At 54.9% G+C, this 57,671-nt stretch carries 47 protein-coding genes (2 of these 47 cut by a window edge); 27 read left to right on the top strand and 20 right to left on the bottom strand.

The features are described 5' to 3' along the window. Positions 1 to 2,109: the 3' portion of a magnesium chelatase subunit H gene (locus tag AC2IAX_RS00470; protein WP_494388850.1), read on the top strand. Its footprint begins 1,908 nt before the window's first position; 2,109 of the gene's 4,017 nt are visible here — the last part of the coding sequence; its start codon lies off the left edge, out of view; the stop codon is at positions 2,107 to 2,109. 310 nt (positions 2,110 to 2,419) lie between these two features. Here the strand turns inward: AC2IAX_RS00470 and AC2IAX_RS00465 are convergent, their stop codons facing one another. From AC2IAX_RS00465 to dapB, 3 genes are all read right to left on the bottom strand, one after another. Continuing rightward, on the bottom strand, positions 2,420 to 3,871 hold the full coding sequence (locus AC2IAX_RS00465; protein ID WP_494388849.1) for a tetratricopeptide repeat protein: 1,452 nt from the start codon (positions 3,869 to 3,871) through the stop codon (positions 2,420 to 2,422). A 300-nt stretch (positions 3,872 to 4,171) separates the two neighbouring features. After that, entirely contained in the window at positions 4,172 to 5,035 is an 864-nt protein-coding gene (locus AC2IAX_RS00460; protein WP_494388848.1) for a DUF8619 family protein, read from the bottom strand. A gap of 326 nt (positions 5,036 to 5,361) precedes the next feature. Beyond that, a complete protein-coding gene (gene dapB, locus AC2IAX_RS00455; RefSeq protein ID WP_494388847.1) occupies positions 5,362 to 6,189 on the bottom strand; it encodes a 4-hydroxy-tetrahydrodipicolinate reductase in 828 nt (275 codons plus the stop codon). 747 nt (positions 6,190 to 6,936) lie between these two features. On the opposite strand from dapB, the gene AC2IAX_RS00450 reads away from it, so the two are divergent. From AC2IAX_RS00450 to gyrB, 3 genes are all read left to right on the top strand, one after another. Beyond that, positions 6,937 to 9,180 carry an adenylate/guanylate cyclase domain-containing protein gene (locus AC2IAX_RS00450; RefSeq protein ID WP_494388846.1) on the top strand — a complete coding sequence of 748 codons (2,244 nt, stop codon included), beginning with the start codon at positions 6,937 to 6,939 and terminating at the stop codon, positions 9,178 to 9,180. Next, positions 9,167 to 10,411: an 8-amino-7-oxononanoate synthase gene (gene bioF / locus AC2IAX_RS00445; RefSeq protein WP_494390445.1), complete on the top strand. Its 1,245-nt coding sequence runs from the start codon at positions 9,167 to 9,169 to the stop codon at positions 10,409 to 10,411. The genes AC2IAX_RS00450 and bioF overlap by 14 nt, the downstream gene beginning before the upstream one ends. A 413-nt stretch (positions 10,412 to 10,824) precedes the next feature. Further along, complete coding sequence (gene gyrB, locus AC2IAX_RS00440; RefSeq protein ID WP_494388845.1) at positions 10,825 to 12,762, top strand: DNA topoisomerase (ATP-hydrolyzing) subunit B; 1,938 nt, start codon at positions 10,825 to 10,827, stop codon at positions 12,760 to 12,762. A gap of 1 nt (position 12,763) precedes the next feature. Here the strand turns inward: gyrB and AC2IAX_RS00435 are convergent, their stop codons facing one another. The 3 genes from AC2IAX_RS00435 to AC2IAX_RS00425 are packed head-to-tail and all read right to left on the bottom strand — an operon-like array spanning position 12,764 to position 13,468. Next, positions 12,764 to 12,931 carry a helix-turn-helix domain-containing protein gene (locus AC2IAX_RS00435; protein ID WP_494388844.1) on the bottom strand — a complete coding sequence of 56 codons (168 nt, stop codon included), beginning with the start codon at positions 12,929 to 12,931 and terminating at the stop codon, positions 12,764 to 12,766. Beyond that, entirely contained in the window at positions 12,932 to 13,195 is a 264-nt protein-coding gene (locus tag AC2IAX_RS00430) for a helix-turn-helix domain-containing protein (RefSeq protein WP_494388843.1), read from the bottom strand. Next, positions 13,196 to 13,468: a helix-turn-helix domain-containing protein gene (locus AC2IAX_RS00425; RefSeq protein WP_494388842.1), complete on the bottom strand. Its 273-nt coding sequence runs from the start codon at positions 13,466 to 13,468 to the stop codon at positions 13,196 to 13,198. A gap of 92 nt (positions 13,469 to 13,560) precedes the next feature. On the opposite strand from AC2IAX_RS00425, the gene AC2IAX_RS00420 reads away from it, so the two are divergent. Next, on the top strand, positions 13,561 to 13,782 hold the full coding sequence (locus tag AC2IAX_RS00420) for a hypothetical protein (RefSeq protein WP_494388841.1): 222 nt from the start codon (positions 13,561 to 13,563) through the stop codon (positions 13,780 to 13,782). Here the strand turns inward: AC2IAX_RS00420 and AC2IAX_RS00415 are convergent, their stop codons facing one another. Beyond that, positions 13,783 to 14,163: a HEPN domain-containing protein gene (locus tag AC2IAX_RS00415; RefSeq protein WP_494388840.1), complete on the bottom strand. Its 381-nt coding sequence runs from the start codon at positions 14,161 to 14,163 to the stop codon at positions 13,783 to 13,785. After that, positions 14,160 to 14,495, bottom strand: a complete 336-nt coding sequence (locus tag AC2IAX_RS00410) for a nucleotidyltransferase domain-containing protein (RefSeq protein ID WP_494388839.1) — start codon at positions 14,493 to 14,495, stop codon at positions 14,160 to 14,162. Before AC2IAX_RS00410 ends, AC2IAX_RS00415 begins: the two co-directional genes overlap by 4 nt. A 234-nt stretch (positions 14,496 to 14,729) precedes the next feature. On the opposite strand from AC2IAX_RS00410, the gene AC2IAX_RS00405 reads away from it, so the two are divergent. From AC2IAX_RS00405 to purF, 3 genes are all read left to right on the top strand, one after another. After that, positions 14,730 to 17,348, top strand: coding sequence for an AAA family ATPase (locus tag AC2IAX_RS00405; protein WP_494388838.1), 2,619 nt, complete (start codon positions 14,730 to 14,732; stop codon positions 17,346 to 17,348). A 172-nt stretch (positions 17,349 to 17,520) separates the two neighbouring features. After that, positions 17,521 to 19,848, top strand: coding sequence for a phosphoribosylformylglycinamidine synthase subunit PurL (gene purL, locus AC2IAX_RS00400; protein WP_494388837.1), 2,328 nt, complete (start codon positions 17,521 to 17,523; stop codon positions 19,846 to 19,848). Between the two features lie 339 nt (positions 19,849 to 20,187). After that, positions 20,188 to 21,672: an amidophosphoribosyltransferase gene (gene purF, locus AC2IAX_RS00395; RefSeq protein ID WP_494388836.1), complete on the top strand. Its 1,485-nt coding sequence runs from the start codon at positions 20,188 to 20,190 to the stop codon at positions 21,670 to 21,672. A gap of 419 nt (positions 21,673 to 22,091) precedes the next feature. Here the strand turns inward: purF and AC2IAX_RS00390 are convergent, their stop codons facing one another. Beyond that, the gene (locus AC2IAX_RS00390; RefSeq protein WP_494388835.1) at positions 22,092 to 22,856 is read right to left on the bottom strand and encodes a hypothetical protein; all 765 of its coding nucleotides are present in this window, start codon (positions 22,854 to 22,856) and stop codon (positions 22,092 to 22,094) included. A gap of 363 nt (positions 22,857 to 23,219) precedes the next feature. On the opposite strand from AC2IAX_RS00390, the gene AC2IAX_RS00385 reads away from it, so the two are divergent. Together AC2IAX_RS00385 and AC2IAX_RS00380 are read left to right on the top strand one after the other, a co-directional pair. Beyond that, on the top strand, positions 23,220 to 23,822 hold the full coding sequence (locus AC2IAX_RS00385) for a DUF1517 domain-containing protein (protein ID WP_099532910.1): 603 nt from the start codon (positions 23,220 to 23,222) through the stop codon (positions 23,820 to 23,822). A gap of 267 nt (positions 23,823 to 24,089) precedes the next feature. Next, entirely contained in the window at positions 24,090 to 24,959 is an 870-nt protein-coding gene (locus AC2IAX_RS00380) for a hypothetical protein (protein ID WP_494388834.1), read from the top strand. A 191-nt stretch (positions 24,960 to 25,150) separates the two neighbouring features. Here the strand turns inward: AC2IAX_RS00380 and aat are convergent, their stop codons facing one another. Next, positions 25,151 to 25,732, bottom strand: a complete 582-nt coding sequence (gene aat, locus AC2IAX_RS00375) for a leucyl/phenylalanyl-tRNA--protein transferase (protein ID WP_494390444.1) — start codon at positions 25,730 to 25,732, stop codon at positions 25,151 to 25,153. A gap of 330 nt (positions 25,733 to 26,062) precedes the next feature. Beyond that, positions 26,063 to 27,331, bottom strand: coding sequence for a PAS domain-containing sensor histidine kinase (locus AC2IAX_RS00370; RefSeq protein ID WP_494388833.1), 1,269 nt, complete (start codon positions 27,329 to 27,331; stop codon positions 26,063 to 26,065). 135 nt (positions 27,332 to 27,466) lie between these two features. On the opposite strand from AC2IAX_RS00370, the gene AC2IAX_RS00365 reads away from it, so the two are divergent. After that, positions 27,467 to 28,243, top strand: a complete 777-nt coding sequence (locus tag AC2IAX_RS00365) for a response regulator transcription factor (RefSeq protein WP_494388832.1) — start codon at positions 27,467 to 27,469, stop codon at positions 28,241 to 28,243. Positions 28,244 to 28,319: 76 nt separating this feature from the next. Here AC2IAX_RS00365 and AC2IAX_RS00360 read toward each other — a convergent pair whose 3' ends face one another. Further along, the gene (locus AC2IAX_RS00360) at positions 28,320 to 28,493 is read right to left on the bottom strand and encodes a hypothetical protein (protein ID WP_494388831.1); all 174 of its coding nucleotides are present in this window, start codon (positions 28,491 to 28,493) and stop codon (positions 28,320 to 28,322) included. Positions 28,494 to 28,561: 68 nt separating this feature from the next. Between AC2IAX_RS00360 and AC2IAX_RS00355 the strand changes: the two genes are divergently transcribed. From AC2IAX_RS00355 to AC2IAX_RS00335, 5 genes are all read left to right on the top strand, one after another. Continuing rightward, complete coding sequence (locus AC2IAX_RS00355) at positions 28,562 to 30,139, top strand: ABC transporter substrate-binding protein (protein WP_494388830.1); 1,578 nt, start codon at positions 28,562 to 28,564, stop codon at positions 30,137 to 30,139. Positions 30,140 to 30,153: 14 nt separating this feature from the next. Then, positions 30,154 to 30,984, top strand: coding sequence for an ABC transporter permease (locus AC2IAX_RS00350; protein WP_494388829.1), 831 nt, complete (start codon positions 30,154 to 30,156; stop codon positions 30,982 to 30,984). A gap of 24 nt (positions 30,985 to 31,008) precedes the next feature. Further along, the gene (locus AC2IAX_RS00345) at positions 31,009 to 31,869 is read left to right on the top strand and encodes an ABC transporter ATP-binding protein (RefSeq protein WP_494388828.1); all 861 of its coding nucleotides are present in this window, start codon (positions 31,009 to 31,011) and stop codon (positions 31,867 to 31,869) included. Positions 31,870 to 31,941: 72 nt separating this feature from the next. Next, entirely contained in the window at positions 31,942 to 32,391 is a 450-nt protein-coding gene (cynS, locus tag AC2IAX_RS00340; protein WP_494388827.1) for a cyanase, read from the top strand. A gap of 12 nt (positions 32,392 to 32,403) precedes the next feature. Beyond that, positions 32,404 to 32,538 carry a hypothetical protein gene (locus AC2IAX_RS00335; protein ID WP_494388826.1) on the top strand — a complete coding sequence of 45 codons (135 nt, stop codon included), beginning with the start codon at positions 32,404 to 32,406 and terminating at the stop codon, positions 32,536 to 32,538. A gap of 326 nt (positions 32,539 to 32,864) precedes the next feature. Here AC2IAX_RS00335 and AC2IAX_RS00330 read toward each other — a convergent pair whose 3' ends face one another. Together AC2IAX_RS00330 and AC2IAX_RS00325 are read right to left on the bottom strand one after the other, a co-directional pair. Beyond that, the gene (locus tag AC2IAX_RS00330) at positions 32,865 to 34,532 is read right to left on the bottom strand and encodes an iron uptake porin (protein WP_494388825.1); all 1,668 of its coding nucleotides are present in this window, start codon (positions 34,530 to 34,532) and stop codon (positions 32,865 to 32,867) included. 529 nt (positions 34,533 to 35,061) lie between these two features. Further along, entirely contained in the window at positions 35,062 to 36,399 is a 1,338-nt protein-coding gene (locus tag AC2IAX_RS00325) for a gluconeogenesis factor YvcK family protein (RefSeq protein ID WP_494390443.1), read from the bottom strand. A gap of 380 nt (positions 36,400 to 36,779) precedes the next feature. Between AC2IAX_RS00325 and AC2IAX_RS00320 the strand changes: the two genes are divergently transcribed. Next, the gene (locus tag AC2IAX_RS00320; RefSeq protein ID WP_494388824.1) at positions 36,780 to 36,983 is read left to right on the top strand and encodes a hypothetical protein; all 204 of its coding nucleotides are present in this window, start codon (positions 36,780 to 36,782) and stop codon (positions 36,981 to 36,983) included. 173 nt (positions 36,984 to 37,156) lie between these two features. After that, on the top strand, positions 37,157 to 37,996 hold the full coding sequence (locus AC2IAX_RS00315; RefSeq protein ID WP_494388823.1) for an ABC transporter ATP-binding protein: 840 nt from the start codon (positions 37,157 to 37,159) through the stop codon (positions 37,994 to 37,996). 71 nt (positions 37,997 to 38,067) lie between these two features. Here AC2IAX_RS00315 and AC2IAX_RS00310 read toward each other — a convergent pair whose 3' ends face one another. Next, entirely contained in the window at positions 38,068 to 38,583 is a 516-nt protein-coding gene (locus tag AC2IAX_RS00310) for a 2TM domain-containing protein (RefSeq protein ID WP_099535604.1), read from the bottom strand. Positions 38,584 to 38,784: 201 nt separating this feature from the next. Between AC2IAX_RS00310 and AC2IAX_RS00305 the strand changes: the two genes are divergently transcribed. The 7 genes from AC2IAX_RS00305 (at position 38,785) to AC2IAX_RS00275 (ending at position 50,379) form a co-directional block, all read left to right on the top strand. Then, positions 38,785 to 39,657 (top strand): alpha/beta fold hydrolase, encoded by an 873-nt coding sequence (locus AC2IAX_RS00305; RefSeq protein ID WP_494388822.1) that lies wholly within the window; start codon positions 38,785 to 38,787, stop codon positions 39,655 to 39,657. Between the two features lie 386 nt (positions 39,658 to 40,043). Next, positions 40,044 to 41,144, top strand: a complete 1,101-nt coding sequence (aroC, locus tag AC2IAX_RS00300; protein ID WP_494388821.1) for a chorismate synthase — start codon at positions 40,044 to 40,046, stop codon at positions 41,142 to 41,144. 100 nt (positions 41,145 to 41,244) lie between these two features. Then, the gene (locus AC2IAX_RS00295; protein WP_494388820.1) at positions 41,245 to 42,162 is read left to right on the top strand and encodes an S-layer homology domain-containing protein; all 918 of its coding nucleotides are present in this window, start codon (positions 41,245 to 41,247) and stop codon (positions 42,160 to 42,162) included. Positions 42,163 to 42,239: 77 nt separating this feature from the next. After that, positions 42,240 to 43,001, top strand: a complete 762-nt coding sequence (locus AC2IAX_RS00290; protein WP_494388819.1) for a hypothetical protein — start codon at positions 42,240 to 42,242, stop codon at positions 42,999 to 43,001. A gap of 412 nt (positions 43,002 to 43,413) precedes the next feature. Then, positions 43,414 to 44,607, top strand: coding sequence for a DUF1822 family protein (locus AC2IAX_RS00285; RefSeq protein WP_494388818.1), 1,194 nt, complete (start codon positions 43,414 to 43,416; stop codon positions 44,605 to 44,607). A gap of 112 nt (positions 44,608 to 44,719) precedes the next feature. After that, a complete protein-coding gene (locus tag AC2IAX_RS00280; RefSeq protein ID WP_494388817.1) occupies positions 44,720 to 47,779 on the top strand; it encodes a two-partner secretion domain-containing protein in 3,060 nt (1,019 codons plus the stop codon). Next, positions 47,776 to 50,379: a CHAT domain-containing protein gene (locus AC2IAX_RS00275; protein WP_494388816.1), complete on the top strand. Its 2,604-nt coding sequence runs from the start codon at positions 47,776 to 47,778 to the stop codon at positions 50,377 to 50,379. The genes AC2IAX_RS00280 and AC2IAX_RS00275 overlap by 4 nt, the downstream gene beginning before the upstream one ends. On the opposite strand, the gene AC2IAX_RS00270 is transcribed toward AC2IAX_RS00275, so the two are convergent. From AC2IAX_RS00270 to menA, 4 genes are all read right to left on the bottom strand, one after another. Beyond that, positions 50,359 to 51,093, bottom strand: a complete 735-nt coding sequence (locus AC2IAX_RS00270; protein WP_494388815.1) for a DUF928 domain-containing protein — start codon at positions 51,091 to 51,093, stop codon at positions 50,359 to 50,361. The genes AC2IAX_RS00275 and AC2IAX_RS00270 overlap by 21 nt on opposite strands. Positions 51,094 to 51,230: 137 nt before the next feature. Next, complete coding sequence (locus tag AC2IAX_RS00265) at positions 51,231 to 52,694, bottom strand: AMP-binding protein (RefSeq protein WP_494388814.1); 1,464 nt, start codon at positions 52,692 to 52,694, stop codon at positions 51,231 to 51,233. After that, a complete protein-coding gene (locus AC2IAX_RS00260) occupies positions 52,676 to 53,653 on the bottom strand; it encodes an o-succinylbenzoate synthase (RefSeq protein ID WP_494388813.1) in 978 nt (325 codons plus the stop codon). Before AC2IAX_RS00260 ends, AC2IAX_RS00265 begins: the two co-directional genes overlap by 19 nt. A 36-nt stretch (positions 53,654 to 53,689) precedes the next feature. Next, positions 53,690 to 54,616 (bottom strand): 2-carboxy-1,4-naphthoquinone phytyltransferase, encoded by a 927-nt coding sequence (gene menA / locus AC2IAX_RS00255; RefSeq protein WP_494388812.1) that lies wholly within the window; start codon positions 54,614 to 54,616, stop codon positions 53,690 to 53,692. Between the two features lie 290 nt (positions 54,617 to 54,906). On the opposite strand from menA, the gene AC2IAX_RS00250 reads away from it, so the two are divergent. Both AC2IAX_RS00250 and AC2IAX_RS00245 read left to right on the top strand, forming a co-directional pair. Then, complete coding sequence (locus tag AC2IAX_RS00250; RefSeq protein ID WP_494388811.1) at positions 54,907 to 56,376, top strand: isochorismate synthase; 1,470 nt, start codon at positions 54,907 to 54,909, stop codon at positions 56,374 to 56,376. 609 nt (positions 56,377 to 56,985) lie between these two features. Next, positions 56,986 to 57,270, top strand: coding sequence for a DUF1816 domain-containing protein (locus AC2IAX_RS00245; RefSeq protein ID WP_099533216.1), 285 nt, complete (start codon positions 56,986 to 56,988; stop codon positions 57,268 to 57,270). A gap of 245 nt (positions 57,271 to 57,515) precedes the next feature. Here the strand turns inward: AC2IAX_RS00245 and AC2IAX_RS00240 are convergent, their stop codons facing one another. After that, positions 57,516 to 57,671 carry the end of a type ISP restriction/modification enzyme gene (locus tag AC2IAX_RS00240; protein WP_494388810.1) on the bottom strand. 2,658 nt of this gene lie beyond the right edge of the window, so 156 of the gene's 2,814 nt are visible here — the last part of the coding sequence; its start codon lies beyond the right edge, outside the window; its stop codon occupies positions 57,516 to 57,518.

Here is a 57,671-nt window from a genome sequence, read left to right as displayed (position 1 = left end):
CAAATCGGCATGTCCAACGACTGCTATCCCGACAGCCTGATCGGCTCGATCCCCAACCTCTACTACTACGCCGCCAACAACCCCAGCGAAGCGACGATCGCCAAGCGCCGGGGCTATGCGGAAACCATTTCCTACCTGACCCCGCCCGCCGAAAATGCCGGTCTCTATAAGGGTCTGAAGGAACTGAGCGATCTGATTGGTTCCTACCAAACCCTGAAGGATACGGGTCGCGGCCCCTCGATCGTCGATGCGATCATTGAGCAAGCCCGCGCTGTCAACTTGGATAAGGATGTGGAGCTGCCGGAAACGGCCGGTAAGGATCTCAGTTCCGAGCAACGGGATACGGTGGTGGGTTCCGTTTACCGCAAGCTGATGGAAATCGAGTCGCGCTTGCTGCCCTGCGGTTTGCACGTGATTGGCAAGCCACCGACAGCCGAAGAAGCGGTGGCGACCCTAGTGAACATTGCCGCCCTCGATCGCCCCGAAGACGGGATCATCGCCCTACCCCGAATCATCGCCAACAGCATCTATCGCGACATCGAAGAAATCTATCGCAACAGCGATAAGGGCGTGCTGGCCGATGTGGAGCTGTTGCAGCAAATCACCCTGGCCACCCGCACAGCGGTGAAGGCGATGGTTGATGCCCAAATCGACACCGATGGTCGCCTCTCGAAACTGGCGAAGTTCAACTTCTTTGGCTTCGGAACCCAGAAACAACCTTGGGTTGATGCCCTGAGCGAGGCTGGGTTTAACAATGTTGATCGCGACTCCCTAAAACCCCTGTTCGAGTACCTGGAATTCTGCCTGCAGCAAATCGTGGCCGACAACGAAATGGCCTCCCTGCTGCGGGCCCTCGAAGGCGAATACATCCTGCCCGGCCCCGGTGGCGACCCGGTGCGGAACCCGGATGTGCTGCCCACCGGCAAGAACATGCACGCCCTCGATCCCCAGTCGATTCCGACCACGGCGGCGGTGCAGTCGGCCAAGGTGGTGGTCGATCGGTTACTCGATCGGCAACGGGCCGAAAACGACGGCGCATACCCCGAAACGATCGCCTGCGTCCTCTGGGGAACCGACAACATCAAGACCTACGGCGAATCCCTAGCGCAGATCCTCTGGCTGGTGGGCGTGAAACCCGTGCCCGATGCCCTGGGTCGTGTCAACAAGCTGGAACTCGTGTCCCTTGAAGAACTGGGTCGCCCCCGGATCGACACGGTGATCACCTGCTCCGGCGTATTCCGGGATCTGTTTGTGAACCAAATGGCTCTGCTCGATCGCGCCGTCAAGATGGCCGCCGAAGCCGACGAGCCGTTGGAAATGAACTTTGTCCGCAAGCACGCCCTAGCCCAAGCGGCAGAACTCGGCATTAACCTGCGCCAAGCCGCCACCCGCGTGTTCACCAACTCCTCCGGCTCCTACTCCACCAACGTTGGTCTAGCGGTGGAAAACGGCACCTGGGAACAGGAAAAAGACCTGCAAGACATGTACCTGTCGCGCAAGTCCTTCGCCTTCTCCGCCGACAACCCTGGCGAAATGGAGCAGTCCCGCGAGTTGCTGGAACGCGCTCTCAAGACTGTGGACGTGACCTTCCAAAACCTGGATTCGTCGGAAATCTCCATGACCGACGTGTCGCACTACTACGACTCCGACCCGACCAAGGTGGTGGCCAGCCTGCGCGGTGACGGCAAAAAGCCCGCCGCCTACATGGCCGACACCAGCACCGCCAACGCCCAAGTGCGCACCCTGTCGGAAACCGTCCGCTTGGATGCCCGCACCAAGATGTTGAATCCTAAGTGGTACGAAGGGATGCTGTCCCACGGCTACGAAGGGGTGCGCGAGCTGGCCAAGCGCCTAAACAACACCCTGGGCTGGAGCGCCACAGCGGACGCAGTGGATAACTGGGTTTACGAGGACACAAACGACACCTTCATCGCCGACCCCGAAATGTGCAAACGGTTGATGGATCTGAATCCTCACTCCTTCCGCCGGATGCTGGGCACGCTTCTGGAAGCCAACGGCCGCGGCTACTGGGATACGAGCGATGAAAACCTCGATCGCCTGCGCGACCTCTACCAAGAAGTGGAAGACCGCATCGAAGGCATCGAGTAAGCGCCGTAGACTCTATTGTGAGTCTCAGCTAGACTAAACTTCGGGGGTAGACAGGTTGCTGTCTACCCTTTGTTGTATGCGATAAGCTGATGATTAGACCTCTTGCACGAATCAGCTAACAGCCCCCCTTGGGAGAGGGATTGAGGATGAGAGTCTTGATTGATGCAAGAGGTCTAATTCTTAGCGGTGGCCATCGGTCGAGGTCGCACCCATAACCTGCGGCTTTGGCGTGAGAGCGCGTTTCGCCTAGCCCCAGACCGGCTGTGTCTCGCGGATAGTGGGTATCAAGGGCTAGCTCGTCACCATGAAGCTACGATCGCCCGTTTTGGTAGAAGCTAGCAAGCTTGTTCGCGAGGGCCATTTTTTGACTGGTGCAGTCCGTTTCACGCATTCGGCGGCGCAGCAGCTCCGTGGCGCTATACATCAGGGCTTGGGCTTGGTCTGCATTACCCAGGGCCCGATACGTGTCGATCGCCCCTTGGGCCGCTTCCAAGTACCAATCTGGATGGCGATCGGGTGTGAGGAAATTGAGGGCTTGTTCAAAACAGAGCCGCGCTTCCTGCAAGTAGGGAAAGGCATCGGAGTGGCGCTGGCCTTCATCAACATGGGCCCGGCCCTTGTGATAGTGCAAAATGCCGCAACCGAGGGCATAGTCTGGGGCTTGGCGATCGAGGGAGTCGATGCCCTGATTCCAGTTTTTGAGGGCGGCCGCGTAGCCGTGGAGCCGCAAAAGGACACAGCCCCGATTAGCCCAGGATTTCCAGTGACTGTTTTGGGTGAGGGCCAAGGCGCGATCGAAAGCGGTCACTGCTTCGCCTAACTGTCCCAAGCTATCTAAAGTGAGGCCACAGTTATTCCACACATCGGGATTATTCGGATCGCTAGCCAAAGACTGGTGAAAGGCTTCCAGGGCTTCCTGGTGGGCCTGTTGGCTATCGAGGGCAATGCCCAAGTTATTCCAAGCTTCGGCATATTGAGGATCCAGGTCGATCGCCCGTTGATAGGCTTCGCGGGCTTCCTGGGTGCGGCCCAAATCTTCGAGCAAGTTGCCACGATAGTTCCAGGCTTCCTTGCAATGGGGATCGATCGAAAGAGTGCGCTCAAAGGACTCGAGGGCTTGGGTTCGTTGACCGAGCTTTTTCTGAAGCAGTCCCCGAGCAAACCAGGCCGCACTGGCGGTGGGTTGCAACTCCAAAGCCCGTTCATAGGCGGCGGCGGCCTCGCTCCAGCGGCCTAGGGTTTGCAGCAACCGCCCACAATCGAGCCAGGCGTTGACAACGTTGGGATCAATGGCCAGAATGTGGCGATAGGCGGCGAGGGCTTCCTCGTGGCGTTCCATGGCCGTGAGGGCGTGGCCATAGTTTCCCCAAAGATCCATCTGGTGTGGAATTTGTTGCAGGAGTGCCTCCAACTCCGGGAGGGCTTCGGCGTAGGCCTTGGCTCCCACCAGGGCGATCGCCCGGCCGTGGCGGGCAATGGTTAGGTCGGATTGGATATCCAGGGCCCGTTCAAAGGCTTCGATCGCCCCAGGATAATTGCTGGCTTCGAGCTGCTGAAGCCCCAGATCCAACCACTGCTGCAACAGCCAGTCCGCAGAATGCTCGGGCATGACGGTTACTTCGCTGACCATCTCTTCTGGCGGCACTGGGGGCAACCAATCCGCTCCCCCAATTGCCCCGGGCGCAAGAGGTGGCGGCCCAAATAGGGTCACCCCGGGCGACGACGCACCATTAAACGGATCGGAAAAGGATAGGGGTTCCACAGGCTGATCGACGAGCTAACGCGCAATAGGGATCCAAAAGACGGAATTCAGCGAGGTTAGGCGATCGAGCGGTTTCGGGTGACAAGGGGCGATCGGGGATCGTTGGGGTCAGTCAAGCACGCTCATGTTGACATCAGGAATACCAAGCTCAACCCATTCCGTCAATTCCCTAACCGACAAATTGACCCAACTGTCAGCAGTTCCTGGGATTTAGCGAACATTTTGGGCAACAGGGTCTGTTTTGATCGACTTTGATCGACGGCTTGGGCTTTTTTGTTTCGTTGGGGCCGTTCTCAGGTTCTATCGGCGGCGACGGGGGCGATCGCGGCGATCGTCCTCAAAGTTCTCGAAATCGTTGTTCTCAAAGTCGTCTTCCAGATCATCAAACCGCCCGCGCCCCTCGGAGGCATCACGCCGATCATAACGGGCCAGGGCCCGATCGCGCGGATCCGGGCGGCGGGCTAAGCCGGTCTCCTGGCTCGGGGCCGGACGACTGGGCCGACGCGATCGACGATTCGGCGGTGGGTTGCTCAGCTCCCGGCTCACCTCCTCAAAGGCTTCCCGCTGCAACAGGGGGTAGTCACTGATCCAAATCCGGCGATCGGGAAGATAAAAATCAGCCACCTGGGCCACTCGGCTCAAGTCAGGGCGATCGGACAAAATCAGGGTTTGGGCCCGCATTCCCGGCTGAATGCCCTTGTGCTCACGGCGTAACGGAGCCTGCAAACGGGTTTCAAATCCCGTCTCGTCACCCACTTCCAAGTTGAGACAACGCTCCCGGTTTTCCACAATCACCAACTCGCCCTGGCGGTTCACCGTTTCCTCTTGGCCCACCAGCTCTTCGGTCACATAAACATCCAGAATTTCCCCTTCCCAAAAACCGCAATAACCGAATTTGCGCACCTTGCCATTGCGGAGGCTGGCCCAATAGATGGGGGCCCAAAACCAGTAGAGCGCTGCCGCAAACCCCAGCACAAACCAAATGGGGCCCGTTGCATCGCCCGTGGCCAGGCTCCCCAACCAGGTCACCACCATGCCCACCACGGAGATGGCCAGGCGGCGAATGAAGTCTGCCGGTTGCCCCCAATAGAATTGGTATTGCGGATAGGTGGCGATCGAGGGAATCAGTCGATCGAAAGCGTCACGGGTGAGCGGAACCAGCATAGGTTGTTCGGCGGTGGTTCTGAGGAAGTTTCTGAGGAAGTCATTAAGGCGAGTGGGCAGGGTTCAGCGATCGGAGGGCAACGTCAGTCGCCCTCACAAGGGGCTTAGGGCCTGTCGTCAAATCGCCTGAAACCCTGATTCCACCGTTGGCAGATCGTGAGGGACAAGGGGCTTAAGCCCCTTGTTACAACGACGGGGGACGGAAAATCAACCGCTTCAGCATCACCTCGAACAATGACGACACCCCCTAAGCCCCTTGCTGCCAAGTGATCGGGTAACGGCAACAGCCATTGAACTTGACCGATCGACATCAGGTTGTCGCGCTGTTACAGCAGTTTTTCGAGACCATAAACCAAGCACTTCAGGTCAATCAGCTTCCGAATCGTCAGCAACACACCGGGCATATAACAAGCCCGATCGCTCGTGTCGTGGCGCAGCGTGTAGATTTGGCCCGGCGCACCGAAGATCACCTCCTGGTGAGCGATTAAACCCGGCAAGCGCACGCTGTGAACATTGATATTGTCGCCGGCCAAGCTGCCCCGCGCACCGGGAATCAACTCCTTTTCTTCCACCTGTGCCGGATTGAAGGTTTTGCCCAATCCAGACATCAGTTGCACCGTTTGCAGGGCCGTGCCGCTGGGTGCGTCGGCTTTTTGGTTGTGGTGCAGCTCAATGATTTCCACATGATCGAAATATTGGGAGGCTTGAACCGCAGCCTGCTGAAGCAACACCATCCCGATCGAGAAGTTGGGAATGATGGCGCAACCGGTGCTGGCCTTGTCGGCAAATTCCGCCAACTCGCGCACCTGTTCCTCACTCAGCCCCGTTGTGCCGATCGCGGGTCGAATGCCATAGGCGATCGCCGATCGCGCATTTTCATAGACCGAACTGGGGTGCGTGAAATCCACCATCACGCCCAACTGTCGCTCTTGGGCCGCCATGGCCAAAGTCGCTTCTAGTTGATCCAAAATCGGCACTTCCAAGGGGCCGCAACCGACCACTTCGCCCACATCCTGGCCCACTAGCTCCGGTGCGCGATCGACCGCCCCAATGAGGGTCATATCGGGTGCAGCCGCCACCGCCTTCACCACCTCACGGCCCATCTTGCCAGCCGCACCAACCACCACTACCGGAATTGGGGAATTTTGAGTCATGCCCATTCACCGCCGCGTTAAAGACAAACAGAATTAGTCAACCAAGCTCAATCAGTCAACCAAATCAAACCAACCAAATCAAACCGGCTAGGGCCTGTCGTCATTTCCATCGCCGTAGGGGTTGGGTCTCCCAACCCTAACCCGGGTGATCGCTACAACCCTGCCCACCCCTGAGAACACCCAAGGATCACGGGAATGGGCGAGGAAACCTCGCCCCTACGACTGATTGGTTTGAAGAACGAGGTCATCAGGATTGCAGGCCATTTGACGACAAGCCCCCAATCAAGCCAACCAAGACCAACAACCTAAAACAAATGGGCAACCTAAAACAAACTCCTGCACCAACCTCTGAAATTTGTCAGCCCCTGAAAATCAGCAAGCGAAGACCAACAAGCCACCCCGAACCCACCCAAAACTGTCGCCCGGGCCCGGGCCAATGTTCACGCTTCGCTCACAGTCGATCAAGTATTTTCGGAGCACCGTATTAATTGCTACTTAGCTAATCTCGGAGTCTGAAGATGCGACTGGAGCGCTCTTTGCGTTGCAATTTGGTTATATTAGACCCGAAAATATCCATTTTTCGCAAGAATAACGACGATGGACAGAGATCATCAGCCAGGACATAACCGTGATTATGCGGAACATGATCCAAGAATGCTTCTTCGCCAGAAGCTAGGTCAGCGATAAGATATTGGTAGTTTGCCGTGATGCGGCTTCGTTTGCGCCTCAGCTTTTGAGGAGAGCCTTGTGACTTTCTCGATCGACCCGTCTGCCGAGAGTTTGCCCGACGGTGCAGAGAGACCCGTTCTGCGTCCTGATTGGTCGGTGGCCCGCTCCAGTCTGTTGATCGTGGACGATCGAACGGACGATCGAACTCTTTTGCATCAACTTCTAGCGCGTGAGGGCTATCACATCCTGCTGGCGGATAATGCCCATCAGGCTTGGCAACAACTGAAGCACCATACCTTTGACCTCATCCTATTGGATGTGTATCTGCCCGATCGCAGTGGCTTTGCCCTGTGCGAGGAACTGAAAACCAACCCAGAAACTGCGGATATTCCGATTATTTTCACCGGTAGCTCCGATGGCAGCCTAGATAAAATCCAGGCCTTCAAAGTGGGTGGTGTTGATTATTTAATTAAACCCTTTGCCCTCGAAGAAGTGTTGGTTCGGGTTAACACGCACCTGAAAATTCAGCGTGCCACCAAGCTGGTCGCCGAACAGAATCAACGTCTGCTGGCGGAAATTGCAGAGCATGAGAAAACCGCCGCTGTTTTGCGCGAACAAAAGCAATATTTGCGCATCATTTTAGATAATATTCCTCAGCAAATTTTTTGGAAAAACGCTGACTTAGTTTTTCTGGGTTGTAACCGCAGTTGGGCGGAAGCATCCGGTTTGGGAGATCCTGAAAGTGTGATTGGCAAAACCGATCAGGACTTAATTGAAGATCCAGCCATTGCGGAACAATTTCGGGCCCAAGATCGCCGGGTGATTGAGACCAATCAACCCATTTCCCATCAACTACTACGGAAGTATCGCCACGCCGAAGGGGGCCAGCCCATCTGGTTAGATTGCTACCGAGTGCCGATTCGAGATGAAGCGGGTCAGGTGATTGGGGTTTTAGGCGTTTTGGATGATATTACCGATCGCAAGTTAGCGGCCGATGCCCTGCAAAAGGCAGAGGAAAACTATCGCAGTATTTTTGAAAATGCCCTGGAAGGAATCTTTCAAGCTACTTGGGAAGGGCGATTTATGAGTATCAATCCGACCTTGGCCCGCATCTGTGGCTATGGATCTCCGCTGGAGATGATGGAATCAATTACCAACGTGGGACAACAGCTTTACGTGCGATCGCACCGTCGCGAAGAGTTTTTGGCTTACATGGCCCAATACGGAGAAGTATCCAATTTTGAGTCAGAAGTTTACCGGAAGGATGGCCGGCGAATTTGGATTTCTGAAACCGTTCGCAGTGTTTATGATTCCGGGGGCAAGTTTCTTTATTTTGAAGGCATGGTGCAAGAGATTACCGAACGCCGCAAAACGGAGCTGGAATTACGGCAACAGCGGCAACAATCGGAGCAATTATTGCTGAATATTTTGCCCCAAAAAATTGCCCAACGCCTGAAAATGCAACAGACGGCCATGGCCGATCGCTTCGAGTCGGCAACGGTGCTGTTTGCGGACATTGTGGGGTTTACGGAATGGGCTTCCCAAATTCAAGCGGCGGAGTTGGTGTCCTGTTTGAATGACATTTTTTCGGAGTTCGATCGGATTGCTGAACGTTATGGGGTTGAAAAAATCAAAACGATCGGGGATGCCTATATGGCCGTGGGGGGCGTACCTTCGGCGCATCCTAACCATGCCATCAACACGGCGCGTATGGCTTTGGAAATGCAGCAGGCGATCGGGCAGTTTCAACGCAAAAATGGGCAAACGTTTCAGTTGCGAATTGGACTGAATACTGGCCCTTTGGTGGCGGGGGTCATTGGTATTCGCAAGTTTATCTATGATCTCTGGGGCGACACGGTGAATATTGCCAGCCGAATGGAATCTCAAGGGGAAGCGGGCAAAATTCAGGTGACGGCTTCCACGGCGGCCCTGTTGGGCGATCAATTCGTTTTGGAGCCGCGCGGGCCTTGGCAAGTGCGAGGCCGCGGGGAAATGCTCACCTATTGGCTGGTGGGCGAACGGCCGCCAGCGTCGGATCCCGATCTTTCCGAAAGATTCGGTGAAATAGCTGGTGATCCAAGGATGAGGAATCTTAGTAATTTTAGTGATTCTAATTCGGGTGATTTTGACCCCGATCGTGCGGATGGGAGCGATCGTTCAGCCGGCGATCGGCAAGCTGAGGACAGTCAGCACGGGGATTTTGATCCGGAGGATGATCCCAAGGATTTGAATTCGATCGATCATAATGGGCAGGGATCTGCCACCCCAGCCCAACCCAGGGCTGACCATGCCGTCGATCGCGCCACCGATGCCCATTCCTGAGTCTATTTCCAGCCCTTCATCAACCGAGTCTCCCTACGATTGGATGGCCAAGGCCCTCCAGACGATTCACCGGGCCCATTGGCATCGATCGCCCCAAACCCTCAGCGGCCGGCCGGGGGCTGTGGTGGAGCGCGACGGCCAAACCTTGATTAACTTCGCCAGCAATGACTATTTGGGACTGGCGGGCGATGGTCGGTTAATGGCCGCCGCGATCGAGGCGATTCAAACCAACGGAACCGGCAGCACTGGCTCACGGTTGATTACCGGCCAGCGAGCGTTGCACCGGGAACTGGAACAGGCGATCGCCCAACTGAAACAGACCGAAGACGCGATCGTCTTCAGTTCTGGGTATTTGGCGAATCTGGGCACGATCGCCGCTTTGGTCGGCCCGCGAGATTTGATTTTGAACGATGCCTATAACCATTCCAGCCTGATCGCCGGGGCCAAGCTCAGTGGAGCCACGGTGGTGGACTATCGGCATGGTGATTTGCAGGAGTTGGGCGATCGACTCCAAAGCCACCGTTCCCACTACCGCCGCTGCCTGATCCTCACGGACACAGTGTTCAGCATGGATGGGGACTTGGCTCCCCTGCCGGAAATTCTGGACATGGCGGAGGCCTTTTCTGCCATGGTGTTGGTGGACGAGGCCCATGGTACGGGGGTTTTTGGGGCCACGGGGGCCGGCTGCGTGGAGGCCCTGGGGTGTAGCGGGCGATCGCTGATTCAAATGGGAACCCTCAGTAAGGCCCTGGGCAGCTTGGGGGGCTATGTGGCCGGTTCGGCAACCTTGGTGGATTTTTTGCGCAATCGGGCCGCCAGTTGGATTTACACCACAGGCCTTTCGCCCGCCGACACGGCCGCCGCCCTGGCTGCCATTCGGATTGTGAACCAAGAACCCGATCGACGGGCCGCCCTTTGGCAAAACACCCGATCACTCCGGCAAGCTCTCCAGGACTGGTTAGCCACCCAACCCGCCGAACTCACCCAGGGCGATCGCGCCTGCCGCCTACTGCCCAGCGAATCGCCTATCCTCTGCTTGCAAGTGCCCAACCCGGCCACCGTCAGCCAATTGGGGCGATCGCTCGCCGAAGCCGGTCTGTGGATTGGAGCCATTCGACCGCCCACCGTGCCCACCAGCCGCCTGCGCCTGACCCTGATGGCCACCCACCAGCCCGAACATCTGGCCCAGCTCATGGCCGCCCTGCGATCGGCCATTCCCCTAGGAGCCTAAGGGGATGTTTGAAAAGTCTCTGAAAGCTCTGATTAAGCCCCAATAGTCGTAGGGGCAAGGGGCTTAAGCCCCTTGTCTGCATTGATCGTTAGCCCCTTGTCTGCATTGATCGTTAGCCCCTTGTCTGCATTGATCGCTGGGGTAAGCGGTGTATCAATTTTGGCTGCTCAGATCGCCTCATCAGGGGGGGGGAATGGCTCCCCGCTGCAACCTTAGGAAGGCAAATTTCTAGGGCTGTTAGTGACCTTTCCAGGCATTTTTCAAGGTCAATCAATCCCAAGTCTAAATTCATAACAAGCGTACCCTGGCAACTCCTAGAACCCGTTTGTGCTAAAATCTTGGAATGTTTTGAAGTTATAGGGCTTTAGGCAAATTTAACCTGCCTAAGATGTCCAATCTGGAGTGGAGCGAGCATGACCAGCAACTACGGGGCAGATCAAATTCAGGTTCTTGAAGGGCTTGAACCTGTCCGCAAGCGACCGGGAATGTACATCGGCTCCACCGGGCCGCGCGGTCTCCATCATCTAGTTTACGAGGTGGTGGACAACTCGATCGATGAAGCCCTCGCTGGTTATTGCACCCACATCGAAGTGGACCTGAATGCCAACGGCTCCGTCACCGTCACCGACGACGGCCGCGGCATCCCCGTTGATATTCATCCCCAAACCGGCAAATCCGCCCTCGAAACCGTGATGACCGTGCTGCACGCGGGCGGCAAATTCGGCGGCGGTGGCTATAAGGTATCCGGCGGTCTGCACGGCGTGGGCGTGTCCGTGGTGAATGCCCTCTCGGAAGAAGTAATTGTTGAAGTCAAGCGCCTGAGTCAACGGTACGTTCAACGCTACAGCCGAGGGATTCCCCAAGGCCCCTTGACCAGCGAACCCAGCGACGATTCCCAAACGGGCACGCGGGTCACCTTTTTGCCCGATCGCGAAATTTTCATCACCGGCACGGAATTTGACTACGCCACCCTCGCCAGTCGGCTACGGGAGTTGGCCTATCTGAATGCGGGCGTGAAGATTACCTTCAGCGATCACCGGCTGGAGCTATTGCGCACCGAGCAGCCCAAGGTTGAAACCTACTGCTACGAAGGCGGCATTCGGGAATATGTGGCCTACATCAACCGCGATCGGCTGCCCCTCCATGAGGAAATTCTCTACGTGCAAGGGGAGCGCGACGGGGTGCATGTGGAAGTGGCCATGCAATGGTCGATCGATGCCTATACGGACAACCTATTCGGGTTTGCCAACAACATTCGCACCGTGGATGGCGGAACCCACCTGGAAGGGTTGAAAGCCGTTTTGACCCGCACCATGAACGCGATCGCCCGCAAGCGCAACAAACTAAAAGATGGCGATGCCAACCTAGGTGGCGAACATATTCGCGAAGGGCTGACGGCGATTATTTCCGTCAAAGTGCCCGATCCAGAATTTGAAGGACAAACCAAAACCAAACTCGGTAACCCCGAGGTGCGCGGCATTGTGGATTCCCTGGTGGGGGAAGTCTTCACGGAATATTTGGAGTTCCGGCCCGGCGTGGCCGACTCCATCTTGGAAAAGGCAATCCAGGCCTTTAATGCGGCCGAAGCGGCTCGCCGGGCCCGGGAATTGGTGCGCCGCAAGTCAGTGCTGGAATCGTCGCCCTTGCCAGGTAAGTTAGCCGATTGCAGCTCGAAGGATCCGTCCGAATCAGAAATTTTTATTGTGGAAGGAGACTCGGCAGGAGGTTCCGCCAAGCAAGGGCGAAATCGCCGATTCCAAGCCATTTTGCCCCTGCGCGGAAAAATCCTCAACATCGAAAAAACCGATGATGCCAAGATCTATAAGAACACTGAAATTCAATCGCTGATTTCCGCCCTGGGATTAGGCATCAAAGGCGAGGAATTTGATGTTTCCCAACTGCGCTATCACCGGGTGGTGTTGATGACCGATGCGGACGTGGACGGGGCCCACATTCGCACCCTGCTGCTGACCTTTTTCTATCGCTATCAACGGGAGCTGGTGGAGCAAGGACACATCTATATTGCCTGCCCACCGCTATACAAAGTGGAGCGCGGCCGCAATCATCAATATTGCTACAGCGATCGGGAGTTGCAGCAAATTTTGGCGGGCTTCCCAGCCAATGCCAACTACAACATTCAACGGTTCAAAGGTTTGGGTGAAATGATGCCCAATCAGCTTTGGGACACCACCATGAACCCGGAAACCCGCACCATGAAACGGGTGGAAATCGATGATGCGGCTGAGGCCGATCGGATCTTCACAATCTTGATGGGCGATCGGGTGGCTCCGCGCCGGGAATTTATTGAAACCTACGGGGCCAAACTGAACCTCACCGACCTGGATATTTAGCCTAAATCTTCAGAACCGTGGGAGCAATCGATTCTGCTGTTGGGTCGCGCGTTTCTGCGAACCAATGGCTAATGGTGGCGCGATTGATACCCATCGTCACCGCTAAGCGATTTTGGGCGATGTTGTATTGCTGCAACGTTGTGCGTAGTGCTTTTCCGGCTTTTCCCATTCAATTTTCTTGCCCAAATTGCTTGGGTGAAAGCTCCCCGATCGCCCGGCCCAAATAGGCCTCAACAAAGGCCCGCGCCGCCTCAGGATTCAATTGCTCCAACGCATCCACGATCGCCGGAATCGATTCCGCCGTCGGGTCGCGTGTTTCTGCGAACCAATGGCTAATAGTGGCGCGATTGATGCCCATCGTCACCGCTAAGCGATTTTGGGCGATGTTGTATTGCTGCAACGTTGTGCGTAGTGCTTTTCCGGCTTTTCCCATTCAATTTTCTTGCCCAAATTGCTTGGGTGACAGCTCCCCGATCGCCCGGCCCAAATAGGCCTCAACAAAAGCCTGCGCCGCCTCAGGGTTCAACTGCTCCAGCGCATCCACAATCGCTGGAATCGATTCCGCCGTCGGGTCGCGCGTTTCCGCCACCCAATGGCTCATCGTGCCGCGCGCAATTCCCATCGTCACGGCTAAACGATTTTGCGTGAGGTTGTGCTGCTGTAACGTTTCGCGTAATGCTTTCCCGGCTTTTCCCATGCCGCTCATGGTGTCAAACTCGGGAAATTGCGTAAAGGTTGCGAGTTGACAACTTGATCGATTACAGTGAATTTGTTGTCAATTCGCAGCACTCAATTGATATGACTAACCCAAGTAATGGCGATCGCCCTATTCTGGAACGCCTGAACCATCTGGACGATCGCTGCAACCGGATCATCCTCGTGGGCCAAAGCGAGTGGGTCGATCGCCTGGTCAAGAGCCTGCACCTCTGCGGCATCGGTGAAACCATCCTCTGGAGTCCCGCCGTCCCCACCGATCAGCCCGATCAAGTCGTCCGCATCTTGTCCCGATCGCGCATGTAGCTATTCGTCTCGCAGTAGGTCTATGGCAATGGAATAAAGTTCCTGTGCCTGCTCAATTAATGCTTGAGCATCAGCGAGAGAAAGATCAGAGTTGGTGTCATAATCAGCGCGAGTTCTTTGGGCCTGTGCATCGATTAGAAACCGGTGAAATTTCACGGGAACAATCCCTGTCCGAGCCAAATGCTGTCCAAAAGCGCCAATGACTGCTGCGTGACTCGAAAAGGCTAACCCTGCGTGATCGAGCAAGGCTTCTGCAATATAAAATGCAGCGTAATAAGCCCGAGAAACTGCGAAATCATAGAAGCCTTGCGTCAATAGGCTGTCGGCTGCTTGTAAGCTACGCTGTGACTTTGCCAAAAGAGCGGCTTGTTCTGGAGTCATAGTGTAATTCCCTCGCGCCGAATATTTCGTAGCAGGGGGGAATTCTCAACTTCAAAGCGCGATCGCCCCATAAAGAGTCGCGAGATCAAAATGTTGTGATCTAGGCAAAGTTGGCCAATAAACTCACTGGTTTGGCTAATTTCTTGGCTTGGTGAAACCGGATCGCGTAAAACCACCAATAGATCCAAGTCTGAATCACCGGTTGCCTCTCCCCGCGCCCATGACCCGAACAGCACTAATCGATCGAGGCGATCGGGGTAGGTTTGCTGAAAGTATGCCCGCAGTTGATGGGTGATGGGAATCAGAACTGCTGGTAAATCGGGGGCTTCCATGGGATTAGCAGGGCGATCGCGCAATCTGCCCTGATTCTAGCTGTGGGAGAAGAGATAGCGCCATGCGATCGCTCCGGTTGCACAATTAAAACGTTTTCTGAATTGCATCATCCAGTCCGTGTAAGGTCTCGAAATGACTTATGCGTTTTGTGAGCTACATGTCCATAAAAAGGCTTGCAATTTAGACAAGATTTTGACTATGATATAGGGCAGGTTAATCTAGAGAGTACAGCCATGCTTCTCAAGAAAGTTTTGATAAGGTTTTATAAGTCATTTAACAATGATTTTTTGAGAAGAAACGATGATCGAGTCACGCCCAAGCCTTGGGAGCTAATCGACGGTGTATTTTACCCATACGTAGAAGTACCAATTGAAAGAGAAATTACAACTATTGTCGGTGCTAACGAGTCTGGAAAGTCTCATCTTCTCAGTGCAATAAAAAAGGCTATTACCGGAAAAGATATTGAACGGAGAGACTTTTGTCGATACTCTCCTTTGTTTACTGTTCGTAAAAATCAACTGAAATTTCCTGACTTCGGAACTCAGTGGACTGAGATTTCTGACGCAGAGCGCGAGGTTATAAGAGGGTGCATTGATGGTACTAAGTCACTACCCCTTAAAGAATTTTTCTTATTCAGGGTAAATTCTTCAAACTCACTCATTTACACAAAGGACCCCAACAGCCAAACAGGCTATACACCATTTGAGTTGGATACCAGTGTCAAAGTAGAGACTATTGAGGGTTTATTGCCTGATATATTGGAAATCAATGCTGATGTTGCCTTGCCTTCCAGTGTTCCTATTAGACTTTTGGCAGAAATTGAAGAAGCTGAAGCTTCAGAGTGTAGAAAATTTGAGAACTTAGGAAGAGAGTATAGGACTCAAATCATTCAAGAGTTTGATAAGCTCATAGCTACTCCTGATATTGTAACCACAGTTCCCTCTTGGCCAGGCTCATTCAAGGAACAAGTTAATGATCCAGACAGTATTGATACCTTCAAGTCGATTTCTGAAATTCTAGAGCAATCTGGAACTACGTATAGTCAAAATTTGAAAGAATATAAGCTTGCATACAAGCTGATCTGTAAAATTGGACAGGTTGACCCAGATGCCCTTCTAGACCTAGCAGATGCTATTCAAGAAGGCAGGCAAGGGTATGCCAATGGCATTATCGATAAAATAAACCGTCAGCTATCTACAAATTTAAACTTTCCCGAATATTGGGTTCAAGATACCAATTTCTCCTTGAAAGTTATGGCTAGAGATTACGATCTAGTCTTTACTATCACTGACAAGACGGGAACTGAGTACTCATTTGAAGAGAGAAGTCAAGGACTTAGATACTTCCTTAGTTATTACATTCAGTATCGCTCTCATGAAGAGAGTTCGAGTGGCTCAGAGATATTAGTCATGGATGAGCCTGATGCTTATTTGTCTAGCCAGGCTCAACAAGACCTACTAAAAGTTTTCGACTCGTTTGCAAATCCCGGTCCAGGCTCGCACCTTCCATATGCCATACAAGTTGTCTATGTGACCCATTCACCATTTCTTATTGATAAGAATCATGGTGAACGAATTCGAGTACTACAAAAAGGTAGTGAAGATGAAGGAACACGAGTGGTTCGTGATGCTTCTAAAAATCACTATGAGCCACTTCGTTCGTCAATAGGAGCATTTGTCGGAGAAACTACCTTCATTGGCAATTGCAATTTAATGGTTGAGGGTATTGCTGATCAAGTACTTCTTGCTGGAGCAATCAAGCACTTAAGAACTATTGATCCAGAAAAAAATCGCATTGCAAAGTACGACACCCTTGACTTGAACCATGTCACCATTGTTCCGGCTGGTGGAGCGCCTCATATTCCTTATCTGGTTTACTTGGCCCGAGGACGTGATGTAGACCAACCAGCAGTCATTGTTCTCTTAGATAGCGATAAATCTGGAAGAGACGCAAAAGAGCAGTTACAGTGTGGCGGCGAATACCAAAAGAAAAGAACGCCTGTGTTGCCGTCTGAGTTCATCTTGGAAGTAGGTGATCTTAAAAACTCATGTAGCTTTGCAATAAGCAGTACAACAGACGTTGAGACTGAAGATCTTATCCCTTTACCCATCTGTATAGAGGCAGTTAAGGAATACTTTATTGAATTTTTACGCATTAGTGGATCAGATCTTGAATTTTTAACAGAAAACCTTATTCTTGAAAAAGCAGATTCAAAAACTATTCTTAGTGCTTTGCAAGAGGCCATAAACAGTAGTGGTAGAAATATCAAAATCAATAAGCTTGGCTTTGCTCGCAATGTTATTGAGGTTGTTGAAAAGTGGAAGAACAGTGATGATTCAAAGAGACAGGAGGCAGTAGAGCAGTTTTATGGCAACTTCAAAGAGTTGTTTAGAAGACTAGGGAGAATGCAACGCAAAGCTCAAGAGCAAGTCAGAAATGAAAAAATCTCTGAGAGAATTTCGAGAATCAAAAAAGAATTTCTAGCTGCTCATCCTGATCAAGCTCGATGTGATGATGGTTTTTTGTTATTGGAAAGAATAGAGGATGCATTGGAAGGCTTCAAAGATAAATCGTCACAGCAGGAGATTGACGCTATCAAGAGCAGAATTCAGAATCTTCGAAGAGACTCAGAGCTAGAGGCTTATCCAAACCAACTTATTAAAGACTTTGATGGGTTTAAGAAGGGCTTAGAGTTAATCCAATATGCTGGACTGTTGAGCAGCCAGGAACCTGATTCACTAAATAGTGACCAAGAACACTTAAAACAAGATTTGCCTCTTATAAGAAGTGCTTCTTCTGTAGATCAGGTAGTTGAAGGAACTACTCAAGTCCCTAAAAAAGCTCAAGGATGAGTTAATAATGCAAATGAGTAAAGGTAAAATCTAGAGCTTTCAGAGCACTTTATACGAACGGGTACTGCAATCATCTGATTGCTTACAATGATCGCCCCTGGGGGTGGGGGCGGCCCCGCCGATCGCCTCGGTTGTACAATTAGGGCGCTTTCTGAATCGCGCCACCAAAGCCGTGTCAACCCCCGAAACCGTTCTCGAATCCGCACCCTTCCCGATCGCTGAAATCACCGCCGAAGGCATCAAGCCCGATGAATACGTCGATATTGTGAATCGACTGGGCCGCCACCCCAACAAAGCCGAACTGGGGATGTTTGGCGTGATGTGGTCGGAACACTGCTGCTACAAGAATTCTCGCCCCCTGCTTAGCCAATTTCCCACCAGCGGTCCGCGCATCCTCGTGGGCCCCGGCGAAAACGCTGGCGTGGTGGATCTCGGCGATGGGCTGCACCTGGCCTTCAAGATCGAATCCCACAACCACCCGTCCGCCGTGGAACCCTTCCAAGGGGCGGCGACCGGCGTGGGCGGCATCCTGCGGGACATCTTCACCATGGGGGCCCGCCCGATCGCCATTCTCAACGCCCTGCGGTTTGGCTCCCTGGATGACGCGCGCAACCGCCGCCTGTTTGAAGGGGTGGTGGCCGGCATTTCCCACTACGGCAACTGCGTGGGCGTGCCGACCGTCGGCGGTGAGGTTTATTTTGACCCCGCCTACAGTGGCAACCCGCTGGTAAATGCCATGGCTCTGGGGCTGATGGAAACACCCGAAATCGTCAAGGCCGGGGCGATCGGGCTGGGCAACCCGGTGCTGTACGTGGGGTCAACCACCGGCCGCGACGGCATGGGCGGGGCCAGCTTTGCCAGCGCCGAGCTAACCGATGAATCCATGGACGATCGCCCGGCCGTGCAGGTGGGCGATCCGTTCCTCGAAAAATCCCTGATTGAAGCCTGCCTCGAAGCCTTCAAAACCGGTGCAGTGGCGGCGGCCCAGGATATGGGCGCGGCGGGTATCACCTGCTCCACGGCAGAAATGGCGGCCAAGGGCGGCGTGGGCATCGATTTGGATCTCGACAAAATCCCCGTGCGCGAGTCGGGGATGGTTCCCTACGAATATCTGCTGTCGGAATCCCAGGAGCGGATGTTGTTTGTGGCGCACAAAGGCCGCGAACAGGAACTGATCGACATCTTCCACCGTTGGGGTCTGCAAGCGGTGGTGGCCGGGGAAGTGATCGAAGAGCCGATCGTCCGGATCCGATTCCAGGGTGGGATCGCGGCGGAAATTCCGGCGACGGCCCTGGCAGATAACACCCCGATCTATCGCCGGGAACTGATGGCGGAAGCGCCGGATTATGCGCAACAGGCTTGGGCTTGGTCGCCGGCCTCGTTGCCCGCTTGTTCCGTGGCGGGACTGCCCGATCGCCCCTGGAGCGCGGTGCTGCAAAACCTGCTGGAAACCCCCTCGATCGCCTCGAAATCCTGGGTCTATCGTCAGTACGATCACCAGGTGCAAAACAACACGGTGATTGTGCCCGGCGGGGCCGATGCGGCGGTGGTGCGGCTGCGGCCCCAACTCGTGACCGACGCGACCACCCCCTTCACCAAGGGCGTGGCGGCCACGGTGGACTGCAATGCTCGCCATGTGTACCTCGATCCCTACCAAGGGGCTTTGGGTGTGGTGGCGGAGGCGGCCCGCAACCTCTCTTGCGTGGGGGCAGAACCGCTGGCCGTGACCGATAACCTGAACTTCGGTAGCCCCGAGAAGCCCGTGGGCTATTGGCAACTGGCGAATGCTTGCCGCGGCCTGGCCGATGCCTGCCGGGAACTGGGCACGCCGGTCACGGGCGGCAACGTGTCGCTCTACAACGAAACCCTGGATTCCGAGGGCAAGCCCCAATCGATCTATCCCACACCGGTTGTGGGGATGGTTGGCTTGGTGGAGGACATCGCCACGGTGACGGGCCAGGGCTTCCAGTCGGCCGGCGATCGGATTTATCTGCTGGGGGCAACGGCTCCCGTCACCCTCGGCGCATCGGATTATTTGGCGGCAATCCATGGCACGATCGCCGGTCGGCCGCCCGTGGTGGAATTCGATCGGGAGCGGGCCGTGCAAGCCGCTTGCCGTAATGGGATTCGCCAGGGCTGGATTCGATCGGCCCACGACTGCGCCGAAGGTGGCCTAGCCGTCACCTTGGCCGAGTCCTGCATTAGCGGCAACCTGGGCGCAACGGTGACGATCGACCCCGGGAGCGATCGTTGGGATGCGGCCCTGTTTGGCGAAGGCGGCGCGCGGATCGTGGTGTCCGTGGCGGCCGATCGTGCGGCCGAGTTTGAAGCCTGGTTGACGGATCAGCTCGGCTCCGATTGGGCCAAGCTGGGAACCGTCGGGGGCGATCGGCTGGTGATCCAAGCACCGGATGGCGCAACGGCCCTGGATGCAACCCTGGCGAATTTGTCCGAAGGTTGGAGCGAGGCGATCGCCCGGCGCATGGAGCGGTTGGTCTAGGGGCGATCGGGTAGGGGCGTACGGCCGATCGCCCCTACTTGAAACCTACCGGAATTCTGGGTTTCTACCGGGTGATCGATATTTCCCAAGGACTCGTCCTGAATTCGCCATCGCCACAGCCGATCGATTCCGCAACTTCTGTTACTGTTAAGGCGGGATCGTTAAGAGCTTGTTAACTTCCTGAGTAGCCGATTTTTTTTGGCTTCCAATCGCTGCACCAGGGATGACCTGGCTTAGGAACCGTTGCGCCAACTACTCGCGCCAGCCTCACTCGACCACGATTCCGACCGTCTTTTTGCTAATTCACCCGCTCTTGCTGCTAGGAGTCATTGTCGCCCAATGTTTCCCTCCGAGTCTGAAGACCTGTTCGATCTGATGGGCGATCGGCCCGACAAACCCGAAGAAGCCTGTGGCGTTTTTGGGGTTTACGCGCCGGGCGAAAACGTCGCCACCCTTGCCTATTTTGGCCTTTTTGCTCTCCAGCACCGGGGTCAAGAATCAGCGGGGATTGCCACCTTTGATGGCTCAACGGTACATGTCCACAAGGATATGGGCCTCGTTTCGCAAGTCTTCAACGAAAAAATCCTGCAAGAGCTACCGGGAAATTTGGCCGTGGGCCACACCCGCTACTCCACCACCGGATCTAGCCGGCGCGTCAATGCGCAACCGGCCGTGGTGAAAACGCGTTTGGGGTCTTTGGCCCTGGCCCACAATGGCAACTTGGTGAACACAGCAGAACTGCGGGATTCCTTGGCCGCCCGTAACTGTGAGTTTGCCACCACCACGGATTCCGAGGCGATCGCGATCGCCATTGGCCAAGAGGTGGACAGCGGTTTGGGTTGGATGGAAGGGGCCATTCGCGCTTTCCAGCAATGCCAAGGGGCCTTCAGTTTGGTCATTGGCACTCCCGACGGCATGATCGGCACCCGCGACACCAATGGCGTGCGGCCGCTGGTGATTGGCACGCTGCCCGGTGCGCCCGAGCGCTATGTGCTGGCTTCGGAAACCTGCGCCCTAGACATCATCGGCGCGGAATATCTGCGGGATGTGGAACCGGGGGAAATGGTTTGGATCACGAACGATGGTCTCGCCTCCTTCTTTTGGGCCACGCAGCCGGAGCCGAAACTGTGCGTTTTTGAGATGATTTATTTCGCTCGCCCAGACAGCAAGTTCCACAACGACAGCCTTTACAGCTATCGAATGCGGTTGGGACGGCGCTTGGCGATCGAAACCCCGATCGATGCGGACATTGTGATTGCTGTGCCCGATTCCGGTGTTCCTGCCGCGATCGGCTATTCCCAAATTTCGGGCATCACCTACGCCGAAGGGTTGATCAAAAACCGCTACGTGGGCCGCACCTTCATTCAACCGACCCAAACCATGCGGGAGTCGGGAATTCGGATGAAGCTAAACCCGCTGCGGGATGTGCTTGCGGGCAAGCGAGTGGTGATTGTGGATGATTCGATCGTCCGGGGAACCACCAGCCGCAAGATCGTAAAAGCCTTGCGGGATGCGGGAGCCACGGAAGTTCACATGCGTATTTCTTCGCCGCCGGTCACCCATCCTTGCTTCTACGGCATCGACACCGATAACCAATCGCAATTGATTGCGGCCACCAAGTCGGTGCAGGAAATCGCTGATCAAATTGGTGTGGATACGCTGGCTTACCTGAGCGAAGAAGGGATGCTGGAAGCGACCCAAGATGCTACGCAGAATTTCTGCACGGCTTGTTTCAATGGTCGCTACCCAATTCCAGTGCCAGCCATGTTGAAGCGATCGAAGCTGATGTTGGAAAAGCTGGAACCGGCCACGGTGGGTTCCTGAATCACCAATGAATTAACTAAGGATTAACCAGCGGGGCGATCGAACTTCTCGATCGCCCCTTTTTCGATGGTTTTGATAGTTTGGATTGTTTTGAATTGGATTATTTTGAGTTGTTTTGAATTGGATTATTTCTAGTAGCGTGGCTGCCTTAATTCGCTGAGTTAAATCACATGGCTGTTACCGTCACCTGATCGTTAAGCAGCAAGGGGCTTAGGGCGTGTCGTCAAATCGCCTGAAACCTTAATTCCGCCGTTGGCAGATCGTGGGGGACAAGGGGCTTAAGCCCCTTGTTACAACGACTGGGACATGGAAAATCAATCGTTTCCGCCCGATCCTGGGAAATGACGACCGGCCCTAAGCCCCTTGTTACCACGACTGGCTCCGCAACTTTGGCCCAATGTATTAAGCCTGTCATGGTACTAGGGGGTTTGGGGTTCTCGATCGCTGGGTGAATTTTCCAAGGGCGGCAACTCCAGGGGGAGCAACTGCTGGGCCGGCGTGCGTATGTCGGTGGGTTGCTCAAAAAACAGCTCGATCGAGCGGTGAATTTTAGTCAGCACCGCCTCCGCCGTCGGATTGTCGCGGGGGTTATAGCTCCCCACCAGCAACAAACTCAAGCGCGGGGTGACGGGAATCAAGGTGAACCAGGTGTGATCGAACTCTGGGCCCGCTTCTAGTTTTGTGTCTTTTGCCTCTGAAATCACTTGATCTGAAATCACTTGATCTAAAACCGCCTGATCTAAAACCATTCGCACAGCCGATCGCCCGGCCAAGCGCAGGGTCGATCGCTCGGTTAAGGTCAATCCTGCCGCTTCTGCCCGGGTGGTTAAATCCGTTTCCGCCGCTGCCATGGATTGATCTAGCAGCACCAAATCCAACCGAATCAGCGATCGGGGCAGGGGTTTGGGTTGTAACCCCTGCGACGGGGCGATCGGCTCGCTATAGAACACCGAGTGATAATCCCGATGGAGCGGCATATTCCAATCGATCGGCAGTTCGATCGCCCAAAAGCCTTGGGGATGGCGCACTTTGCGATATTGATAACGCCAGTCCAAGGGCGTTTGGGGCGCTTGCACCACCGGCCCCGGCTTGGCCCCGGCTGGGGTCAGGATTCCACCCCACAGCCATCCCAGACAGCCCACCAACCCGATCGCTCGCCAGCCACTCCGCACACCTTTCACCATTCCCAAATCCCGACTACCGCCGAATCATCGCCCAAACGCTGTCCATGTGACCCGATCGCGCGATCGATCGCTTCCCTAAAACTCCCCCTCGCCCCACCACACTTCAGGAATTCAACGCAGTCGATACCCGATCGGCCATCATTCCGCTAGGCCGGCCAGCGGTCGGTTATCTCGCCAGAGCCACCCCTGCTCCACAGGATAAGCTGGACAGTAAGCAAGCCAAGGCTTGCACGCTTTTGGATTTTGAGCCACTCCCTTTGCATTCAATTTGCATTCAAACCGTATTGATTTGATCTCGAATCAGTACCGAATCAAGACCGAATCAGTACCGCGTCAACATCGCGTCAACGGCGTTCCAGAACCATGAGTTTAGGTGATCAGTGGAATCGACTGACGGGCAAAAGCCGCTTCGTCGTCACCCGCATTTTTGTGCATCTAGCTGGGTCAGAAGTGGCCCCCTTGCTGGGCAAGCTCAACCAAATTGCGCGGGAGGCGATCGAAGCGGAAGGGGACTTGGACGTTTTGGGCCAGGGCCTGTCAGACCTTTGCGAAAGCCTGCTGCAATATCGAACCTATTGGCAGTCCGCCAGCAATGAGGGGGATGTGTTTTGGGATGAAGGAGAAGCGGGCGATCGGTTCAATGACCTATTCACCGACTCGGCGGCCCGCTATCTCAGCCAACCTGACCTGGATTTGCCCAGTCAACTGGATGACGACCTGCTGACCCTCCCGGCCACGAGCAACCTGTTGGTGATGTTGACGGTGGGCTATGAAGGCGAAGTCCCCAGCCTCGAAACCAATTTGGCCGATTCTGAAGCCTTAGCAACGGGTCTCAAGGCCCTGGCAAACCTCCACTACAATCAAAAATTGCGGGCCGTGCAGGTACACTTTGCCCCTGCCCGCCTGGGAGATGAGCTAACGAATGATCAGCTCCTGCAAAATTTCCCGGAACTGATTCCGCTGTAGAAACTCCCGCTTCGGGGGTCTTTTGGAGGAATGCCGTCCCATCGGAATCGCAATCCGAGGAATCAGGGTCGGTCTTTTTTAATCAATGATTGCTTGCTGTTTTGGCTTGCTGTTTTGGGGCTGCGGCCCTTGGTTCGGCCGTCACCGCGCGATCGATTCGCTGCTGGCGGATTGCAGACTTGGCCCATTGCTGGCTTGGCCCACAGGACTCAGCTTCTTGGCCGCCCAATGGCCTCAAGCGTGATTTTGTTGTTTTGAGATAGCCCTATGCTCCGAAAATTATTGGCTTTGGTACTGGCGATCGCGATCGCCTGGGTCACGATCACCGGCTCACCAATGGTGGTGCGGGCGGAAGCTTTGCCCAGCGCTATTGTGGCCGCCGCGCCCAGTGCTGCCAAATCCCTGCCCACGGGCGACTATCCAGTTCAGCAGGCCGCCTATGACGACGGCACGGGGGAATATGCCCTGATGCTGTTAAACACGCCCGCTGGTGCTTCGCCGGTTTTTCGTACCTCTGAGTTGCAGATGGCCCGGTTGGATGACGAGGCGATCGCCCAAGGGAAAAAGCCCTACCTGGCCATGAAAGATGGTCAGCCCGTGCTGTACCTCAACGAAGACTTCAAAATCGAATATCTCCATAGCGAAACCGCTGTCCAAACCAATCCCCAAACGGGTGAGCAACAAACGGTGATTGTTCGCCGTGAGTCTAGCTTCTGGTCGCCCTTTGCGGGGGCGATCGCGGGTCAAGTGGTGGCGAATGCTCTGTTTGCGCCCCATTACGTGTTGCCCCCCGCCTATCTGCCCGGTCGCCCCTTGGTGGGCTATGGCGGCTATGGTCGCAGCTACGGTGATGCCATCAGCAGCTATCAAAACCGCTACAACGCTGCCCCCGTGGCTGAGCGCAATCGCCAGCAGTTCCGCGCCACCGGCAATGTGGCTCGCAACGCCACGGGGCTGAACCGCCCGGCCGCCAACAACCGAGCCAAGGCCACTGGCTCCGGCTTTGGGAGCAGCACCTTCCGCAGCACCCCTAACCGCCGCGTGGCGGCTCCCCGGCCCCGCAGCAGCTTTGGCAGCAGCTTTGGGCGATCGCCCGTGCGGATGCGATCGAGCTTTGGCAGCTTCCGCCGTCGGTAGTCGATCTCAATCGATCCCCATTGGTTACCGCCCAATGAGCGGTAGCCTGCGGAGCGAATTCCAACAGAACTAGCCGTTTTGAGCAAGGCGATCGATTCCTGAAACAGGGGAGTCGATCGCTTTTTGATCCCTGACTTTTTCAAACTGGCTAACTGCATTGCTAACCGCATTGCTAACCCCTGGCAAAAGGTCTAGCAAAATGAGCAGCGATGCTGGGTTGCGCGATGCAACAGCACCTCATAGTGGCGATCGCGGATGTTGTAAGCCCCAAATCGTTCCAAGTGTGGATTCATCATTTGGGCATCAAACAACAGAAAATCTCGACGGCGCAGATGCTCAACCAGCTTGACCATTGCCACCTTTGAGCCATCGGGAATTTGATAAAACATCGATTCGCCAATGAATGCCCCACCAATCACAATCCCCAAAATGCCGCCGGCCAGGTGGTCGCCCTGCCAGGTTTCAAAACTGTGGGCATAGCCAGCGCAATGGAGCGCCCAATAAATTTCCTTTAGCTCTTCCGAGATCCAAGTGGTGTCCCGATCGGCACAGCCTTCCACCACATCCCGAAATGCTCGATCGATCGCCACCGTAAACCGATTTTGATTCAGCACTCGCCGCAGGGACTTGGGATATCGGAAGCGATCGTCTAGCGGAATCAGCGTCCGTTCCCGGCTGCAATACCAGCCCAAATCGTTACCCGTTTCATCGGCCATTAAAAAATAGCCGCGCGAATAGCCAGCGATCAGCGCCGGAATATCGTATTGGGACATGCAGGAGTCGGTGGTGTTGCCCATCGGCCCTTGAAATAGCACAGTGGAGCCGATTCTAGCGCGATCGCCCGATCCCCATGCAACCAATCCTCTGAATCTCTGCAACTGACCAGCCAGCCCCATACAACCTTGCACAATACTGGGGTTGTTGTGCAATGAATGGGCTTCAACTCATGTTCAGCTCCTTTTAATGATCAGTCAATGGTCAATCTATTGCACTCAATCACGATGCTGATCACAATGTTGTCTACACGATGTGCAAATCAGAAATGCTTACTTGGGCGATTTCGATGCGATCGCTCGCTTAGTTTCGCAATTGATGGCTTATTTTTATGTTTCGTTCCAACCAAGCGGCAACGTAATTTTAAAAGTCGTCCCCACATTTAGCTTGCTATCTACTTTGATTGTTCCATGCTGCAAGTCTACAAATCGCTTGACAATATTCAAACCCAACCCAGTTCCAGGAATATTGCTGACGTTTTTACCTCGACGAAAAGGTTCAAATAGGTGGGGTAAATCTTCGCGGGGAATGCCGATACCTTGATCGCAAATTTGGAATGTTACCTGACTGCTACGCTTTGATAGCCGCAAATAAATTGGGCTTTGATGGTGATGAGAGTATCGAATTGAATTAGAGAGAATATTGGTCAGAATCGATCGCAATAATTTTTCGTCTAAGTTGGCCATCAGGTGGCGATGCCGACTCAACACCAATAGTGATTGTTGATCAGATGTCGCTTGCATTTCTGCTACTAGGCTATGGCAAAACCGTACTAGCTCGATCGGCTGAGGTTGAACCATTAGCTTATGAGCCTCAGTTTTACCAATCACTAGAATGTCATCAATCATTTGAGTCATGCGCTCTACATCGTTCTTGACTCCCTGAAGATAATTTTGACGCTGCTCATGGGAAAGTTGTGCATCATAACGGTCAAGTGATGATGCTGACAGCAAAATATTATTGAGCGGATTGCGAAATTCATGACAAACCATCGAAACAAAGCGAGATTTGAGATCATTTAATTCTTGTAATTCTTGATTGGCACGATGAAGTTGAGCCGTGCGATCGCGCACTTTTAACTCAAGCTCTTCATTGGTTCGCTGTAACAAAGTTTCTGCCCATTTTCGTTGGGTAATGTCTTGGAAGGTAACCACCGTTCCAATCACATTTCCCTGCTGATCTTGCATGGGTGTGCTGATATATTCAACGGGAAAGCTCGATCCATCCTTGCGCCAAAAAACTTCCGTATTGGCACGATGAATTCGTCCATCTTGAAAAGCTTGATAAATTGGGCAGTCATGGATGGGATAGGGTTGGCCATCGGGTTTGGAATGATGCAAAACCGAATGCATGGACTGACCAATTAAGTCCTGAATTTCCCAACCAATCATGCTGGCCGCCGCTGGATTCACAAAGGTTACTCGACCTGCTAAATCCAGCCCATAGACCCCCTCGCCCACCGCGTTCAGGATTAGCTCATGCTGGCGACGCAGGGTTTCTAGGTCGGTTTCCGGTGATGCTCGTAAAGCGGAGAGATGCGCCTCGGCCGGTGTCGTGGTCGGCTTTGAAACAGGCTGTGACCAATAATATTGCCGCATGATGTCCAGAATTCCTGACAAATTTTGCGACTGATGAGGATGTGTATCCTCTTACACTACACGGCTTGGAGAATACGCCCGAAACTTGGCCGGCATGGTACACCACCCAGGTCATCACTGTAAATCAGGCAGTTCATGACAAAAGTTTTGGTGATTGAGGATGAAGCGCAAACCCGCAGCATCTTTATGGGATGTCTGACGTTTGAGGGGTTTTGCGCGATCGAGGCTGAAAACGGTTCGATCGGGATTAAGTTAGCCCAAATGCATCTGCCAGATTTGATTATCTGCGATATTATGATGCCCGATCTCGATGGCTACAGCGTTCTATCGGCCATTCGTCGCCATCCGGCCACCGCTGCAATTCCCTTCATTTTCCTCACTGCCAAAGCAACCATGGCAGATTTGCGGCAGGGGATGGAATTGGGCGCAGATGATTATTTAACCAAGCCCTGTAGCGTTGAGCAATTATTAGCGGCGATCGCTACTCGCTTAGAACGAAAAGCCCAATTGGCAGCGAGTTTTCATGCATCTCCAGCAGAAAGCAAAATAAACGGTCAATCCGAAAACGGAATTTTTCCCGACTGTTCCCGTTTATCACCCGTATTTGCATTCATCGAAGCTAATTATCACCGCCCGATCGGGTTAAATGATGTGGCCAAAGCGGTCGGCTATTCTCCCGCCTATTTAACGAATTTGACCCAAGAGCTAACGGGCTACAGCATCAAGCGTTGGATTACGGAACGCCGTATGTCCCAGGCGCGGATGTTACTTTGCGAAACCGACCAACCCGTGCGCCAAATTGCAGCGGGAGTGGGCTATGCGGATGTGGCTTACTTCACTCGCCAATTTCGTCAGCTCTATGGCAATCCCCCCCAGTCCTGGCGAAACTCTGTGCGACTACGATTCGCATAGGAATGGTATTGAATACAACAAAATAGATCAATTATCTGTGTATAGAACTATCTCTGCATAAAGCGCAGATGTGATTTCAAAATTTCAGAAAAATTGACGCTTTTTGCTTGATTTTTTTGAAATTAGGGACTTCCAGTGCATTATTTTTCAAATGAGAACTTTCTAAATTTCTCACAGAGTCCTTGGTTGTTCTTTCAAGAGCGAAAAAAAATCCTACTCTTGCCAAAAAAATTCTAATGCGATCGCCCATTATTCCTTGGTATTGTGCAAAGCAACAGACCCGAATGTTGTCCTGCGCAATACCAATTGGAGCAGCTCATGTCATCAGTGGATATTCGCTCTCAGGCTCAAGTCGAACTCAGTCGTTGCCCCTGTGGAGGAACTCATTTTCCTCAGGATCACTGGCAAGCGGCTGAAGGAATGCCCCATGATCCAGCAGAACTCGTTAATGATCTCATTCGGATGGGCCTGTACCAGCCTGAAACCCTAGAGCTGGCCAAGACACTGACTGAAGTGGAGATGAAAGAAGCGCTGCTGCTGCGACAAATGGGCGGCAACCCAGAGCGAGAGCGCTTTTGTCAGGAACTGATTAAGGAAGCGGGCGGGCTGGATCAAGTATTTGCAGCCGCATTCGGTGTTCACTCCACAGAATTTTTCAGCAACACCATTCACAACAGTGAATTTAGCCGGCGAGAATTCCTAAAACGGGTGGTCGTGGCTGGAGCATTGATCGCCGCTGCTAGCTGCGGCCCACAACAGGGTCAAGCCCCCACGACAGATCAGTCCCCTGCGGCTGATGCTCCAACGAATTTGGAGAAAAAAGACCTAACGATCGGGTTCATTCCCATCACCTGTGCAACACCGATCGTGATGTCGGAGCCGCTGGGTTTCTACAGCAAATATGGCTTGAATGTGCAGGTGAAAAAGATGCCCAACTGGGCTGCGGTTCGAGACTCTGCGATCGCGGGTGAATTGGATGCTTATCACATGCTTTCTCCCATGCCGATCGCGATTACCCTCGGCTTAGGTTCAGCAGCATTTCCCATCAAGCTGGCCAGCATTGAAAACATCAATGGTCAAGCAATTACCGTTGCTGCTAAGCATAAAGGTAAGGTGAAGGAAGCCAAAGATTTCAAGGGCTTTAAAATTGGCGTGCCCTTCCCCTTCTCGATGCACAATATGCTGATTCGCTATTACCTAGCGGCGGGGGGGCTGGATCCCGATAAAGATGTGCAAATTTCACCCGTGCCACCGCCGGACAGTGTTGCCAAAATGGCAGCAGGTGAAATTGATGCCATGTTGATGCCTGACCCCTTCAATCAACGGGCAGTGTTTGAGCAGGTTGGGTTCATTCACATGTTGACCAAAGACCTGTGGGAAGGACACCCCTGCTGTGCTTTTGCCGCTAGTCAACCGTGGATTGATGCAAACCCCAACACCTTCCGGGCTGTGAACAAGGCGATCATTGATGCGGCTGCCTATGCAAATACGCCAACTAATCGTCCTGAAATTGCCAGAGCTTTGATTGAGCGTAAATATCTCAATCAACCCTTGCCTGTGGTGGAAGCTGTGCTAACGGGCAAGTTTGAAGATGGGCTGGGCAATACCCAAGATGTGCCCGATCGGATCGGGTTTGATCCCTATCCCTGGAAGAGCTTTTCCAAGTGGATTGCAACACAGTTGGTGCGCTGGGATTTGATGCCCAAAGACAAGGCCGATTACGACAAGATTTCCCAAGATATCTTCCTGACAGATTTGGCAGCAGAACTTCAGAAAGAATTGGGTCAAACCCCGCCCAGTACTGCCGAGCGATCTGAAAAGCTCAAGTACGATACCTTCGATCCCAAAGACCCCGCTGCTTATGTTGATGAGCAAATCAAGAAGTTTAAAGTCTAGAGAGGTTTACCATCATGACCCATGAAGTATTCCGCTCTGCCCCACCGAAGGTTAAGCCATTTCGGCTGAATACCGATCAACAGGCGTTCTTGCTGTTCATCACCATTTTGCTGGTGTTCTTGGGGCTATGGGAGTTAGGGGCAAATGCAAAACTCTTCCTGCCCATCATGCCTTCTGCTAGCCAAACGATCGCTGATCTTTGGTTTTGGATCTCGAACCCATTCTTTGATAATGGGCCGAATGATCAGGGCATTGGTCTCTTATTATTGACCAGTTTGCGCCGAGTTTTGAGTGGTTTTTTGATTGGCACGGCGATCGCCATTCCCATGGGCATTCTGATTGGTCTATCGCCCGTGGTTTCCAAAGCCGTTGACCCATTCATCCAAATCCTTCGCCCCGTTTCTCCGTTGGCTTGGCTGCCGTTGGGCTTGGCGCTCATGCGAGATTCGGAAAGAACAGCCCTGTTTGTCATTGCCATCACCAGCATTTGGCCCACCTTGATTAACACCAAATTTGGGGTCAGCAATGTGGATCCAGCCTATTTGAATGTGGCCCACACGTTAGGTGCTTCCCGTTGGCGAATCATTACCAAAGTGATTTTGCCTGCCGCTGCCCCCAACATTGTGTCCGGGCTACGGATCAGCTTAGGAATTGCCTGGTTGGTGATTGTGGCAGCGGAGATTCTGTTGAGTGGTGGAATTGGTTATTTCGTTTGGAATGAATGGAATAACTTGAAGATCACCAGCATCATTACTGCCATCTTGATTGTTGGGCTGGTGGGGCTATTGATGGACTACCTCTTTGGTGTATTGCAGCATCGAGTTTCCTTTGGTCAAAGGTCTTAACCCATGCAATCTTCTGCATCTAAAATGGCGCTCCCCTCCCTTGAACCCCCAGTGGCACATCTGACACTGCAAGGCATTTCCAAAGTGTTTCCGGGACGCACGGGCACGGTGGATAAATTACTGCGGCGCACCTCAAAACCCTTTGTGGCGATCGCAGATATTGACCTAGAAGTAGAGCCTAACACCTTCGTTTCGATCATTGGGCCGTCGGGTTGCGGCAAGTCCACGTTGCTGAACATTATTGCGGGCTTGTCTCAGCCCACCACGGGACAAGTCAGCATCAATGGTCAACCCGTTTCCGCACCTGGCCCCGATCGCGGTGTGGTGTTCCAAAACTATGCCTTGATGCCCTGGATGACGGTTGCTGAAAACATCGATTTTGCTGTGGAAACGGTCTACCCGGCCATGGGAATTGCCCAGCGAAAATCCATCGTTCAAGACTACATCGGTTTGGTGGGGCTACGGGGTGCTGAAGCAAAACATCCCCATGAACTTTCGGGGGGAATGAAGCAACGGGTCGGCATTGCCAGGGCATTAGCCATTAATCCCCAAATTTTGTTGATGGATGAACCGTTTGGCGCTTTGGATGCGCTCACACGCGGTTTTCTTCAAGACGAAATTGAGCGAATTTGGGAGCAAGAACGCAAGACTGTGATTCTGATTACCCACAGCATTGAAGAAGCGCTGCTGCTGTCTGACAAAATTGTGATGATGACGCGGGGGCCCGCTGCGGGGATTGCGCAGGTGTTGGATGTGCCCTTCCCTCGGCCGCGCCGCCGGGAAGAACTGGATCAATATCCGGGCTACCACGAACTGAAAGCAGCCATGGAGCAGCATCTTTCCTACGAAACTCGGGCTGTAGAAGAGTCTCGGGTGCGGAAATAGCTATCACCATCAACGCACAGAATTAACCCTGCTCAAGTCAGCACAAAAAACCAAACATTGAGAGGAAAAAGTATGTCTACCACTGAAATTCCCGCAATCACCGCAACCCTTTTGGCTGCTAAAAAGGCAAAAGGGGTGACCTTCACGGAGCTAGAACAAGCGATCGGTCGGGATGAAGTGTGGATTGCGGCGGTGATCTATCGCCAAGCTTCTGCCTCGGCCGATGAAGCTAGCAAGCTGCTCAACGCTCTGGGACTCAGCGACGATTTGGTGCCAGAACTGACGGAATCTTCGGTGAAAGGGCTGGGGCCTGTCGTTCCCACCGATCCGCTGATCTATCGGTTTTACGAAATCATGCAGGTCTATGGCATGCCGATGAAGGCGGTGATTCACGAGAAGTTTGGCGATGGGATCATGAGCGCGATCGACTTCACCTTGGACATTGAAAAAGAAGAAGATCCCAAGGGCGATCGCGTGAAAATCACCATGAATGGCAAATTCCTGCCCTACAAAAAGTGGTAAGGAGCATCAACCATGAAACAGCGTCACGCTGCCGCTAGACCAACCGCCAAAACCGATTGGCTGGCCTACATCACCAAAATCTTAGCTTTCATCGGACTTTGGCAAGTCATTTCTAACAGTGCCCAATTGTTGACCCATTGGTTTTGATAGGCGCAAAGATAGTGCCTGTGAGGTGATGATTTTTTGCAAAAGACTTCTGATGTTGTAAGACTTTTCGCCGTTCATCATTACTGAATTACGGCACTATCAATCAGCGTAATCGCGCGATTTTCTAGCTGTTGTTCTGGTTTTTCAACAAAAAAACTGCGATCGCTTGATCGCAGTTCGTCAAAAAGGTGAGGATAAAAGAACGAGAAAATCATTCAAGAATTGGGCAACGATGATTCCATGAATGATTGGAAATTGGGAACGATCGAACCATTAGCCCCAATTAATCGTTAAAACCCTGATCTTGGGTCAGGAGCACCAGGAACCTAGAAACTGAACTCGGTGCGAACCACGCCCAAGACGGCCGTGTTGTTGTCGTTGCCCGTGTCCGCATTGAACACCGCAATCACTCCCGGCGTGATCGAAATGAAGTCGTTCACGGCCCAGCGGTAGAGTGCCTCCACGTGGATCGGCGTTTCGTCATCCTCTTCCACGCCATCCGCACTGATCACCGTCGGCGGCTGACCCACCAACAGGGATCCCAGGTTGCCTTCTTTGCCCAAGTCGGGGAAGACCAAACCCACAGCCCAGTTCAGCACATCGATGCTGTCGTCGCTTTGGGCATCTTCCGCCTTGGTGTAACCGACCCAGCCGTTCAAGCCCACCTTAGGCGAGAACAGATAGTTCGCTTGCAGGCCAACACTGTTGCTGACGGCGGAATGATCGCCAAAGGGGTTGATCGTGCGGCGCGTGCCGGTGCGACCCAACAGGCCCAAATCTTCGTCGGCGTATTGGTAATCGTCGTTGGAGTAGTAGCTGTGGGCAAAGAACAGGCCGGCGCTGAAGCGGCTGTCACTGCTCTTGTAGTTCAAGCTGGCGCTGGCGCTGTAGCTACCGCCGAAAAGGCCACTACCATCACTGGGGCTGGCGGCGTTGCCGGCCATGTAGGCGGCCCCGATCGACCATTGATCGCTGGGACTCCAAACCAAGCCCACCCCGGCATCGGCCGGTTGACGCAACACGGGCGGCCGATCGCCAAATCGCGACAGGGCCCCGGAACCGTCGCCATAGAGGAAGGGGTTGTGGGTGTCGTGGATGTCATCCAAATCCAACCCGGTGGTTCCCACAAGGGCTTCCACTTTTTCCCCGATCGGGAAGCGATAGCCCAAATAGGTCAGGCTGACTTGGTTGCTGTCGCCGTCGCCATAGCTGAGGGAACCCAAGCCCGTCACATCGTTCAGCGGGTTCTGAACATTGTTGGTTTCCAAACGGGTGGTCAGGGTGTCTTGGCCCGTGAAGCTGGTGTTGAACACCAGTCGCACCCGATTGCTGAAGGTGACGTTTTCGGCGTTGCTGTCGTCGTCATCGCCCGTGAGGGTTCCCCCTTGCAAACCGAGGATGGCGTTCCCGGTCAGCTTGGTGGTGGTGGAGAATTGGGTTTTCTCCAGGTAAGAAATCCGACCTTCCAGGGTGTCTACGCGACCGCGCAGCGCGGCCAGCTCGGTCTTGAACATGTCCTGCAATTTTTTCAGGACTTCTAGATCGGCCTTGGTGGCGTAGTCGGCCACATTGGTCACGAGCAATTCTTGGATTCGATCGAGGCAAGCGTTCAAACCGGCCGCGAACTCGTAGCGGGTCATGGCCCGGTTGCCCTTGTAGGTTCCGTCGGGATAACCGGCGATGCAGCCGTAGCGCTCCACCAGCGATTGCAGGGCTTGGAAGGCCCAATCGGTGGGTTGCACGTCCGACAGTTGCGAAACGGAGGTGACCTGATCGGCGCTGCTGGTGCGGCGGTTGCGTCCCTCTTGGCCGTATTGGTTGAGGTCGTTGATCAGCTCGCTGGTGTCGGCCACGGCCCCGATCGAGTCAGGATTGGCCAAGTCAGGGCTAGTCAAATTAACGGATTGGGCCAAAGCCGGCGCAGCGGGAGCCGCCGCCAACAGGGCCAGGGCAGCGATCGGGGTTAAGCGCGATCGCCAATGGAACCGAGACATATGCAAACCTCACACGAAAAATCTAAGTCCATTGCAAACTGAATTCATCCCCAGCCTTTAACCATCAAAAGCTGGCAGCAATTCCTCAAAATTACTGCCCTCCCAGGATCGCCAGCCAGCAGCTAAATTCCTGTGCATTCATCAGAAAGATAATGATTCTCAATCTGATTTATGAAAAGATAATTAAGCGGCGATGAATCAGTTTTGATCGTCATTCTAGCGAATTCTGGCTCGACCCAAGGCAGAATGAAGACAAAATATTATTGATGTAAGGCCTCAATAACGCAAGATAGATTCTGCGTGAAATTACTGAAATTGATAACTCGCAATTGCGGAACAGCCCCAGCAGCACCAACACCCAGTGAGCAAACATAACGGGTTGCAAGGGCTAATTAACGGATGAATACGGATGAATTCTGATGCTCTGTGGAGCCGATCGCACCGTTTCCAGCGATCGCCCCACCCAATCCTCATAACCCCGATCCAGCCCGTCGGCGGCCTTAGCCCTAGGGCAACGGCGCAATTGGCCCTAAGAATTCTCGAGATTGTGGGCGGCGGCGCGATCGAACCAACGGAGCAACACGCGGGCTAACTTGCCCGAATGGTGGCGAATGAGGCCCGTGTGGGGATCTTCGTCAATGACGTTGGCGATCACGATTCGGCGACCCAGACGGGCCACTGCTTCTCGATCGAGCTGAATCGGGTGGCTATGTTCGCGGGCATAGCGATCGAGGGTTTTGGGGGATGGGGGATTTTTTTGCACCAACACGGCATCAAACAACTTTTGACCACAGGCCTGGTCGATCGCCCGGATGTGATCCGAAACGGTGTAGCCCTCGGTTTCTCCCGGTTGGCTCATCACGTTGCACACATAGATCCGAGGAGCTGGACAACGGGCGATCGCCTCCGTAATTTCCGGAACCAACAGATTGGGGATTACGCTCGTGTACAGACTGCCGGGGCCAATGATGATGTAGTCCGCCGACTCGATCGCCTCGATCGCCCGAGGCACGGCCCGAGGATTGGACGGCGAACAACCAATGCGGGCAATTTGCCCATGGGCCTCGCTGATGTTCGACTCGCCCTCCACGTAGCGGCCATCGGTTAGCTCGGCCCAGAGCACCACGTCCTCCAGCGTGGCCGGCAGCACCCGCCCCTGCACCGCCAAGACTTGGGAACTGGCATCGATCGCCTGTTCCAAGTCTCCCGTGATGTCGCTCATGGCCGTCAAAAACAAATTGCCAAAGCTGTGGCCCGCCAACCCGCTACCGGTGGTGAAGCGATATTGAAACAAAGCCGTCATCAGCCGCTCTTCCGCCGACAGGGCCGCCAAGCAATTGCGAATATCCCCCGGTGGCAGCACCCCAAAATCGCGCCGCAGCCGTCCTGAAGAGCCGCCATCATCCGCCACCGTCACAATGGCCGTGATATTGGCGCTGTATTGCTTCAGGCCTCGCAACAGGGTGGAAAGGCCCGTGCCGCCCCCGATCGCCACAATGCGCGGCCCCCGATTCAGCCGCCGATGGGTCAAGAGGCGATCGATCAACTCCTCATCCCCATCGGGCATCAGCACTTCCGCGATCGTGCCCAGGGTGCGTGTTTGTCCCCACAAGACCAACCCCAACCCCCCCGCCAACACCAGCGGCCCAGAAACATTGTTGGGAATTAGGGTGGCCAAGCGCCCCACAAACTCTTGCAAAAATTGAGTGGTGTAAAACACCGGGGTTTGCTTTGTCCAAATGGCCGCCCCAAACCACACCAACACCGCCCCGCTCGCACTGGTCAGCAGCCAGCGCTTGACCAACAGACCCGGTGCAAGCCACTTCACCCATTGGTTAACTCGTTTGGGGGCGCGGCGCTGCAAAATGGCTCGCGGTAGGTTGCTGAGCCAGTGAACGGTTGAGTAGGACAGTCGATTCTTCAAGGGAAAGGTGGGGAAAAACGGACAAATAAAGCCAAAGCAAGCAGAATCAACAACAAGCACTGGGGCTACAACGGCGGCAACGGCAGCAGCTACCGGGATGCAGGGAAATTAAACCATTGGTGGGGGATCGGGTTCTGGCCAATGGCTACCGTCTCCTTCAAGCACGTATTCAAGAACGTCTTCAAGGACGTAGGCTTAGGGCCTGTCGTCTCCTAGGATCAGGTGGAAACGATTGATTTTCCATGTCCCAGTCGTTGTAACAAGATGCTCAAGCCCCTTGTCCCCCACGATCTGCCAACGGCGGAATCAAGGTTTTAGACGATTTGACGACATGCCCTAACATCCATGGATCCCCGTTGTTGGCGCTGATTGAGCCGGTGATTAATCCGCTGATCCTGAATCCCGATCGCCCCAGCCTGGATCCGCAAACGGGCGGGCTAAAATGGCGAGCAACGGAATCAACCGTTTCCAACCGTCGTAATTTCCATGAGGATAGCGCGTTGCGGATTGGATCCCGGGATGAGTAGCCCGCTCGGTGGGTTGGCATGGCTGGGAATGCTGGCTGCTGGTCAGTCGGTCTAATTCGTGCTGCGAGACCAGTTCAACCCATCGATCGCAACTCATTGATCGCAACCCATCAATTGCCAGACTTGCCGCGATCGGATCCAAAACAGCAAGCAATCACCCAATCATTCCAGACATGTCCCAATCCCTGGTTTGTGGCGGATCGGCGAACCCGCTGCCCCTTGATCGCCCCTTGGTGGAACTGCGCGGGGTCAGCAAAACACTGGGCGATCGCAAAATTCTCGATCGGGTAGATTTCGCCATTTATCCCAACGAGGCGATCGCAATTATTGGCCCCTCCGGCACGGGAAAATCAACCATTTTACGGGTGATTAGCGGTCTGTTGGAACCCGACGAAGGCGAGGTTTATTTGTTAGGAGAACCCCGCCAAGGCCTGCTGGGCGACAGCCACGAACCGGAGGGGGTAGAAATCAAGTTGGTGTTTCAGCAAGCCGCCCTGTTTGACTCCTTGACAGTGGGCGAAAATGTGGGATTTTCCTTGCTGGAGGCGGGCCAGTTGCCGCCGAATGAAGTTCAAAAACTGGTCGATCGCGCCCTGGAGCGAGTGGGGTTGCCGGCCATTGCCGATCGCTACCCGGCGGAGTTGTCGGGCGGCATGAAAAAACGGGTCAGTTTTGCCCGCGCCATCATTGAAAATCCTGCGCCCGACGGCACACCCATTCCCGAAGTGTTGCTCTATGACGAGCCAACGGCTGGCCTTGACCCGATCGCCTCCACAATTGTGGAAGACCTGATGCGGGAACTGAGCCAAAAGGTCAATTTCTGCTCAACCTATGTGGTCGTGACCCACCAAGACAGCACCATTCGCCGCACAGCCGATCGGGTGGTGTTTTTGTACGATGGGCGCATTCGCTGGCAGGGGAAGATCCAGGAAATTGACACCACCGATAATCCCTACGTGCGCCAGTTTTTCAACAGCGCGATCGAGGGGCCAATTCAGGTGGTTACCGCCTAGTTAAGACTCAGGTTCAGTAGCTTCGATTGATCCAAGATTCAGCCAGAATTCAGCCAGAATTGGGAGTTGCTTTAATCCCAATCATCCACAGTTTTTTGCTGAAGTTGCCATTTTTGGAATCGTTTTTCAAAGTCTTCCGTATCCGGTTGCAAAGACTTCCAGGCATCCAGGGCAATGAACATTCCCCACCCCAAACCCAAGGTGAGCGACCAGCCCAAATGACCCGAGGAAACCAAGTCGATCAGTAATAAAAAACCGTTGACAATGCCAAATTTACCCAGGTTTAGTTTTAAGCGCTGCCGTTGGGCGGCTACGAATTGTTGGCGTTGCGATCGATCTCCATTTTGAGCCAACCAACGCTGTTCGGCTGCGTACAAATCAGTGCGATCGATCCCGATTTCATCGGCCAATTCCAGAAGCTGACTGCGGGAATATTGCTCAATATCCTGGCGACGGGCGATCGCGAGTTGCAAAATTTCCTGAACCGCATCCCGATCATAATTATCGCGGGTGGGCACATCAATGAAGCGGGAGTCGGAACCGCGTGCATCAGGATTGGCTAAGGGCGATCGATCAGCGTTAGTCATAGGTGGGTTATATCTGGTCTTGGCCGTTGTTTATCAGGCGGGGCTGCCTGCGATCGGGCGATGAACTCGGCGATCCAAAACTTCAGCAATCTCATTCGGCGATTTCAACCGAACTAGACGATCGAACTAGACGATCGAACTCGGCCATCGAACTACGAATCATAATATCGATGTTCCTATGGTACTGAGGTTGATCAACCGTTGGCTGCTTCTGAACAGGCCCCAGCAATTCCTCAAGCCATCCCGCAAGCGCTCCATGTGGAAACCCGCGGCCGGGGGCTGCCGCTGTTGTGTTTGCATGGTCACCCCGGCTCTGGGCGCAGTATGCGAGTGTTTACGCGCCATTGGGCCGATCGATTCTGGACGATCGCGCCGGATTTGCGGGGATATGGCCGCAGTCGATCGGGGGGTGACTTTGCCATGGAAGCCCACATTGCGGATTTGGTTGCCCTGCTCGATCGACTCCAAATTGACCAAGCCCTGGTTTTGGGTTGGTCCTTGGGGGGAATTTTGGCCCTGGAGTTGGCCCTGCGACATCCCGATCGAGTGCAAGGGCTGATTCTGATCGCCACGGCGGCCCGCCCCCGCAGCGCCCCCATGCCCAGCCAACGCCGGGACTTGGCCTACACCCTGATTGCAGCCCTGTTGAATGGGGTATGGCCCGGTTGGGCTTGGAATATTCGGCAATTTGGCGAGCGATCGCTCCTGCGCTACTTGATCCAACGCCACACCCCCGAAACCTATCGCTACTTGGCTGAATCGGCGGTGTGGGATGTGTTGCAAACCTCAGGGGCGGCCACCCGATCGCTGCGTCAGGCGCTTCAGGCTGGCTACGATCGCCGGGCGGATTTGGCCAAAATTTGCTGCCCAGCATTGGTGATGGCCGGAGCGGGCGATCGCCACATCACCCCGATCGCCAGTCTGGAAACCGCCACCGGCTTACCCCACAGCCAATGGCACTGTTATGACGGCGTGGCACACCTGTTTCCTTGGGAAATTCCCGATCGGGTTTTGGCAGATATCGATCGCTGGCTTCAGGAACAGGGTTTTGGGCCACTCGATTCACCCAAGTAATGGGAGTTGTCGTGGGGGGGCAAGGGGCTTAAGCCCCTTGTCTGTGTCGATCGATGAGGCCCCTTGTCTGTGTCGATCAACGAGGCCCTTTGTCTGTGCTGATCGATGGGGCCCTTTGTCTGTGCTGATCGATGGGGCCCTTTGCCTGTGCCGATCGATGGGGCCCTTTGCCTGTGTCGATCGATGGGGCCCTTTGCCTGTGTCGATCGATGGGGCCCTTTGCCTGTGTCGATCGATGGGGCCCACCAGCTAGTTCTAGCTGTGGCTTTTCAGACATCCGCTCAGGGTCACAGTCTGGGAACGTGGAGGCGGGTGATAGGATACAAATTCGACTAATCAGCGCCGCTTCACAGGCCGATCGCACCGCCGCACCACACAAAGTCACCATGGGCAACACGTTTGGACATCTGTTTCGGATCACCACCTTTGGCGAATCCCACGGTGGTGGGGTTGGGGTGGTCATTGACGGTTGCCCGCCCCGGTTGCCCCTAACGGCCGAAGAAATTCAAGTGGAACTCGATCGCCGCCGGCCGGGCCAAAGCAAAATCACCACGCCACGCAAGGAAACCGACCAGTGCGAAATCCTTTCGGGGGTGTTTGAGGGCAAAACCCTGGGTACCCCGATCGCGATTTTGGTGCGCAATAAGGACACCCGGCCCCAGGACTATGACGAGATGGCCAAGACCTATCGCCCGTCCCACGCCGACGCGACCTATGACGCAAAATACGGGTTTCGCAATTGGCAGGGTGGTGGGCGATCGTCCGCGCGCGAAACGATCGGGCGGGTGGCAGCCGGGGCGATCGCCAAAAAGATCCTGACGGAATTCGGCAACATCGAAATCGTCGGCTACGTGAAGCGAATTAAGGATCTCGAAGCGACGATCGACCCGCTGACCGTGACCACGGAGCAGGTGGAAAGCAACATTCTGCGATCGCCCGATGGGGACTTTGCCGAACGGGCGATCGCCCTGATTGAGTCGATCCGCGATGAGGGCGATTCGGTCGGGGGCGTGGTGGAATGCGTCGTGCGGAATTTGCCGATGGGCTTGGGGTCGCCTGTGTTCGATCGCCTGGAAGCCGACCTAGCCAAAGCAGTGATGTCCCTGCCCGCCACCAAAGGGTTCGAGGTGGGATCGGGCTTTGCGGGCACGTTGCTGAAGGGCAGCGAACACAACGACGAGTTTTACACCGATGAAACGGGCAAACTGCGGACGAGCACCAATCGATCGGGCGGAGTCCAAGGCGGCATCAGCAACGGCGAACCGGTCGTGATTCGCATTGCCTTCAAGCCCACGGCCACGATTCGCAAGGCCCAAAACACCGTCGATCAAACCGGGGAAGCCAAGGTGCTGGCGGGCAAGGGTCGCCACGATCCCTGTGTGTTGCCCCGGGCCGTACCGATGGTGGAGGCGATGGTGGCGTTGGTGGTTTGTGATCATTTGCTGCGCGATCGGGCCCAATGCCACACCCTCGAAGATTTGGCATAGCGTAGAGATTGCGTTGAGATCAGCCAAATCGAGATCAGCCAAGTCGAGATCGGGTATGTCGAGATTGAGGATGTCAGGATCGGCCAAGTCGAGATTCGGCATGGCGGGCATTTTGGGGTTGCTGTGCGGCTTATTGCCCTTGGGTTTGGGCGGCTGTGCCAACGATGGTGCAGCCAGCCGAGCCTTGGAACAATCCCTCGCGCCCGACCCGGCCTTGCAAGCGAGTCCTAGCCCCGCCGCTCAACCCAGCCCGAGTCCGAGTCCGAGCTTGATTGCTCCGAGTCCTGACCCGATCGCCCTCAGTCCCAGCCCCAGCCCCAGCCCTAGTCCCACCGTTCAACCCAGCCCGATCGCCAGCCTCTCTCAGGAATTGCAACCCTATTGGCAAGATTGGCGCAAGCTCGATCGCCTCCAGGGCCTCCAGGATCCGAACCAAATCGTGACCCGGCGGCAATTTGCCCGCTGGCTCGCGAGCGCCAATAACCAACTGTTCCAAAACCGCCCGGCCTGGCAGGTGCGATCGGCCAATGTCAGCAGCCAACCCCTCTTCACCGATGTGCCCACCACGGATCCAGATTTTCCCACCATCCAAGGCTTGGCCGAAGCGGGCATTATCCCCAGTCGCTTAACGGGCAACAACAGCCCCACCTTCAGCCCCGATGGCCCCCTCACACGGGAAACCATGGTGCTGTGGAAAGTGCCCCTCGATTTGCGTCGTCCCTTGCCACCGGCCACCGTGGAAACCGTGCAAAAGGCCTGGGGATTTTTGGATGCAACCAAGGTAGATGCCCAGGCCCTCCGGGCGATCGCTGCCGATCGCGAAAATGGCGAACTCTCCAACATTCGCCGGGTTTTTGGGTTCACCACCCTTCTGCAACCCAAAAAACCGATCACCCAAGGGGAAGCCGCCGCCGCTCTTTGGTACTTTGGCCCCGAAGGCCAAGGCATCACCGCCAAGGATTTGCTCAGCAATGCACCGTCCCCGATCGCCCCGCCAGCTTCCCCAGCCGTAAACTAAGCGCAACAAATTCCCTGCTTTTGCACAAATTTTGGTGACCGCCGCGATAGTAAAGATGATTGCCGGCCTCAACATCGATGTCTATTAGGTCTTCGTCTGTGGTGCGATTCACCTTCCAGCCTCCACCGCCAGGATCCCCCGATCCCGATCGCGATCGCCAATTAAACCAAACCCTCCAAACCCTGGTGCTGCGGGCCCAAAGTCTACCGCCCCAAAGTCTAGAGTTCAGAAAAGCGATCGAGCAGGTGCTGAAACTTGTTTGTGAATCGAACCGGCTTCGACGTTCTCTAGCAACCCAGAAGGTTTATCGAGATCACCCCCGTTATGAGGAGTTTTATCACGAGGCATTTTGCCGCTTGCTCGATTGGCTAACCATCGCCATCCAGAAGAAACAGTACGATCCCGATCGGGGTGAAGTCATGACTTGGCTCAACGACAAACTCAAGTGGCTATTTAAGGATGCTGTCCGCGATTTAACCGGCGTGCGCACACCCTTTGCAACCGGTGTAGATTTGGAAAACCTGGATGAGCGGGGCGAGCTGCCCGCCGATATGAACCCTTGGTCAGCACTCATGGCGCAAGAAGAGCTGGATTCATCGGAAGTTTGGCGACTTTACAAAGCCCAAGATCCCGATGGATTGCTACAAAAAGTGGTTTTTGAGTCAATTCGCCTTGAACAACTGATTGATGCTAAAAATCAAGGAAAGAGTATGCGGAAATTGGCCATTGAGCTATCCGTCAATGCCAATACTCTTAGTTCTATCTACACTCGCAATAAAGATCAGTTCTTCGAGTCGGTTCGGCGCTTTAAGAAGTCGCTCCAACCGCCCGATGAATAGCCTAATTTACGCAGAAGCTTTCTTGAACTTAGTTCTTCAAGAAAATTCTTCTCGTGAATTAATTAAATCTAGACATGCATCTCCTAGTACACCCACTCTCTTCATTTTCATCGTTTTTGTCACTCTCTAATCAAGCCTACTCTTTAGCAAAAACCCTCTAAGAGGAGACAGTATTCTCGATTCAGGTGGCTTTAAATTTTCAATTGCTTCTTTCAATTGCTTCTTCTAATTGACGATTGACCAAATATTGATCAACTCCAGTCGGGGACTACCATCCCTGGTCTTTGGTTTTTCAAAATTGGTATTGTCAATCAGAATTAATCATTGAAGACTACTTGAAATTAGCCTGAAACAAACTTGAATTTCAATCAAAATTGAGTTGGTTAACCCTCCAATGACGGACAACTAGATCATGACCCTTGACCCCATTTCACCCAATCCTCAACCCACAGAAACTAACCAGTTCCACGAAATAATTACAATTCCCTTGCGCGCCAAACACCGAGCCACCGCCGAACAATTTTCCCAGTCCGCAACGCATCCAAGCCAGCGTGATGTGATCTATCACAATACGTTGGCAATCCTAGCCCTCAGTGATTGGTTAAATTGGCTGCAAATTCCCCATTCCCATCAGGATTGCGAGAGTTGGGATTCTGTAATTCGAGGATTTGATGATGTGGCGGATTTGGCGATCGAGGGAGTAGGTCGAGTAGAGTGCCGGCCGGTTTTTCCGGGGGCTGATGCTTTGGAAATTGCCCCAGAATCCCAAGCCGATCGGGTCGGCTACTTTGCCATTGGCTTGGATTTGCAAACGGGCGATCGCCCCGAAGCCACTTTGATTGGATTTATCCCCACATCGGCCCTGTTCGATCGAGAACAAATTTGGCTCTCAGAACTCCAATCTTTGGATGATTTCTTAGAATGGTGGGATGCAAAGGTTGCAGAAACTCGCATTGTAAATTCTGAAACTAGTCAGCAGAATGTTTCAACCAGCAACGCAGTAGCCAGCTCGGAAATCGATCCCAAGATTAATCCAGAGATCAATCCAGAGATCAATCCTAGAATTAATCCAGAACCTGATTCAGAACTCCCTCCAGAAGTCAAACCAACGGGAGCCAAGCCGGCCGTTTCCCTGATCCCCTGGCTCGAAAATCAATTCGAGCATGGTTGGCAGAATCTGAACAGTTTATTGCAAGACATCCTAGAGCCAGATTCCTTTAGAGTCGGTTACCGAAAACAGCCAAAAATCACAGGGGCCAAAACCCTGGCGATCGAGACTTTGGAAAAGCCAATTCTGCTGAGTGTGGTGATTGGCAACCATGAACTCACCGAAGAAGAAGAAATCAGGCCTGAGAACTTGTCTGAGAGCCTCCTGCTGTGGGACATTACCATTCGGCTGCAACATCTGAATGTGGAAATGCCTTTACCCAACGAATTACAACTCATGCTTTTGGATCATTTGGGACAAACTATGGAGCAGACCACCCCAGAGGGCCACACAAGTCTAAAAATTGATTTCATTGCAGAACCTGGGGAAACCTTCATGGTGCAAGTGGTGCTGGGGGATTTTAAAGTTATTGAAACTTTAACTGCACCATTGTTGTAATTCGCGCCCGCTCGCTAGGGTTCGATAAAATGTGTCTGGTTTCGTCAGGGCTACCATGGCACACATTTGGGGTCTACAAGCACTAAATTGCCGCACCATCTCCCTGGTTGGAATGGGGGTTATGTTAACCCATGGGTTGATGGCAAGCTTTTTGGCCACTGCTGCGGTTGCTGAGTCGATCGCCCCGGATGGTCAACTTTCAACCACGGTGCAGCAACGGGAACCCAACCAATGGACGATCGAGGGGGGCGATCGGGCCGGGAGCAACCTGTTTCATAGTTTTCAGCAATTTTCGATTCCCACGGGTGGGCTGGCTCACTTCAACAATGCCGCCGACGTGGCCAACATTTTTGCCCGCGTGACCGGTGGCCAGCGATCACTCCTGGACGGGACGCTGAGGGCCAATGGGGCAGCCAATCTTTTCCTATTAAATCCAGCGGGGATTTTGTTTGGGCCCAATGCTCGCCTAGATCTGGGCGGGTCGTTTTTTGCGACTACGGCCGATCGCCTGGTGTTTGCGGATGGGCTGAGTTTTGGGGTGAACGATCCAGCAGGTCGGCCGTTGCTGTCGATGACTGTACCGGTGGGGTTGCAGTATGGATCCGCGCCGGGGCCGATTCGGGTGGAGGCGCGATCGACTGATCCAACTGCGACCCTTCCCACGGGTTTAGAAGTGAAACCGAGTCAGGCGATCGGCTTGTTTGGTGGGGCGATCGAGCTGGATGGTGGTGTGTTGATTGCGCCACGTGGTCACCTGCAACTAATCGCCAACAATCCCGATGCAACCCTGGCGTTTAATGCACCAATTGCCACCATTCAAACCACAAATTCCGGATCGATCGGCACTGGTCAAGCTGCTATTTCACCATCGAACATTCTATTAACGAATAAAGCCCTTTTGGACGTTCGAGACCCGGTTCAGGGTGGGACGGTGCAATTAGATGGCCACAACATCACCCTCACTTCTGGTTCTAAGGTTTTTGCAGGTGTTATTCCTAGTTCCTTAGAGAAAAACTCTGAATTGAGTGTGACTAACCTTGATCCCACCATTCTTGCGACATTACCCACTAGTGGCGATATTATTGCCCGAGCCACTGATACGATCACTCTAGATGGAGGGTTAACCTTTTTTTCTAATGGTGTTGATCCAGATTCCGTGGGTAATGCTGGCAATACCACACTAAATGCTCAATTGATTCAGCTATCTAATGGTGGTCGTGTTTATACCGGAACTGAGGGATTAGGGAATGCGGGAAATTTATCCCTAACGGCTGACAAATTAACGGTGACCGGTGCAAGCTCAAAGCCCTATTTATTTAGTGGCGTTCTCAACTTGGCAGAGACATCAGGGTTAGGCAGTGGTGGGCGAATTGATATCCAAGTCAACTCAATTTATATGACTGACGGCGGCTCAATTCGGGCTAATACTTCAGGGCAGGGGAATGCAGGTCGGATTACCATCCGAGCAACAGGCGATATTTTGATTGAGCGCGTGGATATTAGACCTGAAATAGAAGTCGATCGAGACCCGAGCGGAATCTATAGCCGCAGCACAGAAAATTCCACGGGGAATGGTGGAACCATCGATCTTCAGGCGCGATCGCTCACGCTTCGCGATGGTGGATTCATTAATGCCAACACGCTTGGAAGCGGCAATGCAGGCAGTTTATTAATTAATGTCAGTGAAGCAATTAACATCTCTGGTGTAGGTCAATTGGAAGAAACACTTATATTTTCTGAAACAGAAAGACTCGTTTTTCAGCAATCTAGTGGATTGTATAGTTCCGTTTCAAGAACGGGTACAGGGGAAGGAGGAAATATTCAGGTTAATACCAATGCTTTGTCTGTTCTGGAGGGTGGCTTAATTATCACGAGAACCAACGGGCGCGGTAATGCTGGCAATATTCGGATTTTTGTGCCGGGGCCTGTGATTGTTGATGGAGTTGGCCCTGATTTATCAGCTAGTGCAATCTTGAGTTCTGCTGAGCGGGGAAGTCGCGGTAGCGGTGGAACGATTCGAGTAGAAGCACAATCACTAACGGTTTCTAATGGTGCTGTAATTAATACCCAAACATTCTCTAACCAAGATGCAGGAAGCATTGTGCTTGAAGCAGATCGCCTATCATTTTTGAATGGAGGACAAGCGATCGCCACGACCCAGAGTGCAGGTCGGGCAGGTGACATCACCATTCAGGCAAATGAGATGGTCGTCGCAGGGCTTGATCCGCTTTTTTCTGAGCGACAAAAGCTCTTTGAAAACAGTGTTGATAACAACATCATTGGGCAAAACTTAGGATCGTTTAGCGGCATTTTTGTGGGAGCAGATGTCGAGTCAACGGGAGAAGGGGGCAGCCTTGATATACAAGCCGCATCCTTGACCTTACAGCCAGGAACGACCTTAGCCGTGGGGTCATCCGGCAGTGGCGCAGCAGGACGGATGCGACTCGTTGTTGACCAGTTGCAGATGAATAATGGGCATTTGTCAGCCGAAACGCGATCGGGGGCGTTTGGCGGTATCCAAATTGATAGCCAAGGGATCGAATTACGGGAGCGATCGCTGATCAGCACCAACGCTCAGGGGGAAGCAACGGGCGGCAACATTGTGATTGACACTGACACGCTGGTGGCACTGGAAAACAGCGATATTGCCGCAAATTCGGTGAATAGTTTTGGTGGGCGGGTGAATTTGCGCGCCCAAGGCGTATTTGGCACAGCGTTTCGGAATGCGCCAACCGATCGCAGTGATATCACCGTCAGCTCCGCGCGGGGGCCCGAATTTAGCGGCACAGTGCAACTGGAAGTGTTGAACCCCGACCCGGCCCGAGGGGCGATCGCCCTGCCAACGGCGGTTGGTGTGCCCCCCAAACCCACTAGCCCCTGCGGCCCCCGATCGGATCCGGGGGCGATCGAGTTTTTTGCCTTGGGACGGGCGGGCCAAGCACCCAACCCGATCGAGGCGGCTACCTTGGAAACCATGCCCTTTGCGGCGGATTTGCGCCCGATCGCCCCAATGACCACCGCCCAAGCCGAAACCACCTCTCCGCTGCGGGAGCCAATCTTGGAAGCCACCCATTGGCAAAGAACCGAAACTGGGCAAATTCAGTTGGTGGCCGCTGCTCCAGTGCAATGGGCGGGATTTGACTCTGGTTGTCGCTGGGGGGCTGAACCATGAACCGATCCTGGTCTCGTCGATCGCTTCTGGGTTTGTTGGGCTGGGGCGGGGCGATCGCCCTGTCGGGTCTCGGGGAACGGGCCCAAGCCCAAGCCTTGGACGACTTGCTCGCAGCGGGCCGACAAGCCTATCACGAGGGTCGCTATCGGGGGGCGATCGCCCTTTGGCAATCGGTGTTGGAACCAGCAATGCAGCGGGACGATCGGGAAACAATCGGCCTGGTGGCGAGTTATTTGACTTGGGCCCACCTGCAACTCAGTGAAATGACGGCGGCCCAAGCTTGGATCGATCGGGGGCGATCGGCCCTCGCGGGTGGTCTGTCGGCTGCCGTGGCCGCTCGGCTGTGGGGAGCCGCTGGAGCAACTGCCGCCCTTCAACAGCAGTGGAGTGTGGCGGAGCAGGCTTTTCAAATGGCCGCCCAGCAATACCAAGCGGCCAGCGACTCCGTGGGAACTCTCAATAGCCAAATTGACTTGGCCGCCGTTTGGCAGGGGGCCGGCAACCAGCGCCGGGCCTTGGTGCGGCTGTGGGATTTGCAGCGCCACTGGCAACAGGAACCGCCCCAGGAACCGGAGGCGATCGCCGTTCGGGCCCGGGGATTGCATCGCTTGGCCCTGGCGTTGCTGTGGGCCGAAGACTTTGAACAGGCTTGGCAGGCGGCGATCGAGGCGAAACCGGTTTTGGGCGCGGCGGCGGAATTGACCTTGGCCCAAATCGCCAGTCGGCGGGCGGCCATGGGTGAATCGACCACGGAGCAAGGAGCCTGGGTCGAAACCGCGATCGAGCATTATCATGCGGTGATCTTGGGGCCCGATCCAGCCCTATGGCGATCGGCCATGGTTGGGCGACTGGAATTGGCCACAGAACGCGGGCGGCCAGAGTCGTCGGAGTGGGCGGAACAATTGCGACTGGTGGCCCAGCGCTGGACAGGGGGGCGATCGGCGGTGGCGTTGCAGTTGGCGGCGGCCCGGGCCTTAACCCAATTAAACCAACCGATGCCCATGGCGCAGGTGTTGTCCCTGGTGCAACGGGCCCAACAGCAGGCGGAATCCTTGGGCGATCGGGCCCTGTTGGGTTGGGCTTGGCAATTGCGCGGCCAGGTGTTGGCCCAAGGGAGCGATCGGGCAGGGGCGGCCCAAGCGGCCCGATCGGCCCTGGGGCAATGGGAACCGCTCGATCGGCCCGAATGGAATTACGAGGCCCTGTGGCTGTGGGGGCGAATGGCGCACCATTTGGGCCAAGCCCGCGAGGCTTTGGCTGCTTACCGCTTGGCCGCCGAAGCGGCCCAAGCCGCCCGCTCCAGTTTGGCGGGCCTGAGTGTGCGGCTGCCGGGATTGCAAACGGAAGGGGTGCAAGGCTGGCTCGATCGCGCCGAGCCGCTCTATCGCCAACAAATGGGGCTGTTGTTCGCTTCGGCTGAAACCAACCATTGGATTGAAGCCAGCGAACAGCTTCAAAATCTGCAACTGCAACGGATTGAGAATTTTCTGCAATGTCGCCTTGACAATCCTGCCCCGTCGAACTTGCTTCAGTTGGCTGACTCGACTACCGATGAACGAACGGCGGTGGTGGTGGTGGCGATCACGGAATTGCCACCGGATTTGGCCTCGGGATCGGCCAACCGGTCGATCGATACGCTGGTGCGTTGGAAGGATCCCCAAACGGGCCAAGAACGCCAAAACCTGCACCGCCAGCCGATCGCCCGATCCGAGTTGGAGACGATCGTCAAACGCCTCACCCGCCACTTCAGACAAGTGGGCAGGGCCCGCGCCTTGCAACAGGACAGCCAACAGCTCTATCGCTGGATTTTGGAACCCCATCGCCCGATCCTGACGGCGGCGGACATTAATCTGTTGGTTTGTGTGTTGGATCCTTCCCTACGGAACTTGCCAATCGATGCCTTGTTTGACGGGGAGCGCTATTTGGTGGAATCCTTTGCCGTCGCGATCGCCCCTGATGTGAAGCTGGATCCAGCCTCCGATCGGGGACGGCGCGGCCCGGCCCTGTGGGCTGGCTTGTCCGAACCGCGCGAGGGCTTTGCGGCCCTGGCTCCCGTGCCCCAACAGCTTGCCCAGTTGGGAAAACTGCTGAAGGGGCAAGTTTTGCTCAACCAGCAATTTACGCCCAGGGCCTTGACCCAAGCCTTGGTCAGCCAACCGATCACCGTGTTGCACTTGGCCACCCATGGGCAATTTAGTTCCCAGCGCGATGACACCTTCTTGCTGACCTGGGAAGGCAAGCTCAACACGGAAGATTTGGATCAGTTGCTGAAGGAGCGGCGGGCCAAGCGGTCGGAACCATTGGATTTGCTCACCTTGTCCGCCTGCCAAACGGCCACGGGCGATCGTTACGAGGCCTTGGGTTTAGCAGGGTTGGCTGTGCGATCGGGCGCGCGCAGTCTGGTGTCTTCGTTGTGGAATATTCCTGCCGACGACACCGCCAATCAGTTTTTTAGTCAGTTTTACAGGGGTTGGCTGGCTGGACTGTCCAAAGCCCGCGCCCTCCAGCAGGCCAAGCTAAAGCTGCTGAGCGATCAAGGCAACCTCGCTGCCGATCCCTATTCCTGGGCGGGCTTTGTCCTAATTGGTGACTGGCGCTAGCTGAAGCGGCGCGGCCAAGGGGGCCTCGCGCAAATCGCTAAAGCCCTCCTGATCCAGGAGTTCTATCAATTGGGGCGATCGCCCTTGGCCATCGGGACTCAAGAGCCGATCGAGCTGATCCAACCAATATTCCGTTTTGGCATGGGCCGCATGGACGATCGTGCCCATCACAAAGTCCACCGGTTCCTCGGGTCGATTGGCACAGCTCACTCGCAAATACCAGTGATAGAAGCGATTAGGCACAAGACCCGGGCCGTTGGGCAATAGGGGCAATCGCAGCAGCCCCGCTTGGGAACCCATCACCAGGCGCTGCTGATCCAGGGAATGACCGACCGCATCTTGCAATTCCCATTCCAACACCGTGCCCGCTGGATAGCGCACATAAAACCACAACCCAGGCTGAGCATGGCGGGTTTCGCCCAAAACCACCGTTGTCCCATCTTCCCAAATAGTCTGCGGAACCAGCGCCACCAACAGCTTGGCCGGATCCGCTGAACCCCCCACGACACAGCCGCTATAGCTCCCGGCCCCGCGTCTGCGGCCATTGATCGGACGATCGCCCCGCACGGGGGGTCTGGTTTGTTTGAGCTGCCGCTGAGCTTGGTTCAGGGTTGGATGGGCCAGGCGGGCGATCTGCTGGAGCGGGTCGATCGCCCATCCCGGCAAGGCTCCGAGCGTCACCCCCGCCAACAAACTACCCAAAACAATGCCCATGCGGGGTAGTCCAAACCCAACACAACAAGACTGAACATGAATCATGATTCAGAAGAGGGGAAAGATAGGTGCTCAATCACTATCTTCCCCGAAATTTCTCTGATTCGCCTGAATCAAGGCGAGTTAACCGGCCTGGTTTAACCAAGTTGTTGAAACTGTGCGGTTAAGGCCAACCGATCGACCTTGCCTTGGGCGTTGCGGGGAATTTGGGTCAAGGGTAGCCAGCGTTTGGGAATTTTGTAGCGACTGAGCCGATCGCCCAAGGCCGATCGCAGTCGATCGGGCGTGATCATGGCGCTCACCGGCACATAGGCCGCCCCGATCGCCTGGCCCCATTCCCGATCGGGCAGCCCCAACACCACCACATCAACCACCCATCCCGTTTCCCACAGGGCCGCTTCCACCTCAGCGGGATAGACATTTTCGCCCCCGGTGATGATTTTGTGGCTGGCGCGGCCCACCAGATGTAACCGTTGGGCCCCGTCAAAATAGCCCAAATCATCCGTCAGGAATTGCCCCGTGGTGCTGGTGTCCAGAGGGGTGAATCCTTGGGCACTCAGATAGCCCACCGCCAAGGAATTCCCCGCGATCGCCACTCGGCCGATGGTTGACCTGCTCCCAAGCGGGTTGGGTATGGGAATGGGCGGGGAAAGAGAATCGTGAGCCCAGTCTGGCTCGATCGCCACCGTCGCATGGGGTAACACTTGCCCCGCGCCTCGGGCCCCGGCCAGAAACTCAGCGGGCCGCAGGGTGGCGACTTGGGAGGCGGTTTCCGTGGAGCCATAGGTGGGAGCCAGCCGCACCCCCACCGCCTGGGCTTGATCCAACAAGGCCGGCCAGGCGGGCGCACCCCCCAACAGGATCACGCGAAATTGCTTCAGCCAAGGGGTTTCTGGCCCCAGCAGCCGCACAAGTTGGGTGGGAACCAGGGACAAAAACCCGATCGACCCCAAGCGCAATCCTTGGGAAATGGGGGCCAGGGCCAACCGGCCGCCGCCCCAAAAGCAGCGCAAGACCTGCATTAACCCGCTGGCGTGGCACAGGGGCAAGGTGCAAAGGGTGCTGTGGGCTTGGGGGCCGGGCCAATCTTCCGCAAAATAAGCGCAAAAGCCGGCCACGGAAGCGGCCAACGATCGGGGTTGGTGCAGTGCAAAGCGGATTTGGCCCGATGTGCCGCCCGTCGGTAACCCAATCCAAGGGTCTGCGGCTGGCGGTAAGGGAGCGCGATCGTCCGGGGGCGTTGCTAGGTCTGTTTCGCCTTGGGTTTCCCAGAGTTGATCGGGCTGCAACCAATTCAACACCTGGGATCGTTCAGCGGCGCTCCATTGGGCATTGCCTAAAAAAACGGAGCATCCTTGGGCAACGGCTGCGAAAAATCCCGCCAAGAAGGGTAACGGCTCCGATTCCAACAGCAAAATTCGCCGTTGGCTTCCCTGGCAACCCGATCGGGCCAGGGCCGCCGCTCGTTCCTCCGTGGCCCGCAGCAGCGCCTCGGCCTCAAGGCCCCACAGCCACCCGGCCGCCGTCCGATCGCGCAATGTGGCCAGCCAGCGATCGGGCGCGGCCCAGGCTAAATCGGGCGTTAGGATCGCCGGTTCCATAGGCCTTCCAGCCAACGAGGGGGCAAGGGATCCAGCCAACTGCCCACCCCAAACCCCAAGGCCCGCGCTGCCCCCGGCCGCGCACCCGCTTCCGCCAATCGCAGCGCGGCTCCTTGGCCCACAAAACTTTCAAACACCGAAGAAAACACGCAATCGAGGCCACGGGTTTGAATGGTGGCCTGAAGGCGGCTGGGAAATCCGGCAATGCTGGGTTTCAGGACAAATAAGCCGCGCCAGCCCCCTTGAACGGCGGCTTGCAGGTGTTTGAACTGGGTCACCGATTCATCAAGGGCGATCGGGGTGCGGAAATTCGGGGCGATCGCCTGCATGGGAGCCACCTGGGCCAGGGGCTGTTCCAAAAATTCCACCCGATCGCCCGCTCCGTCGCACCGTTCCAGCCAACCACGACAGGCGGCCTCCGTGAGCGCCCCGTTGGCATCCAGGCGCAACCGGCCCTCCGGCGGCAGGTTCCCCAACAATTGCGCAAACCAGCCCCATTCCAATTCGCTGGCAAAAACGCCAATTTTCCACTTGAAGGTGCGATGGCCGGCTGTCCAGGGATTTTGCCAACTGCTCAACACCCGTTCACCGGCTGGCAACAGGGCCGCCAGCCGATCGGGCGGGAGGGTGAAGGGGGCCGGTTCCCGATCGTTAGCCAGGCTTTTGAAGGCCGATTCCAAAGCAAATTGACAACAGGGCAAAGTATCTGGAATTTGCCACAGTTGAGCCGGTGAAATTTCCCCATCCAGCGATCGTAAAAAGGCGATCGCCTGCTCCAGGGTTTCAGTGCCAAACCAAGGCAAGGGTGCGATTTCTCCCCAACCGAATCGATCGGCTTCATCTCGCAGCCGCACCACAATTCCTTCGCGCTTGGCCCAACTGCCATAGCTGGTTTGTAACGGACGCACAAAGTTGCGTTCGTAGTATCGAAATTGCACATTCAAGCGATTCGATCGCACCAGTTTCCTCCTGATTTTAGGCCGGGGGGTTGGCCACTACTGTAACCAAGCGCCCAACAGAAAACCGCCACTGAGGGCTAAACCGCTCCAAAAATGAAATTTGACGGCGATGAATTTGCTGTTGCTGACCCGATCGGGCTGGTCGTGGTGTTGGCCCACATGCCGACACAGATGCAGAGCGAGCGGCAGGCTCAAACCCGTGAGCAACGTCCAAAGGGGGAAAGCCCCCCACAGAACTCCCGCAATCACCACCCCAAAGGCCGTGCCACAAAGCCAGGGCAGCAGGGCGGCCGATCGAGCCGTGCCCAGCCGGGCCACGGGCGATCGTTTGCCTGCCCGCAAATCATCAGCCACCTGATGGAAATGGGAACAGAACAAAATCAGGCTGGTGGTGATGCCCATAAACAAGGACGCACCCCAATTCAGCAGCGACCAACTTTGGGTTTGGCTATAGTAAGCAGCGGCCAGGGCCATGGGCCCAAAGGTGACAAAACAGATGGGTTCTCCCAACCCTAAATAGCCAAAGCGAAAGGGCGGCCCTTGATAGCTATAGCCCAAAACACAACTGGCTAAAATAATGGCCAAAACCGTCCAATCCTGTTGGAGCCAAGCGATCGCCCCAATGGCTGTAATTCCGGCCACTAGAAACAAATTAGCGATCACGAAAACGAGCGATCGATTGCCGGTTAAGTTCACCACGGAATGGGCTTTATTCACATCAATGCCCGTATCGGAGTCAAACACATCATTGGTGAGATTCAACCAGGCAATAATGGCAATGGCCGCCCCTAAAAATAGGGCCAAAATTCCCCCATTCAGCCGTTGGGTTTCAAAGGCAGCCGTGGCGGATCCCAACAGAATCGGCATCACTGCCACGGTATACATGGGTAATTTAATTGCGGCCTTCCATAGTTGGCGGCGGGAGGGCGCTTCGGGCGGGGCGGAAAGACTGGGAGCAGTCATAGGGTGATCACGACAGTCAACGGTGGTAGATGGGAGCTTGGGCAACCGACAGGCCCAGGGCGACCTTGCCCATACCCAGTTGGGGTTCAGACAGGATTCAGGCGCGGTTCAAGCAGGGCGATCGGGCGGGGCGATCGGGTCACTGCTGAATCATGCCAAATTTACCAGATGCGCCTTAGGGGGCGGGTATTATTGAGGAAACTCGATTAAGATAACCAGTAGTCGAAGCATTGCGGCAGTTCGGACGATAATTAATTTTTTTTACAGCCTTTAATCAAATCTGAATTCTAATGTTAAGCGCACTGGGTCAGCAAACAGATTTGCTCTCACCAACGCGCCTCTATTGCATACTTGAGGCAGCTCGGGACGAGTTCTTGCGATCGTTTCGATCGCAAATTGTGCGTTTAACTTTTGAAATTCCGGCGCTCGATCCCCTGGAAGTTTTTGCTGAGTTTTCCCAGGCGGATTGCCTCAGTTTTTATTTTGAAAAACCCGATCGCCGATCGGCAATTGCCGCCTTTGATCGCACGGTATCCTTGGCGGTGGCCGGGAGCGATCGATTCACCAAAACCAAGGCCTTTGCTCGAAAGATTCATGGTCTGTTGCGGGCGAGCGATCGGGCCTATGGCAGGGCCGAGGGCGATCGCTCGGCCTTGACCCGATCGATTCCGTCGCTGCTTTGTGCGTTTCCCTTCCTCGATGAACCGCGCGATCTCGGCAGCCCCTTTGGGGAAGCGTTGATTTTTTTACCCCGCTGGCAAGTGGTTCGCCGCACCACTCCCCAAGGCCCCATCACCACATTCACGGCCAACGCTTGGGTGGATGGTTGCACCGATTTGGATCAGCTCTGCGGGGAACTGTGGCAACCGCTCGATCGACTGTTGCAGTGGCGTAGCAGCAGCACCAGCTTGAGCGCCAGGACAGCCCGTTACCAGTCCAGTGGGTGGGAATTGGCCGCGCCGGATGATCCGGCCTTTTTGGCGGCGGCCCGATCAGCCCTGAAAGATATTGCCGATCGGCAATTTTGCAAGGTGGTGCTGGCGCGGGCGATCGACTGGCAAGCCCCGGAACCCTTGGATCCGGCCCTGTTGCTCCATAACCTGCGCCACCGCCACCCCGGTTGTTACACCTTTGCGGTGGGGAACGATCGGGGGCAAACCTTCTTGGGAGCCAGCCCTGAATGTTTGGTGGCCATTGATCACGGCCGGATTGCCACGGAAGCCCTAGCCGGGTCGGCCCCGCGCGGCACCACACCGGAACTCGATCGGGCCTGGGGCGATCGGCTGCTCAACAACCCCAAGGAACTGCACGAACACCGATTAGTGGCGGATTTCATTGCCGATCGGCTTGCTCAGTTGGGGGCCCATCCCAAGGTGGCCGTCAAGCCTGGCCTGCGCAAATTGAGCAATATTCAACACCTGCAAACGCCGATCTGTGGCCGGTTACCGCGCAATGTGGATCCATTGGATGTGGTGGCGGCCTTGCACCCCACCCCGGCCGTGGCGGGCTTGTCTCGATCGGCCGCCATTGCCGCCATTGATCGCTACGAACCCTTTGAGCGATCACTCTATACCGGGGCGATCGGCTGGCTCGATCCGATGGGAAACGCGGAATTTGCGGTGGGGATTCGATCGGCCCTGATCCAGGGCGATCGGGCCCGGCTGTTTGCGGGCGCGGGCATCGTGGCCGGATCCGACCCCGAACGCGAGCTGGCCGAAATTCAACTCAAGCTCCAAGCCCTCTGGGCCGCCTTAATTTAACCACTGGCCACGCTAAGAGGTTTTAATTGTGCGGATCTAGTCACCCGGTGCTACCGGACATCCGGGCGATCAACCCCCATGGATCCCACTTCAACCTAGCCTTTAACCCAATCGAGCAAGACCAACGCAAAAGAAAAAAATTACCGCAAGAAACGGATCTGAATCCCTGCCCGGCTGGGGCGGCTTTTGGCTTGCTTGGCCAAGGAAGTTGGTGGGGGGCAAGGACGAAGCGCCAAACCCAGTTTTTGATCAGTACCAAAAATCTTTGCTACGCTGCAGTGGCTCAACAACCGGAGTCATCACCGGATCAGCCGGGATCGCCCTCCAGTCTTCACTGATCCCCATTTCCTTGACGAATCACCATAACTTTCCTTCGGACAGTGCTTGGAAAAATGGGCTAAGCAGAGTATAACGAAGTGTAAAGATCTCGATCGAGAGACCAACCGTTTCGATGTGACTGCCCCCATCGAGCGTGATTCTGTATCCTATTGCGCTTTCCTCAAAGCCACATTCCTCCACACTGACCGGAGTGTCGTCTGTTGCAGTCCGCGTCTTTCCCGTATATCCATAGCAATTGACTTTGAATAGCGCCCGCAAGCCACAGCGCCTATGAAAGACTTCTCTGCCCGTTTAATGAATGCCCTGGGCCTGGCCTATTGGGTCGAAATCACGACCCAGGTTCCTCGGTGCACCTACTACTTTGGTCCCTTTAGCTTGGAGTCCACAGCTAAAGCATCGGTGGCCGGTTATGTGGAAGATTTGGAAATCGAAGGAGCACAGGGCATTGCGGTGAAGGTAGCCCGCTGCAAACCCACGGATTTGACCATTTTCGATGAAGCAGAGGAGGCGGCCCCGAGCGATCGCCCTTTCTCGATGGTCAGTAGCCAGGCTTAGGGCCCCTGCGATTCTCGGAAAACCCCTCGTGCGATCGCCCGGCAGCCCTCGGTGATGGGGATGATCCCAACGGGCGATCAGGAGGTGAAGAATCGAGCGACCTGGCTACTCAATTTGATTCTGAATTGAGGGATGACGGTCGGTGCCATCTAAACCGTCATCCTATTTGGTGTTCATGAGCCGTTTGTATACCCTTGTCCGCAATCGGTTGAGTTTGCCTAAAGATTATTGCTAAGAACTAGGCTTCAAAGTAACGGAAGTTGACCGGGACTCACAGCAGACTTGCTCTTAACCACCGTTTTAGTCAAAGCGTTTGTCTCCAGCAGTTGTTGCCGAGATAACGTGACTCCTTGGCAAATTCGATCAAGTAATTCCGCCTGTTGGGGTTCCAGCTCAACTAG

It is taken from the genome of Limnothrix sp. HT2024 (assembly GCF_059138625.1).
Note: the sequence above shows the minus strand (reverse complement) of the source record. Positions and strands in the feature narration are given on the sequence as shown.

Coding starts and splice junctions, on each gene's coding strand:
- AC2IAX_RS00460 (WP_494388848.1), bottom strand. CDS start 5,035: ATGCTGGTTCCGCTCACCCGTGACGCTTTCGATCGACTGATTCCCTCG.
- dapB (WP_494388847.1), bottom strand. CDS start 6,189: ATGACTCAAAATTCCCCAATTCCGGTAGTGGTGGTTGGTGCGGCTGGC.
- bioF (WP_494390445.1), top strand. CDS start 9,167: ATGCCCATTCCTGAGTCTATTTCCAGCCCTTCATCAACCGAGTCTCCC.
- gyrB (WP_494388845.1), top strand. CDS start 10,825: ATGACCAGCAACTACGGGGCAGATCAAATTCAGGTTCTTGAAGGGCTT.
- AC2IAX_RS00435 (WP_494388844.1), bottom strand. CDS start 12,931: ATGGGAAAAGCCGGAAAAGCACTACGCACAACGTTGCAGCAATACAAC.
- AC2IAX_RS00430 (WP_494388843.1), bottom strand. CDS start 13,195: ATGGGAAAAGCCGGAAAAGCACTACGCACAACGTTGCAGCAATACAAC.
- AC2IAX_RS00425 (WP_494388842.1), bottom strand. CDS start 13,468: ATGAGCGGCATGGGAAAAGCCGGGAAAGCATTACGCGAAACGTTACAG.
- AC2IAX_RS00420 (WP_494388841.1), top strand. CDS start 13,561: ATGACTAACCCAAGTAATGGCGATCGCCCTATTCTGGAACGCCTGAAC.
- AC2IAX_RS00415 (WP_494388840.1), bottom strand. CDS start 14,163: ATGACTCCAGAACAAGCCGCTCTTTTGGCAAAGTCACAGCGTAGCTTA.
- AC2IAX_RS00410 (WP_494388839.1), bottom strand. CDS start 14,495: ATGGAAGCCCCCGATTTACCAGCAGTTCTGATTCCCATCACCCATCAA.
- AC2IAX_RS00405 (WP_494388838.1), top strand. CDS start 14,730: ATGCTTCTCAAGAAAGTTTTGATAAGGTTTTATAAGTCATTTAACAAT.
- purF (WP_494388836.1), top strand. CDS start 20,188: ATGTTTCCCTCCGAGTCTGAAGACCTGTTCGATCTGATGGGCGATCGG.
- AC2IAX_RS00390 (WP_494388835.1), bottom strand. CDS start 22,856: ATGGTGAAAGGTGTGCGGAGTGGCTGGCGAGCGATCGGGTTGGTGGGC.
- AC2IAX_RS00385 (WP_099532910.1), top strand. CDS start 23,220: ATGAGTTTAGGTGATCAGTGGAATCGACTGACGGGCAAAAGCCGCTTC.
- AC2IAX_RS00380 (WP_494388834.1), top strand. CDS start 24,090: ATGCTCCGAAAATTATTGGCTTTGGTACTGGCGATCGCGATCGCCTGG.
- aat (WP_494390444.1), bottom strand. CDS start 25,732: ATGTCCCAATACGATATTCCGGCGCTGATCGCTGGCTATTCGCGCGGC.
- AC2IAX_RS00370 (WP_494388833.1), bottom strand. CDS start 27,331: ATGCGGCAATATTATTGGTCACAGCCTGTTTCAAAGCCGACCACGACA.
- AC2IAX_RS00365 (WP_494388832.1), top strand. CDS start 27,467: ATGACAAAAGTTTTGGTGATTGAGGATGAAGCGCAAACCCGCAGCATC.
- AC2IAX_RS00360 (WP_494388831.1), bottom strand. CDS start 28,493: ATGGGCGATCGCATTAGAATTTTTTTGGCAAGAGTAGGATTTTTTTTC.
- AC2IAX_RS00355 (WP_494388830.1), top strand. CDS start 28,562: ATGTCATCAGTGGATATTCGCTCTCAGGCTCAAGTCGAACTCAGTCGT.
- AC2IAX_RS00350 (WP_494388829.1), top strand. CDS start 30,154: ATGACCCATGAAGTATTCCGCTCTGCCCCACCGAAGGTTAAGCCATTT.
- AC2IAX_RS00345 (WP_494388828.1), top strand. CDS start 31,009: ATGGCGCTCCCCTCCCTTGAACCCCCAGTGGCACATCTGACACTGCAA.
- cynS (WP_494388827.1), top strand. CDS start 31,942: ATGTCTACCACTGAAATTCCCGCAATCACCGCAACCCTTTTGGCTGCT.
- AC2IAX_RS00335 (WP_494388826.1), top strand. CDS start 32,404: ATGAAACAGCGTCACGCTGCCGCTAGACCAACCGCCAAAACCGATTGG.
- AC2IAX_RS00330 (WP_494388825.1), bottom strand. CDS start 34,532: ATGTCTCGGTTCCATTGGCGATCGCGCTTAACCCCGATCGCTGCCCTG.
- AC2IAX_RS00315 (WP_494388823.1), top strand. CDS start 37,157: ATGTCCCAATCCCTGGTTTGTGGCGGATCGGCGAACCCGCTGCCCCTT.
- AC2IAX_RS00310 (WP_099535604.1), bottom strand. CDS start 38,583: ATGACTAACGCTGATCGATCGCCCTTAGCCAATCCTGATGCACGCGGT.
- aroC (WP_494388821.1), top strand. CDS start 40,044: ATGGGCAACACGTTTGGACATCTGTTTCGGATCACCACCTTTGGCGAA.
- AC2IAX_RS00295 (WP_494388820.1), top strand. CDS start 41,245: ATGGCGGGCATTTTGGGGTTGCTGTGCGGCTTATTGCCCTTGGGTTTG.
- AC2IAX_RS00290 (WP_494388819.1), top strand. CDS start 42,240: ATGTCTATTAGGTCTTCGTCTGTGGTGCGATTCACCTTCCAGCCTCCA.
- AC2IAX_RS00285 (WP_494388818.1), top strand. CDS start 43,414: ATGACCCTTGACCCCATTTCACCCAATCCTCAACCCACAGAAACTAAC.
- AC2IAX_RS00280 (WP_494388817.1), top strand. CDS start 44,720: ATGGGGGTTATGTTAACCCATGGGTTGATGGCAAGCTTTTTGGCCACT.
- AC2IAX_RS00275 (WP_494388816.1), top strand. CDS start 47,776: ATGAACCGATCCTGGTCTCGTCGATCGCTTCTGGGTTTGTTGGGCTGG.
- AC2IAX_RS00270 (WP_494388815.1), bottom strand. CDS start 51,093: ATGGGCATTGTTTTGGGTAGTTTGTTGGCGGGGGTGACGCTCGGAGCC.
- AC2IAX_RS00265 (WP_494388814.1), bottom strand. CDS start 52,694: ATGGAACCGGCGATCCTAACGCCCGATTTAGCCTGGGCCGCGCCCGAT.
- menA (WP_494388812.1), bottom strand. CDS start 54,616: ATGACTGCTCCCAGTCTTTCCGCCCCGCCCGAAGCGCCCTCCCGCCGC.
- AC2IAX_RS00250 (WP_494388811.1), top strand. CDS start 54,907: ATGTTAAGCGCACTGGGTCAGCAAACAGATTTGCTCTCACCAACGCGC.
- AC2IAX_RS00245 (WP_099533216.1), top strand. CDS start 56,986: ATGAAAGACTTCTCTGCCCGTTTAATGAATGCCCTGGGCCTGGCCTAT.